The sequence below is a fragment of the Streptomyces bottropensis ATCC 25435 genome, assembly GCF_000383595.1.
GTDB classification, from domain to species: Bacteria; Actinomycetota; Actinomycetes; order Streptomycetales; family Streptomycetaceae; genus Streptomyces; species Streptomyces bottropensis.
In genome coordinates, this window is the sequence record NZ_KB911581.1 from 1942684 (window position 1) to 1999543 (window position 56860).

At 71.1% G+C, this 56860-nt stretch carries 50 protein-coding genes and 5 tRNA genes (1 of these 55 cut by a window edge); 38 read left to right on the forward strand and 17 right to left on the reverse strand.

What is annotated here, in order from left to right; all coding sequences use genetic code 11:
• From STRBO_RS0108685 to STRBO_RS0108695, 3 genes are all read right to left on the reverse strand, one after another.
• Positions 1 to 210: the 5' portion of a DUF742 domain-containing protein gene (locus STRBO_RS0108685; RefSeq protein WP_005479912.1), read on the reverse strand. Its footprint begins 189 nt before the window's first position; 210 of the gene's 399 nt are visible here — the first part of the coding sequence; its start codon is at positions 208 to 210; the stop codon falls past the left edge of the window.
• A 111-nt stretch (positions 211 to 321) separates the two neighbouring features.
• Positions 322 to 735: a roadblock/LC7 domain-containing protein gene (locus tag STRBO_RS0108690; RefSeq protein WP_005479910.1), complete on the reverse strand. Its 414-nt coding sequence runs from the start codon at positions 733 to 735 to the stop codon at positions 322 to 324.
• Positions 736 to 744: 9 nt separating this feature from the next.
• Positions 745 to 4686 carry a sensor histidine kinase gene (locus STRBO_RS0108695; RefSeq protein WP_005479908.1) on the reverse strand — a complete coding sequence of 1314 codons (3942 nt, stop codon included), beginning with the start codon at positions 4684 to 4686 and terminating at the stop codon, positions 745 to 747.
• Between the two features lie 606 nt (positions 4687 to 5292).
• Here STRBO_RS0108695 and STRBO_RS0108700 point away from each other — a divergent pair.
• From STRBO_RS0108700 to STRBO_RS0108740, 9 genes are all read left to right on the forward strand, one after another.
• Positions 5293 to 5472 (forward strand): hypothetical protein, encoded by a 180-nt coding sequence (locus STRBO_RS0108700; RefSeq protein WP_005479907.1) that lies wholly within the window; start codon positions 5293 to 5295, stop codon positions 5470 to 5472.
• A 232-nt stretch (positions 5473 to 5704) separates the two neighbouring features.
• Positions 5705 to 6481 (forward strand): fumarylacetoacetate hydrolase family protein, encoded by a 777-nt coding sequence (locus STRBO_RS0108705; RefSeq protein ID WP_005479905.1) that lies wholly within the window; start codon positions 5705 to 5707, stop codon positions 6479 to 6481.
• The gene (gltX, locus tag STRBO_RS0108710) at positions 6474 to 7949 is read left to right on the forward strand and encodes a glutamate--tRNA ligase (RefSeq protein ID WP_078531444.1); all 1476 of its coding nucleotides are present in this window, start codon (positions 6474 to 6476) and stop codon (positions 7947 to 7949) included. Before STRBO_RS0108705 ends, gltX begins: the two co-directional genes overlap by 8 nt.
• Positions 7950 to 8048: 99 nt before the next feature.
• Positions 8049 to 8780 (forward strand): HAD family hydrolase, encoded by a 732-nt coding sequence (locus STRBO_RS0108715; protein ID WP_005479902.1) that lies wholly within the window; start codon positions 8049 to 8051, stop codon positions 8778 to 8780.
• Positions 8781 to 8871: 91 nt separating this feature from the next.
• Positions 8872 to 8943 (forward strand) — tRNA-Gln (locus tag STRBO_RS0108720).
• 43 nt (positions 8944 to 8986) lie between these two features.
• A tRNA-Glu gene (locus STRBO_RS0108725) sits at positions 8987 to 9059 on the forward strand.
• Between the two features lie 62 nt (positions 9060 to 9121).
• A tRNA-Glu gene (locus STRBO_RS0108730) sits at positions 9122 to 9194 on the forward strand.
• A gap of 23 nt (positions 9195 to 9217) precedes the next feature.
• Positions 9218 to 9289 (forward strand) — tRNA-Gln (locus STRBO_RS0108735).
• Between the two features lie 46 nt (positions 9290 to 9335).
• Positions 9336 to 9408: transfer RNA gene (locus tag STRBO_RS0108740), tRNA-Glu, on the forward strand.
• A gap of 83 nt (positions 9409 to 9491) precedes the next feature.
• On the opposite strand, the gene STRBO_RS0108745 is transcribed toward STRBO_RS0108740, so the two are convergent.
• Positions 9492 to 10136, reverse strand: a complete 645-nt coding sequence (locus tag STRBO_RS0108745) for a MerR family transcriptional regulator (protein ID WP_005479896.1) — start codon at positions 10134 to 10136, stop codon at positions 9492 to 9494.
• A gap of 81 nt (positions 10137 to 10217) precedes the next feature.
• Here STRBO_RS0108745 and STRBO_RS0108750 point away from each other — a divergent pair, with 81 nt between their 5' ends.
• The gene (locus STRBO_RS0108750; protein WP_005479895.1) at positions 10218 to 10742 is read left to right on the forward strand and encodes a DUF4188 domain-containing protein; all 525 of its coding nucleotides are present in this window, start codon (positions 10218 to 10220) and stop codon (positions 10740 to 10742) included.
• A gap of 100 nt (positions 10743 to 10842) precedes the next feature.
• Here the strand turns inward: STRBO_RS0108750 and ndgR are convergent, their stop codons facing one another.
• On the reverse strand, positions 10843 to 11559 hold the full coding sequence (ndgR, locus tag STRBO_RS0108755; protein ID WP_003993203.1) for an IclR family transcriptional regulator NdgR: 717 nt from the start codon (positions 11557 to 11559) through the stop codon (positions 10843 to 10845).
• A 193-nt stretch (positions 11560 to 11752) separates the two neighbouring features.
• Between ndgR and leuC the strand changes: the two genes are divergently transcribed.
• The 4 genes from leuC to STRBO_RS0108775 all read left to right on the forward strand — a co-directional run bounded on the left by leuC (position 11753) and on the right by STRBO_RS0108775 (position 15093).
• On the forward strand, positions 11753 to 13183 hold the full coding sequence (gene leuC, locus STRBO_RS0108760) for a 3-isopropylmalate dehydratase large subunit (RefSeq protein WP_005479893.1): 1431 nt from the start codon (positions 11753 to 11755) through the stop codon (positions 13181 to 13183).
• Between the two features lie 6 nt (positions 13184 to 13189).
• Positions 13190 to 13783, forward strand: a complete 594-nt coding sequence (gene leuD / locus STRBO_RS0108765; RefSeq protein WP_005479892.1) for a 3-isopropylmalate dehydratase small subunit — start codon at positions 13190 to 13192, stop codon at positions 13781 to 13783.
• Positions 13784 to 14071: 288 nt separating this feature from the next.
• On the forward strand, positions 14072 to 14302 hold the full coding sequence (locus STRBO_RS0108770; protein WP_020665515.1) for an SCO5555 family protein: 231 nt from the start codon (positions 14072 to 14074) through the stop codon (positions 14300 to 14302).
• A 137-nt stretch (positions 14303 to 14439) separates the two neighbouring features.
• Positions 14440 to 15093 carry an HU family DNA-binding protein gene (locus STRBO_RS0108775; protein ID WP_005479890.1) on the forward strand — a complete coding sequence of 218 codons (654 nt, stop codon included), beginning with the start codon at positions 14440 to 14442 and terminating at the stop codon, positions 15091 to 15093.
• Between the two features lie 87 nt (positions 15094 to 15180).
• Here the strand turns inward: STRBO_RS0108775 and STRBO_RS0108780 are convergent, their stop codons facing one another.
• Together STRBO_RS0108780 and cofC are read right to left on the reverse strand one after the other, a co-directional pair.
• Positions 15181 to 15384: a hypothetical protein gene (locus STRBO_RS0108780; protein ID WP_005479889.1), complete on the reverse strand. Its 204-nt coding sequence runs from the start codon at positions 15382 to 15384 to the stop codon at positions 15181 to 15183.
• 9 nt (positions 15385 to 15393) lie between these two features.
• Positions 15394 to 16044, reverse strand: coding sequence for a 2-phospho-L-lactate guanylyltransferase (gene cofC / locus STRBO_RS0108785; protein ID WP_005479887.1), 651 nt, complete (start codon positions 16042 to 16044; stop codon positions 15394 to 15396).
• 166 nt (positions 16045 to 16210) lie between these two features.
• Here cofC and STRBO_RS0108790 point away from each other — a divergent pair, with 166 nt between their 5' ends.
• From STRBO_RS0108790 to STRBO_RS0108800, 3 genes are read left to right on the forward strand one after another with little or no spacing between them, the layout of a single operon-like run.
• Positions 16211 to 17023 (forward strand): lysophospholipid acyltransferase family protein, encoded by an 813-nt coding sequence (locus STRBO_RS0108790; protein ID WP_005479885.1) that lies wholly within the window; start codon positions 16211 to 16213, stop codon positions 17021 to 17023.
• Complete coding sequence (locus tag STRBO_RS0108795) at positions 17020 to 18030, forward strand: NAD(P)H-dependent glycerol-3-phosphate dehydrogenase (protein ID WP_005479883.1); 1011 nt, start codon at positions 17020 to 17022, stop codon at positions 18028 to 18030. Before STRBO_RS0108790 ends, STRBO_RS0108795 begins: the two co-directional genes overlap by 4 nt.
• 59 nt (positions 18031 to 18089) lie before the next feature.
• Positions 18090 to 19247, forward strand: coding sequence for a D-alanine--D-alanine ligase family protein (locus STRBO_RS0108800; RefSeq protein WP_005479881.1), 1158 nt, complete (start codon positions 18090 to 18092; stop codon positions 19245 to 19247).
• A gap of 127 nt (positions 19248 to 19374) precedes the next feature.
• On the opposite strand, the gene STRBO_RS0108805 is transcribed toward STRBO_RS0108800, so the two are convergent.
• Both STRBO_RS0108805 and STRBO_RS0108810 read right to left on the reverse strand, forming a co-directional pair.
• Entirely contained in the window at positions 19375 to 19896 is a 522-nt protein-coding gene (locus STRBO_RS0108805) for a DUF3515 family protein (protein WP_005479879.1), read from the reverse strand.
• Positions 19897 to 19916: 20 nt separating this feature from the next.
• A complete protein-coding gene (locus STRBO_RS0108810) occupies positions 19917 to 20150 on the reverse strand; it encodes an Lrp/AsnC family transcriptional regulator (protein WP_005479877.1) in 234 nt (77 codons plus the stop codon).
• Positions 20151 to 20377: 227 nt separating this feature from the next.
• Between STRBO_RS0108810 and STRBO_RS0108815 the strand changes: the two genes are divergently transcribed.
• Together STRBO_RS0108815 and thiD are read left to right on the forward strand one after the other, a co-directional pair.
• Positions 20378 to 21343 (forward strand): thiamine-phosphate kinase, encoded by a 966-nt coding sequence (locus tag STRBO_RS0108815; RefSeq protein ID WP_005479872.1) that lies wholly within the window; start codon positions 20378 to 20380, stop codon positions 21341 to 21343.
• Positions 21340 to 22149, forward strand: a complete 810-nt coding sequence (gene thiD, locus STRBO_RS0108820; RefSeq protein WP_005479870.1) for a bifunctional hydroxymethylpyrimidine kinase/phosphomethylpyrimidine kinase — start codon at positions 21340 to 21342, stop codon at positions 22147 to 22149. The genes STRBO_RS0108815 and thiD overlap by 4 nt, the downstream gene beginning before the upstream one ends.
• Here the strand turns inward: thiD and STRBO_RS45365 are convergent.
• Positions 22124 to 22252 carry a hypothetical protein gene (locus tag STRBO_RS45365; protein ID WP_005479867.1) on the reverse strand — a complete coding sequence of 43 codons (129 nt, stop codon included), beginning with the start codon at positions 22250 to 22252 and terminating at the stop codon, positions 22124 to 22126. The genes thiD and STRBO_RS45365 overlap by 26 nt on opposite strands.
• Positions 22253 to 22342: 90 nt before the next feature.
• Positions 22343 to 22528 carry a 50S ribosomal protein L28 gene (gene rpmB, locus STRBO_RS41430; protein ID WP_005479864.1) on the reverse strand — a complete coding sequence of 62 codons (186 nt, stop codon included), beginning with the start codon at positions 22526 to 22528 and terminating at the stop codon, positions 22343 to 22345.
• A 300-nt stretch (positions 22529 to 22828) separates the two neighbouring features.
• On the opposite strand from rpmB, the gene STRBO_RS0108835 reads away from it, so the two are divergent.
• Positions 22829 to 24514, forward strand: a complete 1686-nt coding sequence (locus STRBO_RS0108835; RefSeq protein ID WP_020114075.1) for a DAK2 domain-containing protein — start codon at positions 22829 to 22831, stop codon at positions 24512 to 24514.
• A gap of 163 nt (positions 24515 to 24677) precedes the next feature.
• Here the strand turns inward: STRBO_RS0108835 and STRBO_RS0108840 are convergent, their stop codons facing one another.
• Both STRBO_RS0108840 and STRBO_RS0108845 read right to left on the reverse strand, forming a co-directional pair.
• Positions 24678 to 27635 carry a hypothetical protein gene (locus STRBO_RS0108840; protein ID WP_005479861.1) on the reverse strand — a complete coding sequence of 986 codons (2958 nt, stop codon included), beginning with the start codon at positions 27633 to 27635 and terminating at the stop codon, positions 24678 to 24680.
• A gap of 8 nt (positions 27636 to 27643) precedes the next feature.
• Positions 27644 to 29497, reverse strand: coding sequence for an HSP90 family protein (locus STRBO_RS0108845; protein ID WP_202499680.1), 1854 nt, complete (start codon positions 29495 to 29497; stop codon positions 27644 to 27646).
• Positions 29498 to 29692: 195 nt separating this feature from the next.
• Between STRBO_RS0108845 and recG the strand changes: the two genes are divergently transcribed.
• The 8 genes from recG to mutM all read left to right on the forward strand — a co-directional run bounded on the left by recG (position 29693) and on the right by mutM (position 37296).
• Entirely contained in the window at positions 29693 to 31909 is a 2217-nt protein-coding gene (recG, locus tag STRBO_RS0108850) for an ATP-dependent DNA helicase RecG (protein ID WP_005479857.1), read from the forward strand.
• 187 nt (positions 31910 to 32096) lie between these two features.
• Positions 32097 to 32684 (forward strand): 16S rRNA (guanine(966)-N(2))-methyltransferase RsmD, encoded by a 588-nt coding sequence (gene rsmD, locus STRBO_RS0108855; RefSeq protein ID WP_005479854.1) that lies wholly within the window; start codon positions 32097 to 32099, stop codon positions 32682 to 32684.
• A 26-nt stretch (positions 32685 to 32710) separates the two neighbouring features.
• Positions 32711 to 33190, forward strand: coding sequence for a pantetheine-phosphate adenylyltransferase (coaD, locus tag STRBO_RS0108860; RefSeq protein WP_005479853.1), 480 nt, complete (start codon positions 32711 to 32713; stop codon positions 33188 to 33190).
• A gap of 89 nt (positions 33191 to 33279) precedes the next feature.
• Complete coding sequence (locus STRBO_RS0108865; RefSeq protein WP_028796551.1) at positions 33280 to 34359, forward strand: hypothetical protein; 1080 nt, start codon at positions 33280 to 33282, stop codon at positions 34357 to 34359.
• A gap of 152 nt (positions 34360 to 34511) precedes the next feature.
• Positions 34512 to 35165, forward strand: a complete 654-nt coding sequence (locus STRBO_RS0108870) for a YceD family protein (protein WP_005479851.1) — start codon at positions 34512 to 34514, stop codon at positions 35163 to 35165.
• A 2-nt stretch (positions 35166 to 35167) separates the two neighbouring features.
• Entirely contained in the window at positions 35168 to 35341 is a 174-nt protein-coding gene (gene rpmF, locus STRBO_RS0108875; protein ID WP_007493396.1) for a 50S ribosomal protein L32, read from the forward strand.
• A gap of 19 nt (positions 35342 to 35360) precedes the next feature.
• A complete protein-coding gene (gene rnc / locus STRBO_RS0108880; protein ID WP_005479850.1) occupies positions 35361 to 36176 on the forward strand; it encodes a ribonuclease III in 816 nt (271 codons plus the stop codon).
• Positions 36177 to 36435: 259 nt separating this feature from the next.
• On the forward strand, positions 36436 to 37296 hold the full coding sequence (gene mutM, locus STRBO_RS0108885) for a bifunctional DNA-formamidopyrimidine glycosylase/DNA-(apurinic or apyrimidinic site) lyase (protein WP_005479848.1): 861 nt from the start codon (positions 36436 to 36438) through the stop codon (positions 37294 to 37296).
• On the opposite strand, the gene STRBO_RS0108890 is transcribed toward mutM, so the two are convergent.
• Together STRBO_RS0108890 and STRBO_RS0108895 are read right to left on the reverse strand one after the other, a co-directional pair.
• Positions 37269 to 37709 (reverse strand): winged helix-turn-helix transcriptional regulator, encoded by a 441-nt coding sequence (locus STRBO_RS0108890; RefSeq protein WP_237547573.1) that lies wholly within the window; start codon positions 37707 to 37709, stop codon positions 37269 to 37271. The two genes, mutM and STRBO_RS0108890, sit on opposite strands and share 28 nt — an antisense overlap.
• A gap of 79 nt (positions 37710 to 37788) precedes the next feature.
• On the reverse strand, positions 37789 to 38781 hold the full coding sequence (locus STRBO_RS0108895) for a CAP domain-containing protein (RefSeq protein WP_020114076.1): 993 nt from the start codon (positions 38779 to 38781) through the stop codon (positions 37789 to 37791).
• Positions 38782 to 38970: 189 nt separating this feature from the next.
• Between STRBO_RS0108895 and STRBO_RS0108900 the strand changes: the two genes are divergently transcribed.
• From STRBO_RS0108900 to STRBO_RS0108915, 4 genes are all read left to right on the forward strand, one after another.
• Positions 38971 to 39252 (forward strand): acylphosphatase, encoded by a 282-nt coding sequence (locus STRBO_RS0108900; protein ID WP_005479842.1) that lies wholly within the window; start codon positions 38971 to 38973, stop codon positions 39250 to 39252.
• Between the two features lie 401 nt (positions 39253 to 39653).
• Positions 39654 to 39854, forward strand: coding sequence for a hypothetical protein (locus STRBO_RS0108905; protein ID WP_005479841.1), 201 nt, complete (start codon positions 39654 to 39656; stop codon positions 39852 to 39854).
• Between the two features lie 301 nt (positions 39855 to 40155).
• Positions 40156 to 43773, forward strand: coding sequence for a chromosome segregation protein SMC (smc, locus tag STRBO_RS0108910; RefSeq protein WP_005479840.1), 3618 nt, complete (start codon positions 40156 to 40158; stop codon positions 43771 to 43773).
• 211 nt (positions 43774 to 43984) lie between these two features.
• Positions 43985 to 45403 carry a sugar porter family MFS transporter gene (locus STRBO_RS0108915; RefSeq protein ID WP_028796552.1) on the forward strand — a complete coding sequence of 473 codons (1419 nt, stop codon included), beginning with the start codon at positions 43985 to 43987 and terminating at the stop codon, positions 45401 to 45403.
• Between the two features lie 126 nt (positions 45404 to 45529).
• Here the strand turns inward: STRBO_RS0108915 and STRBO_RS0108920 are convergent, their stop codons facing one another.
• The gene (locus STRBO_RS0108920; protein WP_005479837.1) at positions 45530 to 46501 is read right to left on the reverse strand and encodes an LLM class flavin-dependent oxidoreductase; all 972 of its coding nucleotides are present in this window, start codon (positions 46499 to 46501) and stop codon (positions 45530 to 45532) included.
• A gap of 135 nt (positions 46502 to 46636) precedes the next feature.
• On the opposite strand from STRBO_RS0108920, the gene ftsY reads away from it, so the two are divergent.
• Positions 46637 to 47842: a signal recognition particle-docking protein FtsY gene (gene ftsY / locus STRBO_RS0108925; protein ID WP_005479836.1), complete on the forward strand. Its 1206-nt coding sequence runs from the start codon at positions 46637 to 46639 to the stop codon at positions 47840 to 47842.
• Between the two features lie 107 nt (positions 47843 to 47949).
• Here the strand turns inward: ftsY and STRBO_RS0108930 are convergent, their stop codons facing one another.
• Positions 47950 to 48606 (reverse strand): bifunctional DNA primase/polymerase, encoded by a 657-nt coding sequence (locus STRBO_RS0108930; RefSeq protein WP_020114079.1) that lies wholly within the window; start codon positions 48604 to 48606, stop codon positions 47950 to 47952.
• 438 nt (positions 48607 to 49044) lie between these two features.
• Here STRBO_RS0108930 and nsdA point away from each other — a divergent pair, with 438 nt between their 5' ends.
• The 5 genes from nsdA to ffh all read left to right on the forward strand — a co-directional run bounded on the left by nsdA (position 49045) and on the right by ffh (position 56710).
• Positions 49045 to 50520, forward strand: a complete 1476-nt coding sequence (gene nsdA, locus STRBO_RS0108935; protein WP_005479832.1) for a transcriptional repressor NsdA — start codon at positions 49045 to 49047, stop codon at positions 50518 to 50520.
• Between the two features lie 432 nt (positions 50521 to 50952).
• Positions 50953 to 52197: an ammonium transporter gene (locus STRBO_RS0108940; RefSeq protein WP_381215597.1), complete on the forward strand. Its 1245-nt coding sequence runs from the start codon at positions 50953 to 50955 to the stop codon at positions 52195 to 52197.
• Positions 52194 to 52532: a P-II family nitrogen regulator gene (locus STRBO_RS0108945; protein WP_003997576.1), complete on the forward strand. Its 339-nt coding sequence runs from the start codon at positions 52194 to 52196 to the stop codon at positions 52530 to 52532. The genes STRBO_RS0108940 and STRBO_RS0108945 overlap by 4 nt, the downstream gene beginning before the upstream one ends.
• Positions 52533 to 52558: 26 nt before the next feature.
• Entirely contained in the window at positions 52559 to 55009 is a 2451-nt protein-coding gene (locus STRBO_RS0108950) for a [protein-PII] uridylyltransferase (protein ID WP_005479825.1), read from the forward strand.
• A 150-nt stretch (positions 55010 to 55159) separates the two neighbouring features.
• Positions 55160 to 56710 (forward strand): signal recognition particle protein, encoded by a 1551-nt coding sequence (gene ffh, locus STRBO_RS0108955; protein WP_005479823.1) that lies wholly within the window; start codon positions 55160 to 55162, stop codon positions 56708 to 56710.
• Positions 56711 to 56860: the final 150 nt, after the last annotated feature.

The window sequence follows — 56860 nt, forward strand, 5'->3', positions numbered from 1 at the left end:
GCGGCACAGGTGACAGATCCGCTGGTGCTCGGGGAGCAGTCCCGCCAGGTGCGCGGGGTCTGCCGTCGTGCTGATCAGCGCCTCAAGGGCGAGCTGGTAACGCGGCCGCGTCCGGCCACCGGTCATGGCGTACGGCCGAACCAGAGGCTGGTCGCCCTCGTCCCCGTACGGCTCTGCGTACGGATCGTGAGGAGCGGTGGGCGGGGTCATTGATCCTCCGAGCGGGACAGCATGTCGGTCAGTCGTGCCGTCTGACGGGGGCCGGTGGGGGGACTGTGTCGGCCGGACGGTGATTTGGTGAGGTCTGTGGATCCGCAGGCATCAGTGGAGCAGACTGCCTTGGAGTTCGGCGCGCAGATCGGGCGTGAGCACGGCGCCCGCGCGATCGACGAGCAGCGCCATCTCGTAACCGACCAGGCCGATGTCGCACTCGGGGTGGGCGAGTACGGCCAGGGACGATCCGTCGGAGACGGACATCAGGAACAGGAAGCCGCGTTCCATCTCGACCACCGTCTGGGCCACGTCCCCGCCCTCGAAGATCCGGGAGGCCCCGGCCGTGAGCGAGGTGAGTCCGGAGGCGACGGCCGCGAGCTGATCGGCACGGTCGCGTGGGAAGCCTTCCGACATCGCCAGAAGAAGGCCGTCGGCGGACACGACGACGGTGTGGGACACCCCGGGGGTGTTGTCCACGAAGTTGGTGATCAACCAGTTGAGGTTCTGTGCCGCTTGGCTCATCTGGCTCAACTAACGCTCCTGCTGGTGAGTGGGGCTCGGGAAGCTGCCGGTCTGGCCGTTGCCGGCCTGTCGACCCTGCGCGATGCCCCGACGGAGATTGGTCAGCCGGCCGCGTACGTCGTCAGGCGAACGCGAGACCTGCGGACCGGTTTGGTGCTGTTGCTGCTGAGCCGTGCCCGGCACGAGGTTCGCGCGCGGGACCCGGCGCGGCAGGCCGGAGGTGGTGACCCCGCCCGCCGAAGGCTGCCGGGCACGTTCGGCCTGGCGGACCAGGTCGTCGTTGGGCGTGCTGCGCCAGCTGGTGGAAGCGGGCGCGGCGGGGCTCGCCGGACGCTGAGGAGCGACCGGAGTCTGGGGAGCGGGGGCGGCAGGCTGCTGCGGCGCGGAACCGTTGCTCTGCTGTCCCTGCTGCTGGCCGTTCTGACCGTTCTGGCCGCCCTGACCGTGGAACCAGTTGGTCTCCAGCGTGTCGTAGAGCGGGGTACGGCCGTCCATCGGACCCGTCGCCGGAGGCAGTGCCTCCGGCTCCTGCGGGCGCGCCGGACGCTGTGGCGGCACCGGGGGACGCTGCGGCGGCATGGGTGGGCGGGGCGCGTTGAAGCCCTCCCCGTTGACCTGCGGCCGCTCGAACTGGCCGGTGTCCTGGGAGTTCTGCCGGCCCGGCGCGTCGTACCGCCCGGGGCCCTGGCCGTTCTGCCGGCCGGGCGCGCCGAACTGTGCCGGGTCCTGCGGACCGGGTCGGCCGGGAGCACCGAACTGGCCGGTGCCCTGCGGGTTCTGCCGGCCCGGCGCCGGGAACTGGCCCGTGCCGGAGCCGTCGTAACCCGTCACGGCGAACTGGCCGGTGGACGACGGGTCCTGCGAGGCACCCCGGGACGGACCGGTGGGCGCCGGCGGAGCACCGGCCCCGCCGTAGACGTCGGAGCGGGTGTAGGAGCCGGTGCCGTCCTGTGCGGGCGTGCCCGCGCCGGGGCGGCGGCTGTCGAAGTCGGCACCCGGGTTGTGCGGGAAGTCCATGGGCGAGCCCGGAGCCTGGCCGGGGTCGACGCGCGGCATCGGCGCGGTGACGTCCGGCTGCTCCTCGTGGCCGCGCGGGGCGTCCAGCGAGGCGCGCGGTACCGGAGGCTGCGCGTTGTCGTTGCTCCAGCTGGGCGTCCGCGACGGGGCGTTGCCCCCGGGCAGCTCGGCGCGCGGACCACCGCGGCCGGGCAGCTGCGGACGGCGCCTGCCGGAACGTTCCTTGCCCTGCTTGGGCGGTACGGCGCCCGGACCGCCGGCGGCCTGGCCGGGCCGGGCCGCGCCGGTGTCACCGGGACCGCCGGCCGGGCGCAGGCCCGAGCCGGTCGGGAAGCCGCCGCCCTGGCGGCCGGAGTCGTCGAAGCTCTCGAAGCCGTTCGCGCCACCGGTCCCGGCGGCCTGGAGGCCCTGCGGGGCACCGGGCGCCTGACCGCCGCCGAACGCACCGCCGCCGCCGAACCCGCCGGCACCGGCGCCCGCCGGAGGCCGGCCGCCCTGCGGGGGCACCGGCGGACCACCCTGGGGACCACGCGGGCCACCGGGGTTGCCGAGACCACCCGGACCACTGGGGTTGCCGGGCAGCGCGGCCCGCGGGCCCTGGCCCGCGCCGACCTGCCCACGCTGAGGGGCACCACCGAGGAGGCCACCACCGGCCGAGGGACCGCCGAGCGGCGGACCCGACTGGTTGCCGGACTGGCGACGCGCGGCGGCGGCACCGGCCGCGGCCTGTGCGGCGGCCGGACCACCGGTGGAGGGAGCGCCCTGGCCGGGCTTGCCCGGGGTGGGCTTCTTGTTGCCCTGTGCCACGTCGACGGGAAGCATGACGAGCGCGGTCGTACCGCCCGAGTCGGACGGGCGCAGCTGGATGCGGATGCCGTGGCGCTGCGACAGCCGGCCGACCACGAACAGACCCATGCGGCGGGAGACCGAGACGTCCACGGTGGGCGGCGAGGCGAGGCGCTCGTTGATCGCCGCGAGGTCCTCGGGGGAGAGGCCGATACCGGTGTCGTGGATCTCGATCAGCACCCGGCCGTCGGGCAGGGCGTGACCGGTGACCTTGACCTTGGTCTGCGGCGAGGAGAAGGAGGTGGCGTTCTCCAGCAGCTCGGCGAGCAGGTGCACGAGGTCGTTGACCACGCGGCCGGCGACCTCGGTCGTCGGCACGGAGGACAGTTCGATGCGCTCGTACTGCTCCACCTCGGACGCGGCGGCGCGGAGCACGTCGACCAGCGGGACCGGGCGGGTCCAGCGGCGGCCGGGTTCCTCACCGGCGAGAACGAGGAGGTTCTCACCGTTACGGCGCATGCGGGTGGCGAGGTGGTCGAGCTTGAAGAGGGAGGACAGCTGGTCCGGGTCGGCCTCGCGCGACTCCAGTTCGGAGATGAGCGACAGCTGACGCTGGATGAGGCCCTGGGAGCGGCGCGAGAGGTTGGTGAACATCGCGTTGACGTTGCCCCGCAGGAGGGCCTGCTCGGCGGCGAGGCGGACGGCCTCGCGGTGCACGTCGTCGAAGGCCGCGGCCACCTGGCCGATCTCGTCCCGGGAGTGCACACCGACGGACTCGACGGAGGTGTCGACGTCCTGCGGGTCCGACTCCGACAGCTGCTTGACCAGCTCGGGCAGCCGGTCCTGGGCGACCTTGGTCGCGGTGTCCTGCAGCCGGCGCAGCGAGCGGATCATGGACCGGGCCACGACGAACGCGCCGACCAGGGAGACACCGAGGACGAGGAGGATCAGCGCACCGGAGATGATCGCCTCTTGCTCCGCGTCGGCGCGGAGGTTGCGGGCGGTCTGTTCCATCTCCTCGAGGAGCGAGCCCTCGATCTTCTTCATCTGCTCGATCTTGGCCGCGGAGTCGTCGGTCCAGTCCTTGTACGAGCGCTTGTCCTGCCCGCCCAGACCGCCCGCGCTGGCGAGGACCCGGTCCGCGTAGACGTCGGAGGCCTCGATGGTCGGGCTCGCGTCGTCGATCGGCCTGGTGAGTTCCTCGGCACCGGAACCGTAGATGTCGGAGAAGGTGCTGCGGTCGGACTCCTCGTTCGCCAGCGCCGCGTTCGCGTACAGCCGGTCGTTCTCGGAGAGCTTGCCGGCCTTGTCGTCGGTCTCGGGCAGGGCCGCCGCGATGACCGCGCGCTGCACGGAGGCGTACTCCTTGGCGGAGGAGAACGCCGCCAGGGCACGGGTCCGCTTGATCATGTCCGGGTTGCTGGTGGCCTCGGCCATGTCCGTGGACAGGTCCAGCAGCTGGTCGACGAGGCGGTGATAGGCCTCAACCGTCTGCGTGGAGTTCTTGGGGTCCACGTAGGCGTTCTTGCGGATGGTGCTCAGGTTGTAGAGCTCGCGCACGACCCGGACGAGGCTGTCGCGCACACCGGGCATCTTCTCGGTGGTGTTTGCGGTCTCGGCGGCCTGGGTCGCGTCGGTGAACTGGACGCGGGCCTGGTCCGTCTTCTCGCGGGCGCCCTTGACCGTGTAGTCGTTGGCGTTCAGACCGTGCGCGAGGGGACCGGCGGACAGGTCGCGCTCCTGCTGGAGCGCGGTGGCCAGCTCGGTCGCCTGCTTGGTCATGTCCGTGAGCAGCCGCATGTTGTCGAGCTGCTGGATGTCGTCCACGTTGTCGCCGATGCGCAGGGCACCGAGCGAGGTCGCCGCCACCACGGGGAGCGCGAGCAGCGAGACCAGACGGGTGGAGATGCGCCAGTTGCGCAGGGCTATTCGGGAGCCGCTCGTGGCCCCGCCGTTGGTGCCGCCCTTGGATTTCCCGGACGCCTGGGGAGCAACTGACGCGCCGGGGCGCCCTGAGCGCTCCCCGCCGTCGCCGATCTCCGCCGGACCCGGGTTCTGGGCGTGCTGGGGGGAGGAACCGTTACCGGTTCCGTTGTGTGGCTCCGGCTCCGCCGAAGCGCTGCCATCCCTCTTGAAACGTCCCTGCACTAGCGTCGCAACCTCTGGACCAGGCGCCCCACCGCGTGAACGGCGGGACGGTGTCGGCGTCTTCGGGGGCGCCCTGAATACGTCCCCAATTGGTGGTCGTGAGTGACCGGCGCTGGCTCCCCCTCCCACCGCCGCCGGGCGCCGTTTCTTCTGCGCCCCTGCGCGCCGGCACGATCCTGCGGCGGTCCGTGGAATTCCAGCACAGTGCCGGATCTCCAACAAGGCCAATGGGTAACGGTCTGTTCACTGTGACAGCATGTGAGGAAAGTGTCACGGGGCGTGGAAGGCATTTGCTTCGATAACGGGCATACCTGGGCTATCCCATGGTGGGGGCAGGGTGTCCCAGTCGCCATGATCAGGAGCGGAATGGGCGCTTCAGGTGAGTTATGCCCGTTTCGCGAAGGTGTGTGGATGGCCTGAATTGACCGTTTTGCCCATGACTGAGTGAGCAAACTCACACACCGATCATGCCTTCTTCACGACTTGACCCGGGAATTGGATGTTTAGCCTGACGCTTTACAGGGATGGCGAATCCGACAACCCGCGCTTGTGGGACGGCCCTTGCGGTCCGCCCGGCGCCCGCACACGACGAGGTCCAGGACAACAGTGAAGACGACGACGATGTTCCGCAACATAGCCAACCCCCGGCGCACGACGCTGGCCCACCTCGCCGACGCCGAGGACCTGCGCACGCCGGAGCAGGAGCACTCCGTCGACCTCCCCTCCCAGACCGCCAACCCCCGCCGGACGGTCCTGATGACGGTCCCGGTCCAGGCGGCGGAGTAGTTGCAAGCTCAAGTACGCAGGGAATTCGCCCACCGCTCAACGCGGTTCCGGTGAAGATTCTCCCGAGACCCGTGCGGACTCCCGCGCGTACGCACGGCGAAGGGCGCCCGGCACACCTGCCGGGCGCCCTTCGCCGTGCGTACGCGGGTCATGCGCGAGGCGGCCACCCCGCCCCGCGTTAGCCTGGACCGTCATACTCCAGCCAGCTCAGTCAAGGGGGCGCAGGCATCCCGTGCGCATCGCCAGGTTCTCCATCGACGGGAACGTAGCCTTCGGCGCGATCGAGGGCGACAAGCCGGACGAGCTCGTCCTCGACATCATCAAGGGCATCCCGTTCGCGGACTTCCAGCTCTCCGGTACGAAGGTCCCGCTCAGCAAGGTCAGGCTGCTGCCGCCGGTGCTCCCCAACAAGGTGGTGGCCTTCGGCCGCAACTACGCCGCACACGCGCGCGAGCTGGGCAACGAGGTCCCGGACGCCCCGTTCGCCTTCTTCAAGCCGGCCACCTCGGTGATCGGCTCCGGCGACGACATCCAGTACCCCGCGTTCTCCCAGGAACTGCACCACGAGGCCGAGCTGGCCGTCGTCATCGGCCGGCTCTGCCGCGAGGTCCCGCGCGAACGCGTCAAGGACGTGATCTTCGGCTATACCTGCGCCAACGACGTCACCGCACGGGACGTCCAGAAGCGCGAGAAGCAGTGGGCCAGGGCCAAGGGCTTCGACACCTCCTGCCCGCTGGGCCCCTGGGTGGAGACGGACCTCGACCCGAGCGACCTGACCATCCAGCTCACCGTCAACGGCGGTCAGCGCCAGCTGGGCCGCACCAGCGAGATGATCCACTCCATCGAGGACCTGATCGTCAACATCACCGAGGCCATGACGCTGCTCCCCGGCGACGTGATCCTCACGGGCACCCCGGCAGGGGTCGGCCCCCTCAACGTCGGCGACGAGGTCGCCGTCACCATCGAAGGCATCGGCACTCTCACCAACAAGGTGATCAAGCGTGGCTAACGGCTCCGTCCGCGTACGTTTCTGTCCGTCCCCGACCGGCAACCCCCATGTGGGTCTGGTCCGCACGGCCCTGTTCAACTGGGCGTTCGCCCGCCACACCGGCGGCACGTTCGTCTTCCGCATCGAGGACACCGACGCGGCCCGCGACTCCGAGGAGTCCTACGAGCAGCTCCTGGACTCCCTGCGCTGGCTGGGCTTCACCTGGGACGAGGGCCCCGAGGTCGGCGGCCCGCACGCGCCGTACCGCCAGTCGCAGCGCATGGAGACGTACCAGGAGGTGGCCGAGAAGCTCAAGGACGCCGGCCGCGCCTACCACTGTTACTGCACCGCCTCCGAGCTGGAGGAGCGCCGCGACGCCGCCCGCGCCGCCGGCAGGCCCTCCGGCTACGACGGCAAGTGCCGCGAGGTCACGCCGGAGCAGAAGGCGCGCTACGAGGCCGAGGGCCGCGAGCCGATCGTCCGCTTCCGGATGCCCGACGAGACGATCACCTTCACGGACCTGGTCCGCGGCGAGCTGACCTTCACCCCGGAGAACGTGCCGGACTACGGCATCGTCCGCGCGAACGGCGCCCCGCTCTACACGCTCGTCAACCCCGTCGACGACGCCCTCATGGAGATCACCCACGTCCTGCGCGGCGAGGACCTGCTGTCCTCCACCCCCCGCCAGATCGCCCTCTACAAGGCGCTGATCGAGCTGGGCATCGCCAAGGAGGTCCCGTCCTTCGGGCACCTGCCGTACGTGATGGGCGAGGGCAACAAGAAGCTGTCGAAGCGCGACCCGCAGTCCTCGCTCAACCTCTACCGGGAACGCGGCTTCCTGCCCGAGGGCCTGCTCAACTACCTCTCCCTGCTCGGCTGGTCGCTCTCCGCCGACAAGGACATCTTCACGATCGAGGAGATGGTCGCCGCCTTCGACGTCGCGGACGTGAACCCCAACCCGGCCCGCTTCGACCTCAAGAAGGCCGAGGCGATCAACGCCGACCACATCCGTCTGCTGGACGTGAAGGAGTTCACCGGGCGCTGCGCCCCCTGGCTGCAGGCCCCCTTCGCCCCCTGGGCGCCCGAGGACTTCGACGAGGCCAAGTGGGAGGCCATCGCCCCGCACGCGCAGACCCGTCTGAAGGTCCTCTCCGAGATCACGGAGAACGTCGACTTCCTGTTCCTGCCGGAGCCGGTGGAGGACGAGGCGAGCTGGGCGAAGGCCATGAAGGAGGGCTCCGACGCCCTCCTGCGCACGGCGAGGGAGAAGCTGGAGGGGGCCGACTGGACCTCGGCCGAGTCCCTGAAGGAGGCCGTTCTGGCCGCCGGCGAGGCCCACGGCCTCAAGCTCGGCAAGGCGCAGGCCCCCGTCCGTGTCGCCGTCACCGGCCGCACGGTCGGCCTCCCGCTCTTCGAGTCCCTGGAGATCCTGGGCAGGGAGAAGACGCTGGCCCGGATCGATGCGGCCCTGGCGAAGCTGACCGCGTAACCGCCGCGGGCGAAGGGGCGGCACCCGGGCATCCGGGTGCCGCCCCTTCGTCGTCCCAACCTCCGGACAGGACGCCCGGCCCCGGGCTACCGTCGGATCATGGACATCAAGGCCGTGCTCTGGGACGTCGACGACACCCTTTTCGACTACACCGCGGCCGACCGGGCCGGCATGCGCGACCATCTCACCGCCGAGGGCCTGAGCCTCGGACACGACTCCGTCGAGGACGCCCTGACCCGCTGGCGCGAACTGACCAGCCTGCACTGGCGGCGGTACGCGGCGGGCGAGGGCGACTGGGAGTCCACCCGCCGCGACCGGGTGCGGGACTTCCACGGGCAGCCCCTGAGCGACGCCGAGGCCGACGCCTGGTTCGAGCGCTACATCGCCCACTACGAGCGGGCCTGGACGCTCTTCCCGGACGTCGTGCCGGTCCTGGACGCGCTGGCCGCCAGCCACCGGCACGCGGTGCTGTCCAACTCCAGCCTCCCCGTCCAGGAACGCAAGCTCCGCGCGCTCGGCGTGTGGGACCGCTTCGAGACGGTGCTCTGCGCCGAGCAACTGGGCATCCACAAACCGGCCGCCGAGGCGTTCCACGTGGCCTGCGAGGCCCTGGAGCTGCCCCCGCACGAGGTCGCCTACGTCGGTGATCACCCGGAGATCGACGGCCGGGGCGCGGCCGACGCCGGACTGCTGTCGGTGTGGATCGACCGCGGCGGCCTCTACGCGACCGTCGACCCGCCCGCCGGGCCGCACCGGATCGCCACCCTCGCCGAACTCCCGGCGATCCTCGGCTCGGATACCCGTTTTGGAGCGCCGTCCACCTTCGGGTAATGTTCTTCCTGCGCCGCCGGAGAGCGGGCCGAAAGGCCGGGAACCGGAGACGCACACTAGAACAAGATCCCTTCAAGGGCTTGAGTTCCAGTGGCCTATGGTGTAATTGGCAGCACGACGGTTTCTGGTTCCGTTAGTCTTGGTTCGAGTCCAGGTAGGCCAGCTCGCAGAGCTCATCTGCAACAGTGGAAGATCGCTTCCACGAAGCCCCCGTTGTGTAGCGGCCTAGCACGCTGCCCTCTCACGGCAGTAGCGCCGGTTCGAATCCGGTCGGGGGTACAGATCCTTCCCGCGAAGGTGGCCAGGGTAGCTCCCACCACGGTCGATGCAGGATCGCTAGGGCCCCCGTTGTGTAGCGGCCTAGCACGCCGCCCTCTCAAGGCGGTAGCGCCGGTTCGAATCCGGTCGGGGGTACGCATAAAAGGTATCAACCATATTGGTCTATGGTGTAATTGGCAACACTACGGTTTCTGGTACCGTCATTCTTGGTTCGAGTCCAGGTAGACCAGCTCGGACCTGCGGCGTTGTAAATCAAACGCGCGCAGGTTCGCTAGGGCCCCCGTTGTGTAGCGGCCTAGCACGCCGCCCTCTCAAGGCGGTAGCGCCGGTTCGAATCCGGTCGGGGGTACGTGAATGAGGGCCCTCCACTTCGGTGGAGGGCCTTCGTCGTGTGCCCGATGGCCGGTCGCGTGCCCCGGTCGGCCGTCCCGGCTACTCGATGCCGTACCGCCGGGCCGACTCCTCCTCCTGGGCCAGCCGGTGCAGCGAGCGCAGCACCGGCTCGAAGAGCACCGCCGACGAGACCGCCTGCTCGACCATCTCCGTGTCGGACTCACAGGTCTCCATGCGGTCCAGGTCCCGCACGGCTGCCTTGTGCATCAACTCGGCGTACGGGGCCATGCTTTCGGCGTCGCACGGATAGCCGAGCCGCAGCAGTGTCGCGACCAGCGCCACCAGTGAACGGTGGACGGGGGAGAGGGCGCCGGTCTCCCGCGCCGCGTCCCAGCCCAGCCGCTGCAGCAGCCGGTCCACCTCGGCCGTCGCGGCGACGGTGACCGGGTCCTCCTCGTCCGGGCCGGGGGTCTGCGGCAGGGCCCACAGGGCCGCGCCGAGCCGGATCGTACGGCCCAGCGACTCGTCGTCCACGTGCCGGAGCACCTCCCGGGCGTTCACCACCGGCACCTTGCCCACCTGGATCAACGCCCGCACCAGCCGCAGCCGGCGCAGATGCTCCTCGTCGTACTCCGCCGTGGTCGCGTTGACCTGGCGGCCCGGCGCCAACAGGCCTTCGCGCAGGTAGTACTTGATCGTCGCCGTGGACACCCCGCTGCGCTCGCTCAGCTCCGCCAGCCGCATCTCTCTTGCGCCTCTCCTTGGGAAGTGTCACTATCCAAGCACGGCAGTTCGGATAGTGCCGCTCACCAATCAGGGGGAGTCATGTTCGGAAAGCGGGTCGCGCCCGGTCGTACCACCGCGGCGGCCGAGGGCGAGGTGGTGGTGCTGCTGATCGGCACGCGGATCAACCACTTCTGGGCCGTGCACCACTGGGGTCCCGTGCTGACGGCGATGCCGCGGATGCTGCGGGAACTGCGCAAGGACCCGGAACGGGGACTGCTGAACGCCGTGCTGCTGACGGCCTCACCGCGGACCTACTACGTCGTCCAGTACTGGGAGTCCAAGGAGAAGCTCTACGCCTACGCGCACGCGCCCGACGCGTTCCACCGTGTGGCGTGGGCGGCGCTCAACCGCAAGGAGCGCAAGGGGAAGTCGCGACAGCATGTGGGGCTCTGGCACGAGACCTATGTGGTGCCGGAGGGCTCGTACGAGTCGATCTACGCCGACATGCCCGCGTTCGGCCTCGCGGCGGCCACGGGAGCGCTGCCGATCGAGGGGCGGGGCAGGTCGGCGAAGGAGCGGTTCGCCCACCGGTCCGGGCGGGGTGCGGACGTCCCGTCGCCGTAGTCGTCGGACGCCGGGAAGAGATCTGCCCCGGTGCGTGAGAAAAGGCCTGCCGCGGCGTTGAGGCAGGCCTTTTCCCGTGGTCGGGCGGGGATGTGGGGGATCAACCGGTGCGGCGCAGGGCCTCCGAGAGACGGCCCGCGGCGTCGATGACCGCCTGGGCGTGCATACGGCCGGGGTGTCGAGTGAGGCGCTCGATGGGGCCGGAGACGGAGACGGCGGCCACCACGCGGTTCGACGGGCCGCGCACGGGGGCGGAGACCGAGGCGACCCCCGGCTCGCGTTCGCCGATGGACTGCGCCCAGCCCCGGCGCCGTACGCCCGAGAGGGCGGTGGCCGTGAAGCGGGCGCCCTGGAGGCCGCGGTGCAGCCGCTCCGGCTCCTCCCAGGCCATCAGGATCTGTGCCGACGAACCGGCCTTCATCGTGAGGGTCGAGCCGACCGGGACCGTGTCCCTGAGCCCCGAGAGCCGCTCCGCGGCGGCGACACAGATACGCATGTCGCCCTGCCGGCGATAGAGCTGCGCGCTCTCGCCCGTGATGTCGCGCAGATGCGTGAGCACCGGACCCGCCGTCGCGAGGAGGCGGTCCTCGCCGGCGGCCGCGGCCAGCTCGGCCAGCCGGGGGCCGAGGATGAACCGGCCCTGCATGTCGCGTGCCACCATGCGGTGGTGTTCCAGAGCCACGGCCAGGCGGTGGGCCGTGGGCCGTGCGAGTCCGGTGGCGCCGACCAGACCCGCGAGGGTGGCCGGACCGGACTCCAGAGCGCTCAGGACCAGGGCCGCCTTGTCCAGAACGCCGACGCCGCTACTGTTGTCCATGCAACGATACTCGCGTCTCACTCTGTGAAACGCAAGTTCAATTTCGCGCGGACCTTGCCACTCTGGAAGAAGAACAACGGCTCGCGGACCAACGAGCCCGGCGGCCGGCGCTCATACGAGGGGTACGTGCGCCCGCCACCTCCGATATCTCTAGTTGGGCCGGCGCTCGGACAAGCCGGCCGGAGGGAAAGCGATGGGTAGGACACTCGCGGAGAAGGTCTGGGACGACCACGTCGTCCGGCGCGCCGAGGGCGAGCCCGACCTCCTCTTCATCGATCTGCACCTGCTGCACGAGGTGACCAGCCCCCAGGCCTTCGACGGTCTCCGCAAGAGCGGGCGGAAGGTTCGCCGGCTCGACCTGACCATCGCGACCGAGGACCACAACACCCCCACCCTCGACATCGACAAGCCCATCGCGGACCCGGTCTCCCGCGTCCAGCTGGAGACGCTGCGCGCGAACGCCGCCGAGTTCGGTGTGCGTCTGCACCCGCTGGGCGACGTCGAGCAGGGCGTCGTGCACGTCGTCGGCCCGCAGCTGGGTCTCACCCAGCCCGGCATGACGGTCGTCTGCGGTGACTCCCACACCTCCACGCACGGCGCCTTCGGCGGTCTGGCGTTCGGTATCGGCACCTCCCAGGTGGAGCATGTGCTGGCGACCCAGACGCTGCCGCTGGTCCGCCCGAAGACCATGGCCATCACGGTCGAGGGCGAGCTGCCCGACGGCGTCACCGCCAAGGACCTGATCCTCGCGATCATCGCCAAGATCGGTACCGGCGGCGGCCAGGGCTATGTCCTGGAGTACCGCGGCCCCGCCATCGAGAAGCTCTCGATGGAGGCCCGCATGACCATCTGCAACATGTCGATCGAGGCCGGTGCCCGCGCGGGCATGATCGCCCCCGACGAGACGACCTTCGACTACCTCAAGGGCCGTCCGCACGCCCCCGAGGGCGAGGACTGGGACGCGGCCGTCGCGTACTGGAAGACGCTGAAGACGGACGAGGACGCCGAGTTCGACGCCGAGGTGATCGTCGACGGTGCCTCCCTGTCGCCGTTCGTCACCTGGGGCACCAACCCCGGCCAGGGCGCGCCGCTTTCGGCGTCGGTCCCCGACCCGGCTTCGTACGAGGACGCTTCGGAGCGCCTCGCCGCCGAAAAGGCCCTGGAGTACATGGGGTTGGAGGCCGGCCAGCCGCTGAAGTCCATCGACGTGGACACCGTCTTCGTAGGTTCGTGCACCAACGGCCGCATCGAGGACCTGCGCGCCGCCGCCGACCTGATCAAGGGCCGCAAAGTCGCCGACGGCGTACGGATGCTGGTCGTCCCCGGCTCCGCGCGGGTCGGTCTGCAGGCCGTCTCCGAGGGCCTGGACGTCGTCTTCAAGGAGGCCGGCGCCGAGTGGCGGCACGCGGGCTGCTCGATGTGTCTGGGCATGAACCCGGACCAGCTGGCTCCCGGTGAGCGCTCCGCGTCCACCTCCAACCGCAACTTCGAGGGCAGGCAGGGCAAGGGCGGCCGTACCCACCTGGTGTCGCCGCAGGTCGCCGCGGCGACGGCCGTCCTGGGCCACCTGGCGTCCCCCGCCGACCTGACCGACGCCATCGCCCCCGCGCCCGCTGGAGTCTGAACAGCCATGGAAGCATTCACCACACACACCGGCCGGGCCGTCCCGCTGCGCCGCGGCAACGTCGACACCGACCAGATCATCCCCGCCCACTGGCTCAAGAAGGTGACCAGGGACGGCTTCGAGGACGGACTGTTCGAGGCCTGGCGCAAGGACGAGACCTTCGTCCTCAACCAGCCCGAGCGCCAGGGAGCCACCGTCCTGGTCGCCGGCCCCGACTTCGGCACCGGCTCCTCCCGTGAGCACGCCGTGTGGGCGCTGCAGAACTACGGCTTCAAGGCCGTCATCTCCTCCCGCTTCGCCGACATCTTCCGCGGCAACTCGCTCAAGAACGGCCTGCTCACGGTCGTCCTGGAGCAGAAGATCGTGGAGGCGCTGCAGCAGCTCACGGAGAACGACCCGCAGGCCGAGATCACGGTCGACCTCCAGTCCCGCGAGGTGCGCGCCGAGGGCATCACCGCCTCCTTCGAGCTGGACGAGAACTCCCGCTGGCGGCTGCTGAACGGGCTGGACGACATCTCCATCACCCTCCAGAACGAGGCCGACATCTCCGCGTACGAGGCCAAGCGGCCGTCGTACAAGCCGAGGACGCTGAAGGTCTGATCCGCCCGGCGCGAGCCACCCGCCGGGCGGCCCGCGCAAGGCGTGATCCAGCCACCGCGACACCCCCAGGTACCCCCAATCGGGCACGGTTGGGGGTACCTGCATGTCCGGGTTCGGAGACCTTCGAAGTCATGTGCAGAAAGGTTTCAACTCCCCTAGTTACAAAGGTGATTGCTGGGGTACGCGCACCATGGTGTGGCATCGACCGGCGGTGCTCCTGGGGTCTCCGGAAGGCGGCAGTTGCCCCCTGCGCAGGCGACAACTCGCCCCAGATGGCACAATCTGTGCATGGAACACGACGGCCAACTCGAGCTCTATACGGCGGTCGCGGGCCAACTCAAGGAAGCGCACGCAAGAGTGCGCGCACTGCAAGTCCCGGAGGGCGTACGCATGGCGCTGACCCGGAAGCTGCTGGTCATTACGGCCGTGGCCAAGCACGATCTCGCCGATGCGGCAAGGCGGCTGGAGGGCTTCACGACGGACCTCGACGAGGGGCGAATGCCCGTAGAGGACCGCTGAGAGAACTCCGTGGCTGCCGAGTTCGTTGCGGCACAAGGGTGATAAGCCCGTTTCGTGTTTGATTTGCGGTATATATCTGCCTAACGTGCGAAAAGCTTGAACACTTTCGTTCTGGCGATGTCTCCGAAGGGGAAGACGTGAACAAGGCGCAGCTCGTAGAAGCGATTGCGGACAAGGTCGGCGGGCGTCAGCAGGCCGCCGACGCGGTCGACGCTGTTCTGGACGCCATCGTCCGCGCGGTCGTCGCCGGGGACCGGGTGTCGGTCACCGGCTTCGGTTCGTTCGAGAAGGTCGACCGGCCGGCCCGTTACGCCCGCAACCCGCAGACGGGTGAGCGGGTTCGGGTCAAGAAGACCTCCGTGCCGCGTTTTCGCGCGGGCCAGGGTTTCAAGGACCTGGTGAGCGGTTCGAAGAAGCTTCCCCGTGGTGGCGAGGTCGCGGTCAAGAAGGCGCCCAAGGGCAGCCTGAGCGGTGGGGCTTCGGCGACGGTCAAGAAGGCGGCGGCGAAGAAGACGGCCGCCAAGAAGACGACCGCCCGCAAGACCACCTCGGCCGCCGCCAAGAAGACGACGGCCGCCGCGAAGAAGACCACGGCGAAGAAGGCGACCGCGAAGAAGACGACCGCGAAGTCGACCGCCGCGAAGAAGACCACGGCGTCGAAGTCGACGGCCGCCAAGAAGACGGCCGCGCAGAGCGCGCCGGCGAAGAAGGCCACGGCCAAGAAGGCCCCGGCCAAGAAGTCGACGGCTCGCAAGACGACCGCGAAGAAGACCGCCGCCCGCCAGGCATAGGGCGCCTGGTACTCACACGCGCCGGGCCGGGCTCCTGATGGTGGAGCCCGGCCCGCGGCGTGTTCCGGGGAAGATCCCGGCAGGAGTTCAGAACGTCTGCAAGGTGATCAGGGTGATGCGCAGGGTCTCCCCCTCGCCCTCCGTCTCGATCCTGACCCGCTGGCCCGGGCGGAGCAGACGCAGGGCCCCCGCGTCGAAGGCCGGGGCGCCGAACGGGACCGGGGTGCCGTCGTCCAGGAGCACCTGGCCGGTGCGGGTGGCGGGGTCGTAGGTGTACGCGGTGGCCTGCATGGCCGCAGCCTACTGGCCGGGGATCAGCAGGCGCGCGGCCGCCGCGGCCGTCCGGGGGCCGACGCCGAGGCCGAGCGCGGCGCGGAGGTCGTCACCGGTGTCGACGTCCTGGCGCACGGAGTCGACCGCGGTGACGGTCAGTTCCACGGCGCCGGAGCGACGGTGGAGCACCCGGGACCCGGGACCGAAGACGGGGGAGAGATCGTGACCGGGGGCCGCGGCGAGCAGAGTGGTGCCGGTGCCGGCCGCGTCCGGGAGGAAAGAACGGGCGAATGCGGCGGCCGCGTTCAGCACCCGGGTCAATTCCCCGGGGCGCAGCGCGGGCAGATCGGCGTTCAGGGCCGCCACGGGGCTTTGCGGGCGTACATCGCGCACGACGGCCGTTCCGTGCCGCAGGGCGGCGTTCAGACCGTCCCCGGAACCGCCGCGAGGGTCCTCCGGGACGGTGCGGGCACCCAGGGCCGCCAGTTCGCGCGCGGCGAGGGGGTCGTCCGTGACCACCACCACACCGGACACCGCCGTGGCGGCCAGGGCCGCGGCCACGGTGTCCTGGGCGAAGGCGAGGGCCAGGCCGGGGCGCACCGCGTCGGCGGCGGTGTCCGAGAGCCTGCTCTTGGCCCGCGCCAGGGGCTTCACGGGTACGACCAGGGTCCACTGCACGGGCGTTCCGCCCCTCTCTTGTCGCCGCCATTGTCACCTGTGCGCAAGGGACGGCCGTAGGGCGGGGCGTACGGTGTTCTCGACAGACCGGCAGCCCGGGGCGACACTTTGTGCGGCTCCGGGCCCCCGGAACAGGCCCTGGGAAGTCCTAGAGGAAGGTGTCCGCGTGCCCCGCCGGAGAATCGGCTTCTGGTACCGCCTCGCCGCGGTGATCGCCAAACCGCCCCTGGTGGTGCTGATCAAGCGGGACTGGCGTGGAATGGAGAACATTCCGGCCGAGGGTGGATTTATCACCGCCGTGAACCACAATTCGCATGTCGATCCCTTTGCCTACGCCCATTATCAGTACAACAGCGGCCGGGTTCCGCGTTTTCTCGCGAAGAGCGGTCTCTTCGGCAAGGGATTCATCGGCGCCGTGATGCGCGGCACCGGTCAGATTCCCGTCTATCGCGAGAGCACCGACGCGCTGAGCGCCTTCCGGGCCGCCATCGACGCCGTGGAGCGCGGCGAGTGCGTCGCCTTCTACCCCGAGGGCACCCTGACCCGCGACCCGGACGGCTGGCCCATGACCGGCAAGACCGGCGCCGCGCGGGTCGCCCTGCAGACCAGGTGCCCGGTGATCCCGGTCGCACAGTGGGGCGCCAACGAACTGCTGCCGCCGTACGCGAAGAAGCCCCATCTCCTGCCGCGCAAGACCCACCACGTGCTCGCGGGCCCGCCCGTCGACCTCACGCGCTTCTACGGCCAGGAGATGAGCCCGGACCTGCTGAAGGACGCCACGGAGGTCATCATGGCCGCCGTCACCCGCCAGCTGGAGCAGATCCGCGGCGAGCGGGCACCCGAGATCCCGTACGACCCGAAGCGGGAGCGGATCGAGCAGCGGCGCAGGAGCGCCGCCGCGGTCGAGCACCGGCGGCCCGAGCAGCACAATGGGGCACTGCGGGGACAGCGACGTCAGGAAGAGGGGCAGGGCAAGTGAGCAAGCCGGTCAAGGCGGCAGTGTTCGGCACCGGTTCGTGGGGCACCGCCTTCGGCATGGTGCTCGCCGACGCGGGATGCGACACCGTGCTGTGGGGGCGGCGTCCGGAACTCGCGGACGCGGTCAACTCCACCCGAACCAACCCGGACTACCTGCCCGGGGTGCGGCTCCCGGAGAACCTGCGGGCCACCACCGACGCCGCCGAGGCCGCCGCAGACGCCGACTTCACCGTCCTCGCCGTGCCCTCCCAGACGCTGCGCGCCAACCTCGCCGACTGGACCGGGCTGCTGGCGCCCGACACTGTCCTCGTCTCGCTCATGAAAGGCGTCGAACTCGGTTCCGCCATGCGGATGAGCGAGGTGATCGAGGACGTCGCCAAGGTCGGGCGGGACCGGGTCGCCGTCGTCACCGGGCCCAACCTGGCACGCGAGATCGCCTCCCGGATGCCGGCCGCCTCCGTGGTCGCCTGCACCGACGAGGCCGTCGCCCAGCGGCTCCAGGCCGCCTGCCACACCCCGTACTTCCGCCCCTACACCAACACCGACGTCGTCGGCTGCGAGCTGGGCGGCGCGGTGAAGAACGTCATCGGTCTCGCTGTCGGCATCGCGGACGGCATGGGCCTCGGCGACAACGCCAAGGGCTCGCTCATCACGCGCGGTCTCGCCGAGACGACCCGCCTCGGCCTCGCGATGGGCGCCGACCCGCTCACCTTCGCCGGACTCGCGGGACTCGGCGATCTGGTGGCGACCTGTTCCTCGCCGCTCTCCCGCAACCACACCTTCGGCACCAACCTCGGCAGGGGCATGACCCTCCAGGAGACCATCGCGGTCACGAAGCAGACCGCCGAGGGCGTCAAGTCCTGTGAGTCCGTACTGGACTTGGGACGTCGGCACGGCGTCGACATGCCCATCACGGAGACGGTCGTCGACATCGTGCACGACGGCAAGCCGCCGGTCGTCGCCCTCAAGGAGATGATGTCGCGCAGCGCCAAGCCGGAGCGACGCTGAGCGAAAGCGACCGTATGGGCACTGACTGGCCCAGTACCAACGGGTACTCTCGACGCGATATGAGCACCGAGAACCTCCCCCAGAGCCCTGAGCAGCCGTCCCGCAAGCCGCGCGTGGCCGTCGTCTTCGGCGGCCGCAGCTCGGAACACGGGATCTCCGTGGTCACGGCCGGCGCCGTGCTGCGCTCCATCGACCGGACCAAGTACGACGTCCTGCCGATCGGTATCACCCGGGAGGGCCGCTGGTTCCTCACCGCCGACGAACCGGACCGCATGGCGATCACCGACCGCCGTACGCCGAGCGTCGAGGAACTCGCGGAGTCGCGCGAGGGCGGCGTGGTGCTCCCCGTCGACCCCGCCAACCGCGAAGTCGTCTACAGCGAGCCCGGATCGGTCCCCAAGGCGCTCGGCGAGGTCGACGTCGTCTTCCCCGTCCTGCACGGCCCCTACGGCGAGGACGGCACCCTCCAGGGCATGCTGGAGCTCTCCGGGGTCCCCTACGTCGGCTCGGGCGTCCTCGCCTCGGCGGTCGGCCAGGACAAGGAGTACATGAAGCGGGTGTTCACCTCCTTCGGGCTGAAGGTCGGCCCGTACGTGGTCATCCGGCCGCGCGAGTGGCAGCTGGACGAGGCCGCCGCCCGCAAGAAGATCATCGACCTCGCCGGTGAGCACGGCTGGCCCCTCTTCGTGAAGCCCGCCCGCGCGGGGTCCTCCATCGGCATCACCAAGGTCGACGACCTCGCCGGTCTCGACGAGGCGATCGCCGAGGCCCAGCGCCACGACCCCAAGATCCTGGTCGAGGCGGCCCTGCGCGGCCGTGAGATCGAGTGCGGCGTCCTGGAGTTCGAGGACGGTCCCCGCGCCTCCGTCCCCGCCGAGATCCCGCCGCCCGAGGCGCACGCGTACTACGACTTCGACGCCAAGTACATCGACTCGACCCCCGGCATCGTCCCGGCGCCGCTGACGCCGGAGGAGACCGCCGAGGTCCGACGGCTCGCCGTCGACGCCTTCGACGCGGCGTCCTGCGAGGGCCTGGTCCGCGCGGACTTCTTCCTCACGGAGGACGGCGAGTTCGTTATCAACGAGATCAACACGCTGCCCGGCTTCACGCCGATCTCGATGTACCCGGCGATGTGGAAGGCGAGCGGCATCGCGTACCCGGAGCTGGTGGACCGCCTGATCCAGGCGGCGCTGCACCGCTCGACGGGTCTGAGGTAGAGGGGCACCCCGTGAGCCGCCGGTCCCCGAAGGGGCGCGGGGAACCGCGCGACCGGCCACGAACGCCCCGCAGCCTCCCTACGGCCTGTCGAGGCGCTCGCTCAGGAAGCACCCCGACCGGGTCCGCCTAGGAAGCGACCCCTTCGGGAACCGCCTTCTTGATGGCGGGCGCCAGCCCCACCAGGATCGGCGACGTGTCCTCGGCGGCCCGCTCGGCCGCCACCGTCACCTCCACGTACGCGGAGCGATTGGCCGTGGTGAAGCGGTAGGCGCCACCCTCCCGCTTCTCCATCAGCCAGTCCACCCCGTCGACGGCCCCGGCCACGGCATCGGCATCGCGTCCCTCCGCCACCCCGGGGTCGATCATCTTCGGCGGCCGAGGGACACCACAGCGCAGTATGATCACCGCGTCACCCCAGCCCGCCGTCAGCTCGGAGGCCGGCTGCGGATCCTGGCGGTCGAGACCGTCCACCTCGCGCGGCAACATCTCGTCCAGGTTCTGGCACAGTTTCACGGCGGCAGCCCCGGCGCCGGGAACCGCCGCCGAGCCGCCGTCGTCTGCTGAGGAGCAGCCCACGACGGCGATCAACGACGCGGCCAGGACGGGCAGCCCGAGGCGAGCGGCGCGCCGGTGACGGAACGAGTTCACCGGCCAAGGGTAGACGGGGGCTACAGGTGCACGACCGGGCAGGTCAGGGTGCGGGTGATCCCGTCCACTTGCTGGACTTTCGCGACCACCAGCCGACCGAGGTCGTCGACGGTGTCGGCCTGGGCGCGCACGATGACGTCGTAGGGACCTGTCACGTCCTCGGCCTGGACGACGCCAGGGAGCTTGCTGATCGTGTCGGCGACGGTCGACGCTTTGCCGACCTCCGTCTGGATCAGGATGTACGCCTGTACCACGGAACCTCCAGGGCGGCCACGAGGATCATGTGGATCATGTCGGGAAAAGGAACGCCACGGTATCGCGTCGTCGGGCGCCGGGGGGAGACCCCTGGAGGCCGCGCCGCACGCACCGGGGGGCGCGGACGGCGGAAGTTGACGGTCCACTCGACCGTACCGAGGACGACAACGGCCCGCGACCGGGCGCGAGTGACACTGCAAACGCCACGAGAAGGGGCGATACGACGATGAAGGGCACCGTGGGAGAGCTGGGGGAGTTCGGGCTCATCAGGGAGCTCACCTCCCGGCTCACCACCACCCCGGCGGTCCGGGTCGGTCCCGGCGACGACGCGGCCGTGGTGGCGGCGCCGGACCGCAGGGTCGTGGCGAGCACCGATCTGCTCCTGGAGGGGCGGCACTTCCGGCGCGACTGGTCCACGGCGTACGACGTCGGGCGCAAGGCCGCAGCCCAGAACCTCGCGGACATCGCCGCCATGGGGGCCGTGCCCACCGCCCTGCTGCTCGGTCTGGTCGCGCCCGCCGACCTTCCGGTGACCTGGGCCACCGAGCTGATGGACGGCCTGCGCGACGAGTGCCAGGTCGCCGGCGCGGCCGTGGTCGGCGGTGACGTCGTCCGCGGCGACACCATCATGATCTCCATCACCGCCCTCGGTGATCTGCGCAACCACGAACCCGTGATCAGGGGCGGAGCCCGGCCCGGTGACGTCGTCGCGGTCACCGGCTGGCTCGGCTGGTCCGCCGCCGGGCACGCGGTGCTCTCCCGCGGCTTCCGCTCGCCGCGAGCCTTCGTGGAGGCCCACCGGCGCCCCGAACCGCCGTACCACGCCGGTCCGGCGGCCGCCTCGCTCGGCGCGACCGCGATGTGCGACGTGAGCGACGGGCTGATCGCGGACCTGGGGCACATCGCGGAGGCGAGCAAGTGCCGGATCGACATCCGCTCCGGCGCGATCGACATCCCGACCCAGATGCACGACATCGGCCAGGCGGTCGGCGTCGACCCCCTCCAGTGGGTGCTCACCGGCGGCGAGGACCACGCGATCGTGGCGACCTTCCCGCCCGACGTGAAACTGCCCGCGCGGTGGAAGGTGATCGGCGAGATCCTCAACCCCTCGGCACTGCCCCAGGTGACCGTGGACGGGGCGCCCTGGACCAGCAAGGGCGGCTGGGACCACTTCGGGGACATCGAGTCATGACCCCGGCTCCCGCGCGCGTCCTCACGGTGGCCGGTTCCGACTCCGGCGGCGGGGCCGGCATCCAGGCCGACCTGAAGACGATGCTGGCGCTCGGTGTACACGGCATGAGCGTCGTCACGGCGGTCACCGCGCAGAACTCCCGGGGCGTGCAGGGAGCCTGGGAGCTGCCGGTCGAAGCCGTACGGGCCCAGTACCGCAGCGTCGTCGACGACATCGGCGTCCAGGCGGTCAAGACCGGCATGCTCGCCTCCGCCGAACTCGTCGAGGCGGTCGCCGAGTTGCTGGCGGCCACGGACGCGCCGGTCGTCGTCGACCCGGTCGGCGTCTCCAAGCACGGAGACCCGCTTCTCGCCGCGACCGCGCTGGACTCCGTACGGACGCGACTGCTGCCGACGGCCACGGTCGCCACCCCCAACCTCGACGAGGTCGCCCAGCTCACCGGCGTCGAGGTCCGGTCGGAGGCCGGGATGCGCGAGGCGGCCGAGGCCGTCCTGGCGCACGGGCCCCGGTGGGCGCTGATCAAGGGCGGGCATCTGCCGGGTGACGCCGTGGACCTCCTGACCGACGGCTCGGAGCAGCACTGGCTGCGCGCCCCCAGGTACGACAACCGGCACACGCACGGCACGGGCTGCACCCTCGCCTCCGCGATCGCCGCGCACCTCGCGCGGGGACTGAGCGTGCCGGAGGCCGTGACGGCGGCCAAGGAGTACGTCACCGGGGCGATCGCCGCCGGGTTCGCGCTCGGTGACGGGATCGGTCCCGTGGACCACGGCTGGGCTCTCACACGATCCGCTCCGGCGGGCTGACGTCGGTCGCCGACCGCTCGGTGAGGCGCCCGAACAGGGCGGGCATCGGGCGGGCGGCCGTCGGGCGGACGGGTACCGGGCGGTCGGCGACCAGCCGGGGCATGGCAACCGGGGCATGGCAAAAAGCCGGCCCACCTGACGGTGGACCGGCTCTGAGCAGCGAACCAGCAGTGGCCGCGCGCTTAGCTGAGCGTCAGCGCGAGACCTTGCCGGCCTTGATGCACGAGGTGCAGGCGTTCACGCGCTTCGGCGTCCCACTGACCACGGTACGCACGCGCTGGATGTTCGGGTTCCAGCGACGGGACGTACGGCGGTGCGAGTGCGAGATGCTGTTGCCGAAGCCCGGCCCCTTGCCGCAGACGTCGCAGTTGGCAGCCACGGGTCACTCCAAAGACTTCAGATGCTCTTACGGTTGATCCCGGCATGCCGGAATCACGGTCCCGTTTGACGGGGACCCGAGTGGCGTTGCCAGGGGGAGAGTCCGGTTTGGATCAGCGATCCGAATCGGACAACCGGAGCAGCATACAACGACTGCGTCCGTACAACGAAACTACCATGGCTGGTCGGGACCTCGTCCCGGCCCTCTTACCGGCGGTCACCACCGCGGGTCTACGCTGCGAGCGGCGTGCGGCGTCCCCCGGTCCCACGTCCAGCAGCCAAGCAGCTCAAGGAGGCGCAGGTGCCGCAGGTGCCGCAGACATTCTTCGATGCTCTCGCGGTACGCACCTGGTGCGGACTCGCGCTGGCGGCGCTGGGACGCGCGCGCGAGGAGATCGACGCCATCAACGTGTACCCGGTGGCCGACGGCGACACCGGCACGAACCTGTACCTGACCATGGAGTCGGCGGCGGCGGCCGTGGAAGCGGTCTTCGCGGGCCACGAGGCCGGTGCTCCCGAGGCCGGTGAGGGGGGACCCACGCTCGCCGAGGCCGCGCGGGCCATGGCGCACGGGGCTCTGATCGGGGCCCGGGGGAACTCCGGGACGATCCTCGCCCAGCTCCTGAGGGGCATGGCCCAGGTCCTCTCCGACGACAGTGAGGCGGTTCACACCGACGGCCGGGGACTGCGGCTCGCGCTGCGGCACGCCGCCGACTCCGCCCGTGACGCCGTCGCCCATCCCGTCGAGGGCACCGTCCTCACCGTCGCCGCCGCGGCGGCCGACGCCGCCACCGGCACCGAGGGCGACTGCGCCGCGGTCGCCCGCTCCGCCTACGAGGGCGCCGGTACGGCCCTGGCGGCGACCCCGGGCCAACTGGCGGCCCTGGCCCGCGCCGGCGTCGTGGACGCGGGCGGACGGGGCCTGGTGGCGGTGCTGGCGGCACTGGTGGAGACGTTCACGGGAGAGGCACCGAGGGCGGCGGCTCTCGTCGTGGGCCGCGCGCACGTGGCCGAGGCCGCGAAGGGCGCGGAGGTGTGCGTGGACGACAGGCCCGACGCGGGGGGTCCCGCGTTCGAGGTGATCTACCTCCTGGAGGCGGACGACGGGGCCGTGGCCCGCCTGCGGGGCCGGCTGGACACGCTCGGCGACTCGCTCGTGGTGGTCGGCGGCGACGGACTGTGGAACGTGCACGTGCACGTCGACGACGCCGGGGCCGCGGTGGAGGCGGGCGTCGAGGCCGGGCGGCCGTACCGCATCCGGATCACGCACTTCGGGGCCGAGGACGCCCATGTGACCGGTGAGGCCGGGCGGCCGCCGCGCGAGCGCGCCCAGCGGGCCGTCGTGGCCGTCGTGCCGGGGGAGGGGCTGGCCGGGCTGTACGCCGAGGCGGGCGCGACCACGGTCCTGGCCCGCCCCGGGGAGCCGCCCGCCAGCGGGGAGCTGGTGGAGGCCGTACGACGCGCCCACGCCCGCGAGGTGGTGCTGCTGCCCAACGACGCGGACCTGCGCCACACGGCGGCTGCCGCCGCCGAGCAGGCCCGTACGGAGGGCGTCCGGGTCGCCCTCATCCCCACGCGCTCGGCCGTGCAGGGCATCGCCGCCCTCGCCGTCCACGAGCCCGACCGCCGCTTCGACGAGGACGTCGTCTCCATGACGTCCGCCGCCGGCGCCACCCGCTACGCCGAGGTCGTCATCGCCGAACGCCAGTCCTGGACCATGGCCGGCATCTGCCAGGCCGGCGACGTCCTCGGCCTCATCGACGGCGATGTCGCCGTCATCGGCTCCGACGTCACGCTCACGGCCGCCGCCGTGGTCGACCGGATGCTCGCCGCCGGCGGGGAGATGGTCACCCTCGTCCTGGGCGACGAGGCCCCCGCCGAGGTCGTCGACCACGTGGAGACCCGGGTACGGGAGCACCTGGCGGTGGACACGGTGGTGTACCGGGGCGGCCGGCAGGGATCGCTGCTGCTGATCGGCGTGGAGTAGCGGCCTGTCCGGGCAGGTCCGGGGCGAGCCCCGAGTCTGTGACGGGGATCGAAGGGGCGCGCAGCCCCTGATGGGGGCACCTCCCGCCGAGCGGAGCCGAGAGCGGGGAGGGACCGGTAAGGGCGGCGGGGGTAAATCCCCGGAACACCCCCACCTGCCCGGCTCAGTCCGGCGCCCCCGTCCCCGCCCTCGTCCCCTCCGCCGCCACGATCAACCGCTCCGCCTCCGCCCGCCGGGCCCCCGCCGTCTCGTCCTCACGATCACCGAACGCCGCCGACACCCCCCGCGCCCGCTCCACGGCCGCCTCCGAGCGCCCCAGATCGACCTCCAGCCACCCCGCCGCGAGCTCGGCCGCGGTCCGCGCGTCGAGGAACTCCCCGCCCAGGGAGCCGTACACCGCCACCGCCCGCTCGACGAACCCGAGCGCCTCCTCGAACACCGGCCCGAAGGAGACGAGTTCCGCGTCCTCGGCCACGGATCGGGCCAGCAGATCGCCGAACTGCCGGTACGTCTCGCCCAGTTCCGCGACGATCCGCCGCCGGTTCTCCTCACCGCTCACGTCGGACAGCGCCGCCTCGCAGCCCACCACCGCGTCGCCCATCAGCTCCCGCGCCTCCTCCGGGGCGGAGCCCACCGCACCCTCGCGGCTCTCCCGCGCCGCGTACCAGGCCCGCGCCCGCAGCGCCCGGACGTACCCGTGTACGTTCCCCAGCTCGCCCCAGAGGTCGACGGCACGGGCGTACGCCCGGTCGGCCTCGGCGGGCAGCCCCGCGCGCGCGAGCGCTTCCGCCGCGAGGTGCGCGAGCATGGCGTGGTCGCGCTGCTCGGGCCAGTGCCGGGCGATGTCGGCGGCCCGCAGCCAGCGCTCGGCGGCCTCGCGGTGCTCACCCAGCTCCGTGTGGCAGTCGCCGAGCCACCACAGGGTCTGGGCGAGGGCCCCGTCCCCGTGCGTCTCGGCGGTGAGATCCGCCAGGGCCGACTCCAGTACCTCGGCCGCCTCCGCCCACCGCCCCAGCCGCAGCAGGAACCCGCCGAGCAGATGGCGGGCCCAGGCGCCGAGCGTCGGCCCCTCGCCCGCCTCGTCGGCCCAGTGCGCCGCCTCCAGGGCGTGCGCGAAGGCCGGCTCCACCCGCTCGCCGGCGCCGAGCAGTTCGGCCAGCTGGAGATGCAGCTGGGCGTGGCCCACCGGCTCCAGGTCCGACCCGCCGTGCTCCAGCGCCGCCAGCGCCGCCCGTTCGGCCGTCTCCAGGTCCCCGAGCTGCTGCGCGACCCCGGCGAGCCGGGCCTCGTACTGGACCGCGAACCACGGGAGCCCGGCCGTCACGTAGCGCTCCGCGGCCTCCGCGAACAGGTCGGCTGCCGCCGCCGTGTCCCCGGCGCGCACGGCCAGCTCGCCGAACATCGCCCGCGCCTCCGCGGCCCGCGAGGCCAGCCGTATGTCCTCCGCGCGGCGCGGCTCGACGAAGTCCGCCAGCTCGCGCACCGCGGCCTCGGCAGCAGGGACCGCGTCGGCGTCCTCGGTCTCGTGCATCCGCTGCACGAGTATCCGGGCGCGCCCCACCAGCACGGACGCCGTCTGCCGGACACCCGTCCCGCCGTCCGCCCAGAGGGCGAGGATCTTCTCGTACGGCTCGGAGACCAACTCCAGGGCGGCGTCCGGGTGGCCCGTCAGCGCGTGCACGTTCGCTCCGCGCGCCCGTGCCGCCCACGCCTCGCCCGGGTCCCCGGCCTCCTCGTACAGTTCGGCCGCCCGCTCGAAGAGAGCGCGGCCCCGCGGGCCGAGGCCGATCGCCTCGTGGTCGGTCATCTCGGCCCGGTCGAAGGCGCCCAGCTCCATGCCCTCGGCCTCGGCGGCCCGCGCCACGGTCGCCCAGGCGGCGACGGAACCGGGGTGCAGGGACTCGGAGAGCCGCCGTGCCTCCGTGAGGAGAGCGGGCAGGTCGTCCTCCGGCACGGCGGCGGTGTCCGTCCGCTCCTCCGCGGCCGGCTGCCGGGGCGCCGGCACCGGGACCACGGGCCGCGCCGAGCGCACGCCCAGCGGCAGCCGGTCCAGCAGCGGCGCCCGGTCCATCCGCTCCCGGACCCGGCCGCTGACGTACGCCGTGCCGTTGCGCTCGTCGAAGCGAGCGGCCAGGGAAAGGGCCTCCTCGCGCGCGTGGGCGGCCAGTTCGCGGGCGGTCCAGGTGCGTCCGGCGGGACCGGGGACCGTCTGATTGGCGAACCCGCGGGCGGACAGGCGGCCCATGAGCAGGGCCACCACGCTCATGAAGTCCAGTTTGCTGCGCGGGTCGCCGGAGTCCGTGAAGTACGCCGGACGCTCCGCCAGCAGCTCAAGACCACGCGCCTCGTTGCCGGTCAGGGCGCAGAACTCCACGTGGTCCGCGTACGCGCCCCGCATGCTCTCCATGGCCCGCACCAGCCGGAAACCGCGCAGATGGTGAGCCCGGGCCTCGTCGTGGCGCCCCAGCCGAAGCAGCGGCACCAGGGAGGACGCCAGGACGGTGTGCGGCTCGTGGGCGCACGTGTACTCGCCCTCCAGCACCGGTGCCCACAGCCGAAGCGCCTCGGCGTCCTCGCGCCGCCGGGCCAGCCACCAGCCCTGGCCGTGCAGCTCGCACGCGTGACAGTCGGCCATCGCGTCCCGGTCGGCGGCCAGCCACGCCCCGTACGCCCGCTCGGCCCGCGCCAGGTCGCCGACGTGCGCGGCCACGCTGAACTCGGCGCTGCGCACGGCCCGTTCCGAGTGCCCGGCGAGCCGGTAGCGGTGCTCCATCTCGCCGAGCCACTTCTCGATGGAGGCGAGCGGGACGTGCGGCTGGTTCAGCATGCCGGCCGACATCCACTTGAACACCCAGTGCAGGGAGTGGACCTCGTACTCGTCGAAGTCCTCCGGGCGCTCGTCCCACATGCGCAGCAGGCGCGCGAAGGGGACGAACATCTTGTCCTTCTCGGAGCTGTAGTTGTAGACCTTCAGCTGGTGCCCGAGCGCCTCGATCACGGCGAGCGGCTCCTTCAGCCTCTCCGCCTCCGCGAGCAGCACCTCCGCGCGCGCGTTGCGCGCGGGGCCCTCCGGCTGCTCGTAGTTCTCCGCCATGGCCCGGCGCAGCTCGTCGAAGTCCATGACGTCTCTCACGTGCGGCCGTCCCCCTCGGGGTGCGTGGCCCACTCCAGCAGGCCGATGAAGGCGCGGTTCAGCAGCGCCGAGTCCGCCGGCCGCAGCGGACGCTGTGCCATCAGCAGGGCCTGCCCGTACAGGGACTCGGTGGCCGTGCCGATCAGCTCCCGGTCGGACAGGGAACTGATCCGCCGGATCAGCGGGTTGAGATGGTTGAGCACCAGCCGCGCGCGCGGGGCGCTGCCCCGCAGCGAGCCGAGGATGCCCGCCCAGAGGTCGTCCGCCCGCTCCTCCGCCTCCGCGCGGGCCTGCTCGTGCCGGGCGGAGCGGTCGTCCAGGTGCAGTGCGGGCACCGACAGCGGGTGGAAGGCCCGCAGCACCACATCGCACCCCAGGGGGTCGAGCTTGGCCCGCGCGGCCGACAGGAAACCCGCGAGAGCCAGTTCCACGTCCGGGTCCAGCGCGTCCAGGTGCGCCGTCACCGTCTCCGCGTCCAGCTCGGCGACCACCGTCCCCGGCCGCACCGACGGCAGCGCCTCGACCAGCTCGCTGTCGTACGTGTAACCGCCGTTGACGACCCCGACGCCCTGGGCGGACGCGATCGGCGCCACCTGGCGGTACTCCTCGACCGTCCGCGTGAAGTGCACCACCGGATGCCGCTGCGCGAACTCCTCCAGGGACAGCCGCCCGTCCGTCGTCTCGAAGGGGAGCCACGGCAGCATCGTGCGCAGCATCTCCCTGTCGTGCCGCGCCAGGGACTTCACGCCCAGGTGGTGCACCGACAGGAAGGCCGCCAGCCGCTCCGGATCACCCGCGGCCAGTCCGCTCAGCCAGGAGCGGATCCGCTCGCCCAGCGCCTCCCGCACCGCCGCCAGCGTCTCGTCCTCGTACAGCGACTCGCGCGACGCCGTGGGCCGCAGACTGTCCGTGTCGAGCACGCACCGCACGAAGAACGCCCAGTCCGGCAAGAGCTGTTCGGCCCGCTCGGTGAGCAGCATGCCCTTCAGGTGCACCCGGTGGCTCGCCCGCTGGGCCGGACTGACGGCGGCCGGCAGGACGTACGCCACGCCCCGGATCCCGGCCAGCGGCACGTTCAGCTCTATGGAGTCCAGCGGGGTGAACCCGAACAGGTCGTGGCAGTGCCGGGCCAGGGCCACCCGCCGGGTGGCGGGGGAGGGGTACGCACGGTCCCAGGGAGCCGGCAGATCGGTGACCGCCTCGTCGCCCACCCGGACGTCGTAGGGCAGCAGCGACCCGAAGTCCCGTGCCAGGGTCAGCACGCGCGCGGGGGCGAGCCATTCGGCGGCTCCGGGCCGCGCGACCAGGTGCACGGTCGTGCCGGGCTCGGGACGCGCCTCGTCGGGCAGGGTCCGTACGGTGTACGAGCCGTCGTCCGCCGCCGTCCACTCCACCGGCGGCGCCTCCGGCGTGCGGGCGCTGCGGCTGACCACACGGATGCGCTCGGCGACCACGAAACACGCCAGCAGTCCGATGCCGAACTGCCCCAGGAAGTCCGAACGGACCTCCTGTATGCCGCCGTCGTCGCGCTTGGAACTGCGCCCGATCGTGGCGAGGAGGCTGTGCACATCGGCCTCGGTGAGCCCGATGCCCGAGTCCTCCACCCGCAGCGCGCCGCCCTCGGCGAACAGCCGCACGCGGGCGGGCGCGCCAGGCTGCTCGGCACGGCGGGCGGTGATCGCGTCCACGGCGTTCTGCAGCAGCTCGCGCAGGTAGACCTTCGGACTGGAATAGAGGTGGTGCGAGAGCAGATCCACCAGGCCGCGCAGATCGACCTGGAAGGTGTGAGGCGACGGGGACGCCGGAGGGGTCTGGGGTGCCTGGGATGACTGTGAGGTCATTGAATCCATCGTCGCAGCGCCGGTGGAGGGGATTCTGGCGACGGCGGCGGGGTCGGGCGGTCCCGGGAGAAGGTGACCGCGGACGGGAGGCGGTACGGACCCTGACTCGGCTGGGCCCGGGAGAGCGCCATCCTAGGCGCGAACGACCCGCCTGACCAGCGGATTTCAAGTACCTCTACGGGATTGTCAGTGGCGTGGTGTGCAATGGATCTCGTGCCCGCGCTCGAAGAACCGCTCAAGAACTCGCTCGGCGCCGCCACCGCGAAGGTGATGGCCGAGCACCTCGGCCTGCACACCGTCGGGGATCTGCTGCACCACTACCCCCGCAGGTACGAGGAGCGCGGCCAGCTCACCCACCTCGCCGACCTGCCCATGGACGAGCACGTCACGGTGGTCGCCCAGGTCGCCGACGCCCGCCTGCACACCTTCGCCTCCGCCAAGGCCCCCCGGGGCAAGGGCCAGCGCCTCGAAGTGACCATCACGGACGGCAGCGGCCGCCTCCAGCTCGTCTTCTTCGGACACGGCGTCCACAAGCCCCACAAGGACCTCCTCCCCGGCACCCGCGCCCTCTTCGCCGGCAAGGTCTCCGTCTTCAACCGCCGCCTCCAACTGGCCCACCCCGCCTACGAGCTGCTGCGCGGGGACGACGTCACCGAGACCGTCGACACCTGGGCCGGAGCCCTCATCCCGATCTACCCGGCCACCGCCAAACTGGAGTCCTGGAAGATCGCCAAGGCCGTCCAGACGGTCCTGCCGAGCGCCCAGGACGCCGTGGACCCGCTGCCCGAGTCGCTGCGGGAGGGCAGGGGCCTGGTCTCCCTGGCGGAGGCCCTCCTGAAGATCCACCGCCCCCACACCAAGGCGGACAGGGACAGCGCCCGCGACCGCCTCAAGTGGGACGAGGCCTTCGTCCTCCAGGTCGCCCTCGCCCGCCGCCGCCACGCCGACTCCCAACTCCCCGCCGTCGCCCGCCGCCCCGCCCCCGACGGCCTCCTCACCGCCTTCGACGCCCGCCTCCCCTTCACTCTCACCGACGGCCAGCGGAAGGTCTCCCGGGAGATCTTCGACGACCTGGCCACCGAGCACCCGATGCACCGGCTGCTCCAGGGAGAGGTCGGTTCCGGCAAGACCATGGTGGCGCTGCGCGCCATGCTCGCCGTCGTCGACGCGGGCGGCCAGGCCGCGATGCTCGCGCCCACCGAGGTGCTCGCCCAGCAGCACCACCGGTCGGTGACCGAGATGATGGGCGAGCTGGCGCAAGGCGGCATGCTGGGCGGCGTCGAGCACGCCACCAAGGTGGTGCTGCTCACCGGCTCCATGGGAGCGGCCGCCCGCCGTCAGGCGCTGCTCGACCTGGTCACCGGCGAGGCCGGCATCGTCATCGGCACGCACGCCCTGATCGAGGACAAGGTGCAGTTCCACGACCTGGGCCTGGTCGTCGTGGACGAACAGCACCGCTTCGGTGTCGAGCAGCGCGACGCCCTGCGGGGCAAGGGCAAACAGCCGCCCCACCTCCTCGTGATGACGGCGACCCCCATCCCGCGCACGGTCGCGATGACCGTCTTCGGAGATCTGGACACCTCGGTCCTCGACCAGCTCCCGGCCGGCCGCTCGCCCATCGCCAGCCATGTCGTCCCGGCCGCCGACAAACCGCACTTCCTCGCCCGCGCCTGGGAGCGCGTCCGCGAGGAGGTGGAGAACGGCCACCAGGCGTACGTCGTCTGCCCCCGCATCGGGGACGACATCGACGAACCCGCCGGTTCGAGGAAGGCCGGCGGGAAGTCCCCCGAGGACGAGGCGGACAGGCGCCCGCCGCTCGCCGTCCTCGATGTCGCCGACCAGCTCGCCAAGGGCCCGCTCCTGGGCCTGCGGGTCGAGGTCCTGCACGGCAGGATGCACCCCGACGACAAGGACGCGGTCATGCGCCGCTTCGCCGCCGGCGAGACCCATGTCCTGGTCGCCACCACGGTCATCGAGGTCGGCGTGAACGTCCCGAACGCCACCGCCATGGTGATCATGGACGCCGACCGTTTCGGCGTCTCCCAGCTCCACCAGCTGCGCGGCCGGGTGGGCCGTGGCTCCGCCGCCGGCCTCTGCCTCCTGGTCACCGAGATGCCCGAGGCGAGCCCGGCCCGCCAGCGCCTCGGCGCCGTCGCTTCCACCCTCGACGGCTTCGAACTCTCCCGCATCGACCTCGAACAGCGCCGCGAGGGCGATGTCCTCGGCCAGGCCCAGTCCGGCGCCCGCACCAGCCTGCGCATGCTGACCGTCATCGACGACGAGGAGATCATCGCGGAGGCCAGGGAGGAGGCGGCCGCGGTGGTGGCGGCCGACCCGGACCTGGAGCACCTCCCGGCGCTACGGACAGCCCTGGACGCCCTGCTGGACGAGGAGCGGGAGCAGTACCTGGACAAGGGCTGAGGGGCGGCCGCGGAGCCGCAGCCGAAAACGGTGCTGCCCGAGCGGACGCCACACCGGCAGTCCCGTTGCGCGCTCCTCCCGCACCCTCCGGACCGGCGGCGTTCACCGCCCCCGGGCACCCCACGCGCCCCCCACCCTCCGGCTGCCAGACTGGACCCGTGACTCCGCCCTCGAACAAGGACCCACGATGACCCGCGTGATCGCCGGCACAGCCGGCGGGCGCCGCCTGGCTGTCCCGCCCGGGACAGGCACCCGCCCCACCTCCGACCGCGCGCGCGAGGGCCTCTTCTCCACGTGGGAATCCCTCCTCGGGGGCCCGCTGCACGGCGCACGGGTCCTCGACCTGTACGCCGGCTCGGGCGCCGTCGGCCTGGAGGCCCTCTCCAGAGGCGCCGGCCACACCCTCCTCGTCGAGGCCGACGCACGAGCGGCCCGCACGATCCGGGACAACGTCAGATCGCTCGGCCTCCCCGGCGCCGAGGTGAGATCCGGCAAAGCGGAGCAGATCGTCCAGGGCCCGGCCCCGGACGAGCCGTACGGCCTCGTCTTCCTCGACCCCCCGTACGCCGTCCCGGACGACGATCTTCGAGAGATCCTGCTCACACTCCGTACCGGGGGCTGGCTCGACGGCGAAGCCCTCGTCACCGTGGAGCGCAGCACCAGAGGCGGTGAATTCGCCTGGCCGACCGGTTTCGACGCTATCAGGGCCCGTCGCTACGGCGAGGGAACGTTTTGGTACGGTCGCGCCGCCGCTACGTGCGAAGACGCACGATGACCGGACCGGAGAGCGAGGGATCCCAAGTGCGCCGCGCCGTCTGTCCCGGGTCGTTCGACCCCATCACCAACGGGCATCTCGACATCATTGGCCGCGCCTCCAAGTTGTACGACGAGGTCTATGTCGCGGTGATGATCAACAAGTCCAAGAAGGGCCTCTTCGAGGTCGAGGAGCGGATGGAGCTGATCCGCGAGGTCACCGCCGAGTACGCGAACGTGCGGGTGGAGGCCTTCCACGGCCTGCTCGTCGACTTCTGCAAGCAACGCGACATCCCGGCCATCGTCAAGGGCCTGCGCGCGGTCAGCGACTTCGACTACGAGCTGCAGATGGCCCAGATGAACATCGGCCTGTCGGGCGTGGAGACCCTCTTCGTCCCCACCAACCCCACCTACAGCTTCTTGTCGTCCTCCTTGGTCAAGGAGGTCGCGACCTGGGGCGGCGACGTCTCCCACCTGGTGCCCCCGCTCGTCCTCGAAGCCCTCGGCGAACGCCTGAAGCAGGACTGAGCGGACGAACCTCCCCCGCTGGCCGTACAGTCGACCCGACCGTCTCCAACACAGTCGTAGAGAGTGGCGAGCACACGGTGGACCACACGGTGGACGTGCAGAAGAAGCTCGACGAGATCGTCTCGGTGGTCTCCGGCGCCCGATCCATGCCCATGTCGGCCTCGTGCGTGGTCAACCGCGCCGAACTGCTCTCCCTGCTCGACGAACTGCGCGCGGCCCTGCCCGACTCCCTCGCCCAGGCGCGCGAGCTGATCGGCGACCGCGACCACATGGTCGAGCGGGCCCGCCAGGAGGCCGAGCGGATCGTCGCCAACGCGCACGCCGAGCGCGGCTCCCTGATCTCCGACACCGAGGTCGCCCGCCGCTCCCAGAACGAGGCCGACCGCATCCTCGGCGAGGCCCGCCAGGAGGCCGAGGAGGTCCGCGCCGAGGCCGACGACTACGTCGACTCCAAGCTCGCCAACTTCGAGGTCGTCCTCACCAAGACCCTCGGTTCCGTGGGCCGCGGCCGCGAGAAGCTCCTCGGCACGGGCCCCGGCCTCGACGAGCGGGGCTACGCGGACGAGGACGCCCCCGAGCGCAGTCAGGACCCCGAGACGCTGCGCAAGGACGCCGACGCCTACGTGGACGCCAAGCTCGGCGCCTTCGAGGCGGTCCTCGCCAAGACCCTGGAGGCCGTCGGCCGGGGCCGCCAGAAGCTCCACGGCCGGATCGCCTCCGACGACCTCGGTGCCCTCGCCCTGCACGACGACGGCACCTCCCCGCAGCTCACCAGCGACGCCGACTACCTGGCCAACCTCTCCGACACCTCCGCCCAGCAGTCCCGCCAGGTGCCGGAGCAGCAGTCGTACGGCGGGCAGCAGGACTCGTACCAGGCGACGGCGTACCAGCAGGATCCGTACGGCGGATACCAGCAGCAGTACGCCCAACCCCAGCAGGCCGCGGACCCCTACGGCTACCAGCAGGCCGATCCGTACGCGGCCGGCTACCCCCAGCAGCCCGCGTACGACCCGAACCAGGGGCACCAGGACCAGGGGCACCAGGACCAGGGGCACCAGGACCAGCAGGGGTACGCACAGCAGCAGACGAACGTGCTCGACGAGACCAGTCTCTTCGACACCACCATGATCACGGCCGAGCAGTTGCGCCGGTACGAACAGGGCCGCTGACAGCGGATTGGGCCGATGGCGAAAGGTCCAGTATCCTGGATATTCGGTCGCGAGTGCGTTCATGCTGTCCGCAACAGACGCCCGCGATCGAGCGCTGCCCGGAACACCAGAGGTGGCGCTCCTCCTCCGCATCCCGAAGACCGAAAGCAGAAATGGCTCTGAACGCCCGCCTCGACCACCGCAACCCCCTCGTGTTCGACACGCACGAGCTGGGTCGGCGGCCCGGTGCGCAACAGCGCCTGACGCGCTCGGTCGACGCTCCGAAGGACCTCGGCCTCAAAGGGGTCGTCGGAGTGCCGGAAGGCGCCCCGGTGGAGCTCGAACTCCGTCTGGAGTCGGTCATGGAAGGGGTGCTTGTCACAGGCACCGCCCGTGCACTGGCCGAGGGGGAGTGCGTAAGGTGTCTGGAGCCGCTGGAGCTGGAGCTCGCAGCGGACTTCCAGGAGATGTTCTCGTACCCCGACGCCGATGAGCGGGGCCGCGTGATCGCGGAGCCCGACACCGACGCCGAGGACGACGAGGACAGGCTCTTCCTCGAGGACGGCCTGTTCGACCTCGAACCCGTGCTGCGCGATGCGGTGGTGCTCGCACTGCCGATGCAGCCGGTGTGCCAGGACGACTGCCCCGGCCTGTGCTCCGAGTGCGGAGCGCGGCTGGCGGACGACCCGGACCACCACCACGACGCCGTCGACATCCGTTGGGCGGCACTGCAGGGACTCGCCGGTTCACTCGAAGATGGCGAGAAGGACGAGTTGAGCGGCGGCGCGCTTCCATCAGCGCACGTCGACGAGAAGCAGGAGAAGTAGCCGTGGCTGTTCCGAAGCGGAAGATGTCGCGCAGCAACACGCGCCACCGCCGGTCGCAGTGGAAGGCTGCGGTCCCCACCCTGGTTGCGTGCGAGCGCTGCCACGAGCCCAAGCTGCAGCACATCGCGTGCCCGTCTTGCGGCACCTACAACAAGCGCCAGGTCCTCGAGGTCTGAGCGGCTGGTGAGAGGCTCTATGTCTGACGCCAAGGCGGAGACCAACGCCAAGAAAAAGGCGGAGAACACAGCCTCGTCCCACACGCTTCTGGAAGGGCGGCTCGGCTACAAGCTCGAGTCCGCCCTTCTGGTGCGTGCGCTGACCCACCGTTCGTACGCGTACGAGAACGGCGGTCTGCCCACCAACGAACGCCTGGAGTTCCTCGGGGACTCCGTGCTCGGTCTGGTGGTCACGGACACGCTGTATCGCACCCACCCCGACCTGCCCGAAGGCCAACTGGCCAAGCTGCGGGCCGCGGTGGTCAACTCTCGTGCGCTGGCGGAGGTGGGCCGCGGGCTCGAACTCGGCTCCTTCATCCGGCTCGGCCGCGGTGAAGAGGGCACGGGTGGCCGGGACAAGGCATCCATCCTCGCCGACACCCTCGAAGCGGTGATCGGCGCGGTCTATCTCGACCAGGGGCTCGACTCGGCGGCGGAGCTGGTGCATCGCCTGTTCGACCCGTTGATCGAGAAGTCTTCGAATCTCGGAGCCGGCCTGGACTGGAAGACCAGTCTCCAGGAGCTCACCGCGACCGAGGGGCTCGGCGTGCCCGAGTACCTGGTCACGGAGACCGGCCCCGACCACGAGAAGACCTTCACAGCTGCCGCCCGCGTCGGAGGCGTCTCGTACGGCACCGGCACCGGCCGCAGCAAGAAGGAAGCGGAGCAGCAGGCGGCCGAGTCCGCCTGGCGGGCGATCCGCTCCGCGGCGGACGAGCGGGCGAAGGCGGCGGCCGAGGTCGTGGCCCAGGCCGACGACATCGCGGTCACCCCTTCGGACACCGCCCCGGCCTGACGCCGAGGACCTGCCGCCCCCGGGCCCCCGCGAGGGGACGCGGGGGCGGTTTCGGTGTGTTGCCGGGTGGGGGCCCGGGGGGCTTCTCGCGCAGTTCGCCGCGCCCGCCCCCAAGCATCAGGCCCTGTGGGCCTGAAAAGCACGGGGCGCAGCCCCTGCTTTCCAGGGGCGCGGGGAACTGCGCGAGAAGCCCCACCGGACCCGCACCCACCCCCGACCGACACCCCCCACCCCCCTCGCCCAACCTCCGGAGGACCCCGTGCCAGAACTCCCCGAGGTCGAGGTCGTCCGCCGCGGCCTGGAGCGCTGGGTGGCGCACCGCACCGTCGCCGACGTCGAGGTGCTGCACCCCCGGGCGATCCGCCGGCACCTGGCCGGCCCGGAGGACTTCGCGCTCCGGCTGAAGGGCCACCGCATCGGGGAGCCCAGCAGGCGCGGCAAGTACCTGTGGCTGCCGGTGGAGGACACCGGGATCGCCGTCCTCGCCCACCTCGGCATGAGCGGCCAACTGCTCGTGCAGCCGCACGAGACGGCCGACGAGAAGCACCTGAGGATCCGCGTCCGCTTCGCGGACGACCTCCGCACCGAACTCCGCTTCGTCGACCAACGCACCTTCGGCGGACTGTCGTTGCACGACACCACCCCCGACGGCCTGCCGGACGTCATCGCGCACATCGCCCGCGACCCCCTCGACCCGCTGTTCGACGCGGAGGCCTTCCACCAGGCACTGCGCCGGAAGCGTACGACCATCAAACGGGCCCTGCTGGACCAGTCGTTGATCAGCGGGGTCGGCAACATCTACGCCGACGAGGCGCTCTGGCGGTCGAGGCTGCACTACGAGCGCCCCACCGCCGGCTTCACCCGCCCCCGCACCACCGAACTCCTCGGCCACGTACGGGACGTGATGAACGCGGCCCTCGCGGTGGGCGGCACGAGCTTCGACAGCCTGTACGTCAACGTGAACGGCGAGTCGGGGTACTTCGACCGCTCGCTGGACGCGTACGGCCGTGAGGGCCTGCCCTGTCGCCGCTGTGCCACACCGATGCGACGGCGGCCCTGGATGAACAGGTCCAGCTACTTCTGCCCGACGTGTCAGCGGGCTCCGCGCGCCTCGTCGTAACGCGCGCGGGCCTTGAGCACGTCCTCCATGCGGTCCTCCACACAGGTGATGAGGGACAGCAGGCGCTCGGAGACCTCGCGGCCGAGCGGAGTGAGGCTGTAGTCGACGCGGGGCGGGTTGGTGGGCTGGGCCTCGCGGTGCACCAGGCCGTCCCGCTCCAGGGCGTGCAGGGTCTGGGAGAGCATCTTCTCGCTGACGCCGTCGACGCGGCGCCGCAACTCGTTGAAGCGGAGCGAGCTGTCGTGCAACGCGCCCAGCGTGAGCCCGCCCCAGCGGCCGGTGATGTGCTCCAGGGTGCCCCGCGACGGGCAGTTCCTGGCGAACACGTCGAAGGCCAGCTGGTCGAGGTTCCAGGCGTCCGCGCCCGCGGCGGCCTGCGCGGGCGTCACGGCACTCTGCGCGGCTGATTCCATACACCGAGCATACGCCGACGCAGCGCTAACCAGAAGGTCGCACTAACTTTTGGTTAGCGAGTGCCGTCCGGGTGATGTCTCAGTAGCCGAAGTCCTGCGTCCACCACGGTCCGCCGTCGCCCAGGTGGACACCGACGCCGAGGGTCTTGAAGTCGCAGTTCAGGATGTTCGCCTTGTGGCCGGGGCTGTTCATCCAGGCCTCCATGACCGCCTCGGCGGTGGCCTGGCCGCGGGCGATGTTCTCGCCGCCCAGCCCGGTGATCCCGAGGGCCGCCGCGCGGTCCCACGGGTCGGCGCCGTCGGGGTCCGTGTGGTCGAAAAAGGCGCGCAGCGCCATGTCCTTGCTGAAGGTCTCGGCCAGCCGGGAAAGGTCGCTGTCGGCCGCTACCGGGCTGCAGCCGGCCTTCGCCCGCTCCTCGTTGACGAGCAGGAGGACCGCGGCCTCGGCCTGGGTCTCGGTGGAGACCTCCACCGGAGACGTCTTGTCCTTCCCCTTCTCCTTGTCCTTGCCCTTTTCCTTGGTGGGCTCGGAGGACGGAGTCCTGGTCTTCTCGGAGCCGGAGCCCTTGCCCGCCTTGTCGGAAGGAGCCTTCTCGGACGGGGTCTGCGAGGGGGCCGGGGTGCTGGACGGCGAGGCCTCGCGCTCGGCGTCACGGCTGGTGGACTCGTCCTCGCGCTGCTCCTGCGCGGCGCCGTCCGTACCGCCCTGCTGGGTGGCCGCACCGGTCGGCGAGCCGGCGGGCACCACCGTCTCGTTGCTGCTGCCCCCGCTGACCGCGTACTTGTCGCCACCCGGCAGCACTCCGGTGGCCACCGCGACGGTGCCGAGGGCGACGGCGGCGGACACGCCGAGAAGGCCGGTCTTCACCGGGGTCACGGTCCGCTTCTTGCGCCGGCGCGAGCCACCGCCGCGCGCTGCGGCCTGGGCGTCGGCCTCCAGGACCGCGGCGAACCCGTACAGGTTCTCCGGACCGTAGTGGGGCTCTTCGGAAGTGAAGCCCGTGTCGGTGACCCCGGCGGCGCGGCCCCCCCTGGCGGCGCGGCCGGCGGCGGAGCGTCGGTGGCGTCCCATGTCTTGGCCTTCCTCGTCCTTGCGGTGTCCTGCGTCAACGTTGGGGATGTTGTCAACGTTGTGATCGTCGCCTTCACGAATCTCACACGAAGGAGTGAGTTTCATATGAGATTCATTGGGTCGGGACGGTACAGCATGGCGCCGGGGGAGGGAGAGACCCGTGGGACATTGGCCCGTTAGCGTGCAGGCATGAGCGAGGATGTACGGCTGGTCACCTGGGTCCGCGGACGGGTGCAAGGGGTGGGTTTCCGCTGGTTCACGCGGGCTCGGGCGCTGGAGATCGGCGGACTGAGTGGTTTTGCTCTCAATTTGGCCGATGGACGGGTCCAGGTGGTCGCCGAGGGCCCTCGTGAGGCGTGCGAAGGGCTCCTGGGGTGGCTCCAGAGTGACGACACGCCCGGGCGCGTGGACGGCGTCACCGAGATCTGGGACACACCCCGAGGGGGCTACGACGGCTTCGCCATCCGCTGACCGTGTCGTGCGGAGCGGGCTGGGCGAGGGGGAACGGTGCGCCAGCGGCATATGCCAGGAGCATGCACACAACAGAAATGTGCAGGTGATTGCCAAGGCGGGTTTGTCATGGCACTCTCCGAAGAGACGATGATCCCCTCGCTCCGCCGGTCAGGAGAGGTCCCCGAACCGCCGCAGCGTCGCCCGCTCGGGGCCGCGCGGCAGAGGGATGCCCGTCAATGCGGGGCGTGATCGTGTTGACCGTCAAACTTTTTGGTGAGACGCTAAAAGCAACCCCGCGCACCTTAGCTGTTTGGCATGAAGACGGCAGCAAAAATTCAACAGTGCCAAGCATCGCGGGTGCGATTCCCTCACGACCCACACCGCTTCGGTCGGTCACTCAGTGTGGAGGACCATCCATCATGGCAAAGGCGCTTCTCGGTTACGTCGGCGGCTCCGACCCGCGACTCCTCGCCGAGATGCGACGGCTCCAGCAGCGTGTCCAGGACCTGGAATCCGAACTCGGACGCATCCAGGCGGAGAACGACGCGCTGACGGCTGCCGCTTCTCACGACTCGCTCATGGAGCTCGACGCACGCCAGGCGGAGCCTGCGCTCACCTGATCACTGCATCGCACACGACAGACAGCAGTGGTTGGGCTGCCCGTATCAACCGCTAAGTTGTCAGATCTCCAAGGGACGCCTTCTCACGAGGCGTCCCTTCTTTCTTTCCCGACCCCTCGACCGGCGTCCCTGACCGACGCCCGACTTCTTGACGTGTCCGAGGGCCGACGACCCCCGGAAGACTTCAGAAGAACCCCCCGAACTTCCTCACACTCCTTAACGTCTGATGTGCCCTGCACGTTCATGTGCGAAACCGCGCGTTCATGGAGTGGGACAAGGCCGGAAGGTAGAGTCCGGCGGCGTGCACCTCAAGGCCCTGACCCTTCGCGGGTTCAAGTCGTTCGCCTCGGCGACCACGCTCCGGTTCGAGCCGGGCATCACGTGCGTCGTCGGACCGAACGGCTCGGGCAAGTCCAACGTCGTGGACGCGCTCAGCTGGGTCATGGGCGAACAGGGCGCGAAATCACTGCGCGGCGGCAAGATGGAGGACGTCATCTTCGCCGGCACCACCGGGCGCCCCCCGCTCGGCCGCGCCGAGGTGTCCCTGACCATCGACAACTCCGACGGGGCCCTGCCCATCGAGTACGCCGAGGTCACGATCACGCGGATCATGTTCCGCAACGGCGGCAGCGAGTACCAGATCAACGGTGACACCTGCCGCCTCCTCGACATCCAGGACCTGCTCTCCGACTCCGGCATCGGCCGCGAGATGCACGTCATCGTCGGCCAGGGCCAGCTCGACTCCGTCCTGCACGCCGATCCCATGGGCCGCCGCGCCTTCATCGAGGAGGCCGCCGGAGTCCTCAAGCACCGCAAGCGCAAGGAGAAGGCGCTGCGGAAACTGGACGCGATGCAGGCCAACCTGGCCCGCGTCCAGGACCTCACCGACGAACTCCGCCGCCAGCTCAAGCCGCTGGGCCGGCAGGCCGCCGTCGCCCGCCGGGCCGCGGTCATCCAGGCGGACCTGCGGGACGCACGGCTGCGACTGCTGGCCGACGACCTCGTCCGGCTCCGGGCGGCGCTGCGCACCGAGGTCGCCGACGAGGCCGCGCTCAAAGCGCGCAAGGAGGCCGCCGAGACCGAGCTGAAGAAGGCGCTCCTGCGCGAGTCGCAACTGGAGGGCGAGGTACGGCGGCTGGCCCCGCGCCTCCAGCGGGCCCAGGAGACCTGGTACGAACTGTCGCAGCTCGCCGAACGGGTGCGCGGCACGATCTCCCTGGCCGACGCCCGGGTCAAGAGCGCCACGTCCGCCTCCCCCGAGGAGCGGCGCGGCCGTGACCCCGAGGACATGGAGCGCGAGGCCGCCCGCGTCCGCGAACAGGAGGCCGAACTCGAAGCGGCCCTGGAGGCGGCCGAGCGCGCCCTGGAGGACACGGTCGAGCACCGGGCCGAGCTGGAGCGCGAACTGATGGTCGAGGAGCGGCGGCTGAAGGACGTGGCCCGGTCCATCGCCGACCGCCGCGAGAGCCTCGCCCGGCTGAACGGCCAGGTCAACGCCGCCCGCTCCCGTGCGGCCTCCGCCCAGGCCGAGATCGACCGGCTCGCCGTGGCCCGCGACGAGGCACAGGAGCGTGCCGTCACCGCCCAGGAGGAGTACGAGGCGCTGCAGGCCGAGGTCGACGGCCTCGACGCCGGCGACTCCGAGCTGGCCGAACTGCACGACGCCGCCAAGCGCGCCCTCGCCGAGGCCGAGTCCGCCGTCACCGCGGCCCGGGAGGCCACCACCACTGCCGAACGCCGCCGCGCCGCCACCCAGGCCCGCCACGAAGCCCTTGCGCTGGGCCTGCGCCGCAAGGACGGCACGGGCGCGCTGCTCGCCGCGAAGGACCGGCTCGGGGGCCTGCTGGGACCGGCCGCCGGGCTGCTCACGGTCACTCCCGGCCACGAGGTCGCCCTGGCGGCGGCCTTCGGCGCGGCGGCCGACGCGATCGCCGTGAGCACCCCCGCCTCGGCCGCCGAGGCCATCCGCCTGCTGCGCAAACAGGACGCGGGACGGGCGGCACTGCTGCTGGCGGGGGCACCGGAGGACCCGGAGCCGTCCCGGAGGGACGCGGGGGACCGCGCGACCGGCCTCGACGAAGCCGCGCGCGGGCCCCGGCCGCTTCCCGCGTCCCCCACCGCACACGTCGCGGCCGACCTCGTCCGCGGCCCCTGCGACCTCATGCCCGCCGTACGCCGTCTGCTCCACCGCGTCGTCGTGGTCGACACCCTCGAAGACGCCGAGGAGCTCGTCTACGCGCGCCCCGACCTCACCGCCGTCACCGCCGAGGGCGACCTCCTCGGGGCGCACTTCGCGCACGGCGGGTCCGCCGGCGCGCCCAGCCTGCTGGAGGTGCAGGCGTCCGTCGACGAGGCGGCGGCTGAGCTGGAGGAACTGGCCGTACGGTGCGAGGAGTTGGCCGAGGTCCAGCGGAGCGCGGTCGAGTCGCGGCGGGAGCGGGCCGCGCTCGTGGAGGAGCTGGGCGAGCGGCGCCGGGCGGCGGAGCGGGAGAAGTCCGCGGTCGCCCAGCGGCTCGGGCGGCTGGCCGGGCAGGCGAGGGGCGCCGCCGGGGAGGCCGAGCGGTCCACGGCCGCCGCCGCACGCGCCCAGGACGCGCTCGACAGAGCTGCGGAGGAAGCCGAGGAACTGGCCGAACGGCTCGCGGTGGCCGAGGAGATGCCCGTGGAGGAGGAGCCGGACACCTCCGTACGGGACCGGCTCGCGGCGGACGGGGCCAACGCGCGCCAGACCGAGATGGAGGCCCGGCTCCAGGTGCGGACGCACGAGGAGCGGGTCAAAGGGCTCACGGGGCGCGCGGACTCGCTCGACCGGGCCGCGCGCGCCGAGCGCGAGGCGCGGGCGCGCGCCGAGCAGCGCAGGGCCCGGCTGCGGCACGAGGCGGCCGTCGCCGAAGCCGTCGCGTCCGGCGCCCGGCAACTGCTCCGCCATGTCGAGGTCTCCCTCGCCCGGGCGGCGGAGGAACGCACCGCCGCCGACGCCGCCAAGGCGCGCCGGGAGCAGGAGCTCGCGCGGGCCCGTGGCGAGGGGCGCGATCTCAAGGCCGAGATGGACAAGCTGACCGACTCCGTCCACCGGGGCGAGGTGCTCGGCGCCGAGAAGCGGATGCGGATCGAGCAGCTGGAGACCAAGGCGCTGGAGGAGCTGGGCGTCGAGCCGGAAGGGCTGGTCGCGGAGTACGGGCCCGACCAGCTCGTACCGCCGTCGCCGCCGGCCGAGGGCGAGGAGCTGCCGGAGGACCCGGAGCACCCCCGCAACCAGCCGAAGACCTTCCACCGGGCCGAGCAGGAGAAGCGGCTCCGGGCGGCCGAGCGGGCGTACCAGCAGCTCGGCAAGGTCAATCCGCTGGCGCTGGAGGAGTTCGCGGCGCTGGAGGAGCGGCACAAGTTCCTCAGCGAGCAGCTGGAGGACCTGAAGAAGACCCGCGCCGACCTGCTCCAGGTGGTGAAGGAGGTCGACGAACGCGTCGAGCAGGTCTTCACCGAGGCCTTCTGGGACACCGCGCGGGAGTTCGAGGGGGTGTTCTCCCGGCTCTTCCCCGGCGGGGAGGGGCGGCTGATCCTCACCGACCCGGACAACATGCTCACCACGGGCGTGGACGTCGAGGCCCGGCCGCCGGGCAAGAAGGTCAAGCGGCTGTCGCTGCTCTCCGGCGGTGAGCGGTCGCTGACCGCCGTCGCGATGCTCGTGTCGATCTTCAAGGCCCGCCCCAGCCCCTTCTATGTGATGGACGAGGTCGAGGCGGCGCTCGACGACACCAATCTGCAGCGGCTGATCCGGATCATGCAGGAGCTGCAGGAGGCCTCACAGCTGATCGTGATCACCCACCAGAAGCGGACGATGGAAGTCGCCGACGCGCTCTATGGCGTGTCCATGCAGGGTGACGGTGTGTCGAAGGTCATCAGCCAGCGGCTGCGTTAGCCGTTCCGGTCCACGGGTAGACGAGGGCCGTCGCGGAGTTCTCCGCGTCCGGGCCGGGTCCCGGTGCAGCCTCTTCAATACTTGAATCCAAACTCCTCGCCAGTTCGTCGCATTCCCCGCATATGGATCCCTGGCCCCCTCTTGACTTCGAAACTTGAAGGCATATTCTCTGCGGCGTTGCCTTTACCTTCAAAGCGGAAGGTCCCCCCACGTGACCAGCACTGCGCAGGCGTCCAAGTCAGGAGCGCGCGAAGGCCAGCCCGACCATCTCTCACACGTGATCTTCATCGCGGCGGCGGCCGCGATGGGCGGTTTCCTCTTCGGCTACGACAGTGCCGTGATCAACGGCGCCGTCGAAGCGATCCGGCACCGCTACGACATCGGCTCCACGGCTCTGGCCCAGGTCATCGCCGTCGCGCTCATCGGCTGCGCCGTCGGCGCGGCCACGGCCGGCCGGATAGCCGACCGCATCGGCCGTATCCGGTGCATGCAGATAGCCGCGGCCCTCTTCACGGTGAGCGCCGTCGGCTCCGCGCTCCCCTTCGCGCTGTACGACCTCGCCTTCTGGCGGATCGTCGGCGGCTTCGCCATCGGCATGGCGTCGGTCATCGGCCCCGCCTACATCGCCGAGGTCGCCCCGCCCGCCTACCGGGGACGGCTCGGTTCGTTCCAGCAGGCCGCGATCGTCGTCGGTATCGCCATCTCCCAGCTGGTCAACTGGGGCATCCTGAACGCCGCCGACGGCGACCAGCGCGGTGAGCTGCTCGGCCTGGAGGCCTGGCAGATCATGCTCGGCGTCATGGTCGTCCCGGCCGTGCTGTACGGGCTGCTCTCCTTCGCGATCCCCGAGTCCCCGCGCTTCCTGATCTCCGTCGGCAAGGACGAGCGCGCCCGTGAGGTGCTCGCCGAGGTCGAGGGCAAGGAGGTCGACCTGGACGCGCGGGTCGCCGAGATCGAGTCGGCCATGCACCGCGAGCACAAGTCGACCTTCAAGGACCTGCTCGGCGGCAGCTTCCTCTTCAAGCCGATCGTCTGGATCGGCATCGGACTGTCGGTCTTCCAGCAGTTCGTCGGCATCAACGTCGCCTTCTACTACTCCGCGACGCTCTGGCAGTCCGTCGGTGTCGACCCGAGCGAGTCGTTCTTCTACTCCTTCACGACCTCGATCATCAACATCGTCGGCACCGTCATCGCGATGATCTTCGTGGACCGGATCGGCCGCAAGCCGCTCGCCCTGATCGGCTCCGTCGGCATGGTCGTGGGCCTGGCGCTGGAGGCCTGGGCCTTCTCCTTCGACCTCGTCGACGGCAAGCTCCCCGCCACCCAGGGCTGGGTCGCCCTGGTCGCCGCCCATGTCTTCGTCCTCTTCTTCGCCCTCTCCTGGGGTGTGGTCGTCTGGGTCATGCTCGGCGAGATGTTCCCGAACCGGCTGCGTGCCGCCGCCCTGGGTGTGGCCGCCTCCGCGCAGTGGATCGCCAACTGGGCCATCACCGCCAGCTTCCCGTCCCTGGCCGACTGGAACCTCTCGGTGACGTACGTGATCTACACGGTCTTCGCCGCGCTCTCCATCCCCTTCGTCCTCAAGTTCGTGAAGGAGACGAAGGGCAAGGCGCTGGAGGAGATGGGCTAGCCCGTCGGCCACCCGCCTCGCCGAGTTCGAGGAGAGGGGCCAAGTCCCCGCTGCCCCTCTCCTCGTACCCCTTCGTGCTCGGCGGCCGAGTTGCTCGGCGGCCGAGTTGCTCGGCGGTCGAGTTGCTCAGCCGCCGAGACGCGGCAGCACTCGCTCGGCGAACAGGCGCAGCCCCCGCCGGCCCTCCTCGACCGGCATCCCGCCGGCCAGCGGATGCAGGACGTAGGTGTCCAGGCCCAGCGCCACGCACTCGTCCGGCGTGACGATCCGGTACACGCCCTCCGCGCGCAGCTCCGCCACCGTCGCCGCCCCCGACCGCACCGCCGAGCGGATGCCGGCCGACTGCCAGGAGGCGTACGTGCGCGCCTCGTGCAGGAAGTGCGCGCCGTACTCGGCCCATGCCCGGTCCGGATCCTCCGCGACGTGCAGCAGCGGGGTCTCGGCGGCGGGCATCATCGTCCACCCCTCGGTGCCGTACTCCACGAGCCGCTCCTTGTAGTACGCCTCCAGCTCCGGCAGGTGCGCGCTCGGGAAGAAGGGGAGCCCGAGCCGGGCAGCCCTGCGGGCCGCGGCCTTCGACGAGCCGCCGACCAGGAGCAGCGGATGCGGCTCGGTCCCCGGACGCGGGGTGACCCGGACCGTGCGCCCCCGGTACGCGAACGGCTCGCCCGTCCACGCCCGCAGCAACGTCTCCAGCACCTCGTCCTGAAGCTTCCCGCGGCTTTTCCAGTCGACGTCGAACTGCGCGTACTCCTGCGGTCGGTACCCGATCCCGGCGACGGTCACCAGCCGTCCGCCACTCACCAGATCCAGTACGGCGATGTCCTCGGCCAGCCGCAGCGGGTCGTGCAGCGGGCCGATCACCGCCGACACCGTGACCGTGATCCGACGGGTGGCCCCGAACACCGCTCCCGCGAACACGAACGGCGACGGCAGCCAGTTGTTCTCGACCCCGTGGTGCTCCTCCGTCTGGACGGTGGAGATGCCCTGTTCATCGGCGTACGCGGCCATCTCCAGGGCGGCCCGGTAGCGGGCCCGGAGCGAGGCGGGCGTGGCGCCGGGCTCGACCAGATTGAAACGGACGACCGTGACGGGCATGGGGGACCCCCTTCGGGCGGCTGTGGAGGGGGACGTTAGCTGACGTATCGTCAGGTATCCAGGGGTGAGGAAGGGCAGCGTGCCCCGTACGGCGACCGAACACCGCGCGGGGTGGTCCCGCATACTGGTGCCGTTATGGAACTCATCCTTGCTGTAGTCATCGCCGTGGTCGTGCTCGGCGTGCTGGGCGGGCTCGTCGTAGGCGGCCGCAGGAAGAAATCGCTGCCCCCGGCGCCCCCCACGACACCCGACATCACCGCACCCCCGGCCGAGCCGCACGTCGGCGACGAGGCCGAGACCCCGCGCGACGAGCCGCGCAGAACGATCGAGGAGGTGGACCTCCCGGCCGGCACGGCGACCCCGCCCGTCGCCGTCGAGGAGCCGTCGGTCGTGGAGGCTCCCGCGATCGAGATCCCCGAGCCGACCGCCGGCCGTCTGGTGCGGCTGCGGGCCCGGCTCTCCCGCTCGCAGAACGCGCTCGGCAAGGGGCTGCTCACGCTCCTCTCGCGCGAGCACCTCGACGACGACACCTGGGAGGAGATCGAGGACACCCTCCTCACCGCCGACGTCGGCGTCCAGCCCACCCAGGAGCTGGTCGAACGGCTGCGCGAGCGGGTGAGGGTGCTCGGCACCCGCACCCCGGCCGAGCTGCGCACCCTGCTGCGCGAGGAACTGCTGCAGATCCTCGTCCCCGAGTTCGACCGCGCGGTCAACACCGACTCGCCGCTCGACACCCCGGGCATCGTGATGGTCGTCGGCGTCAACGGCACCGGCAAGACCACCACCACCGGCAAGCTCGCCCGCGTCCTCGTCGCCGACGGCAAGAACGTGGTCCTCGGCGCCGCGGACACCTTCCGGGCCGCCGCCGCCGACCAGCTGCAGACCTGGGGCGAGCGGGTCGGGGCGCGTACCGTGCGCGGTCCCGAGGGCGGCGACCCCGCCTCCATCGCCTTCGACGCCGTCAAGGAGGGCATCGAGGAGGGCGCCGACGTCGTCCTCATCGACACCGCCGGTCGGCTGCACACCAAGACCGGCCTCATGGACGAGCTCGGCAAGGTCAAGCGGGTCGTCGAGAAGCACGCGCCGCTGGACGAGATCCTGCTCGTCCTCGACGCCACCACCGGTCAGAACGGTCTCGTGCAGGCCCGCGTCTTCGCCGAGGTCGTCGACGTCACCGGCATCGTCCTCACCAAGCTCGACGGCACCGCCAAGGGCGGCATCGTCATCGCGGTCCAGCGCGAGCTGGGCGTACCCGTCAAGCTCATCGGTCTGGGAGAGGGCGCGGACGACCTGGCACCGTTCGAGCCGGAGGCGTTCGTGGACGCGCTCATCGGCGAATGACCCCGTGGACCATTTACGAAAATCCGTAGGTGCTCGAAGAAGCGCCCGCCCCCGAGACGCGGTCGGGGACGGGCGCTTCGCCGTGTACGTACCGGGGGCGACCGAGGTCAGGCCCGTGACCGGTGGGCCACGTACGCCAGGGTCCCCAGCAGCAGGCGCGCGGCCGGCGGCTTCGTCGCCGAGTCGAGGTCGGGGGAGCGGAGCCAGCTGACCGGGCCGAGGCCGCCGCGGTCGGAGGGCGGGGCGGTGACATGGCTGCCGGGGCCGAGCCCGCGCAGGTCGAGAGCGGACGGGTCGTCCCAGCCCATGCGGTAGAGCAGAGTGGACAGCTCGGCGGCGGAACCCGGGGCGACGAAGAAGTGGGCGCGGCCCTCGGGGGTGGCGATCACGGGGCCGACGGGCAGGCCCATGCGTTCGAGACGGACGAGTGCGTGCCGGCCCGCGGACTCGGCGACCTCGATCACGTCGAAGGAGCGGCCCACCGGCAGCATCACGGCGGCTCCGGGGAACTCGGCCCAGGCCTCGGTCACCTCGTCGAGAGTGGCTCCGGCACGGACGGGGGGAGCGAAATCGAGTGGATGCGCGCCGGGCGCCGAACAGGTCGTCCTGCCGCACGAGCACGCGCCCGAAGCCGTCCGCGCGCCGGGGACGACGTCCCATCCCCAGAGCCCGGTGTACTCGGCCACAGCCGTGCACTCCGAGGTACGGCCGCGCCGACGCGTGCCGGATCGCATCTCCCGAATGCCGCCGATCGTGAAGCCCATGCCCCCTCCAACGGGTCCAGCGCGCCGGTGGTTACGCGACGGAGTCGGAAGGCGACGCTCTGCTTCCATGTGGGCGCCCCGCGTGAGCGGCGCACTACGGCGCTCCCGGTGGCGCGCTCGACTACGCGCGCCCCTGAATGCTTCGCTCCGCCCACTTCTGGCCGTCTGATGTCAAGTGAATCGCGTACGGGCGACCGTAGGTTCATTCGAAGGGGTGGCGAATGGTGGCGTTTCCGGAATCGCCGTGGCCGGACGCGTGATCGTAGGATTACTTTGAGTGCACGAGACCTGGGGACGTACACGCTCGTGGGTATGCCGGAGGCAAGTCGTCTTTCCGTTCGATGGGTGACGGGAGTCGGACGTACGGCGCGGTAACCGGCATTCTGTTAGGGCTTGCGCACACAGCGCACAGGTGGTTTCAGGGATGGGGGCGTTCCAGTGGGCGGCAACGGCGGAAGTGGTACGAACGCTGAGAAGCGCCCGAACGAACTCCTGGGCTCGTGGTTCGTGCGCAGCGGCTGGTCCAAGGGCGAGCTGGCCCGGCAGGTGAACCGCCGGGCGCGTCAGCTCGGCGCCAACCACATCTCCACCGACACCTCGCGCGTACGGCGCTGGCTCGACGGCGAGAACCCGCGCGAGCCGATTCCCCGGATCCTGTCCGAGCTGTTCTCCGAGCGGTTCGGCTGCGTCGTCGCCGTGGAGGACCTGGGGCTGCGCGCGGCCCATCAGTCCCCCTCCGTCTCCGGTGTCGACCTGCCCTGGACGGGCCCGCAGACCGTGGCGCTGATCAGCGAGTTCTCGCGCAGCGACCTGATGCTGGCGCGGCGCGGCTTCCTCGGGAGCTCGCTCGCCCTCTCCGCGGGCCCGGCCCTGATCGAGCCGATGCAGCGCTGGCTCGTCCCCGCACTCCCCGCCCCGCGCGCGGAGCCCGAGCCGTCGGCCGCCGCGCGCCGCGCCGGCCGGCTCTCCCAGCCGGAGCTGGACCTCCTCGAATCCACCACCGTGATGTTCCGGCAGTGGGACGCCCAGTGCGGCGGAGGTCTGCGCCGCAAGGCCGTCGTCGGTCAGCTGCACGAGGTGACCGACCTCCTTCAGGAGCCCCAGCCCGAGGCCACCACCCGGCGGCTGTTCAAGGTCGCCGCCGAGCTGGCCGAGCTGGCCGGCTGGATGAGCTACGACATCGGCCTGCAGCCCACCGCGCAGAAGTACTTCGTCCTCGCCCTCCACGCGGCCAAGGAGGCGGGCGACAAGCCCCTCGGCTCGTACGTCCTGTCCAGCATGAGCCGCCAGATGATCCACCTCGGCCGGCCCGAGGACGCCCTCGAACTGGTCCATCTCGCCCAGTACGGCAGCCGCGAGTGCGCGAGCCCGCGGACCCAGTCGATGCTGTATGCGATGGAGGCCCGCGCCTACGCCAACATGGGCCAGCCCGGAAAGTGCAAACGGGCCGTGCGGATGGCCGAGGACGTCTTCGCCGACGCCGAGGAGTGGGACGACCCGGACCCCGACTGGATCCGCTTCTTCAACGAGGCCGAACTGCACGGAGAGAACTCCCACTCCTACCGCGACCTCGCCTACGTCGCCGGCCGCAGCCCCGCCTACGCCTCCCTCGCCGAGCCCGTGATGCGCCGGGCCGTCGAGCTGTTCTCCACGGACACCGAACACCAGCGGTCCTACGCGCTGAACCTCATCGGCATGGCCACCGTGCATCTGCTCCAGCGTGAGCCCGAGCAGGGGGCGGACATGGCCAAGCAGGCCATGGAGACCGCGAAGAAGGTGCGCTCCGAGCGGGTGAACACCCGTATCCGCAAGACCGTCGACACGGCCGTACGGGAGTTCGGCGGTCTTGCCGAGGTCGTGGACCTCACCGACCAGCTCGCCGTCCACCTCCCCGAGACCGCCGAGGCGGTCTGACCCCGGCCCCGCCCTCCGCGGGCCACGCTGCTCCGGCCACGGCCGGCCATCCCGACTGCCCGACTCGGCTCCCCCATGCCAGGTCATCGGATGGTCTGCCGTGGCCGGTCCGTTCGGGGCGGCTCCACCGGAAGTTCCATCGGATACGAAACCGTTATGCGCGAAGGGCCCCGCAGAGGCTGGGCCCCACACGGGATGCATCCTCCGCGATTAACGTTTCACCTGTCTGTAACGTGATGGGTGCCTTCGTCACGTCCGGGAAACATTTCCAAACTCCCGGCGAAACGGTGCTGCGTCAGTCTCCTCAGCACAGTCGGCCCTCCCCGATAGCTCCCCAGCTTCCGCATCCGCACGGGCCGTTCCGACCACGAGGAGATACCGGCATTGAACGGCACAGATACCGGATTCGTATTGATCAGTGCGGCGCTCGTCATGGTGATGACGCCGGGCCTGGCGCTCTTCTACGGCGGCATGGTCCGTGCCAAGAGCGTGCTGAACATGCTGATGATGTCCTTCATCTCGCTGGGCATCGTCAGCATCCTGTGGGTGCTGTTCGGGTACTCACTCGCCTTCAGCGGTGACGTCGGCCACTTCATCGGCAACCTCGACGCCATCGGTCTCAAGGGCATCGACGTCACGAGCACGGTCGACAGCTTCGTCACCAACGCCAAGGGCGAGCCGCACAAGATCGCCGCGTTCTCGTTCATCCTCTTCCAGATGCTGTTCGCGGTCATCACCCCGGCCCTGATGAGCGGCGCGCTCGCCGACCGCGTCAAGTTCAGCGCCTGGATGATCTTCGTCGCGCTCTGGGTCACCCTCGCCTACTTCCCGGTCGCGCACTGGGTCTGGGCGCCGGGCGGCTGGCTCTTCGACATGGGCGTCATCGACTTCGCCGGTGGTACCGCGGTCCACATCAACGCCGGTGTCGGCGCGCTCGCCGCGGTCCTCGTCGTCGGCAAGCGGATCGGCTTCAAGAAGGACCCGATGCGGCCGCACAGCCTGCCACTGGTCCTGATCGGCACCGCCCTGCTGTGGTTCGGCTGGTTCGGCTTCAACGCCGGCTCCTGGCTCGGTGTCGACGGCACGACCGCCCGTATGGCGATCAACACACAGGTCGCGACGGCCGCGGCCATCATCGGCTGGCTGATCTACGAGCGCATCCGTCACGGCGCGTTCACCACCCTCGGTGCCTGCTCCGGCGCCGTCGCCGGCCTCGTGGCGATCACCCCCTCCGGCGGTCACGTCAACGCCTTCGGCGCCATACTGATCGGCATCGTCGCCGGCGCGGTCTGCTCCTGGGCCGTCAGCCTCAAGTACAAGCTGGGCTACGACGACTCCCTCGACGTCGTCGGTGTCCACCTGGTGGGCGGTGTGCTCGGCACCCTGATGGTCGGCTTCCTGGCCACCGACGGGATCGGCGGCCTCGACCAGTTCGGCAAGCAGGCCACCGGCGCCTTCTCGGTCATGGGCTACACCTTCGTGGTGACCTGGCTCATCGCCTTCGCCATCCAGAAGACGATCGGCTTCCGGGCGTCCGAGGAGGACGAGGTCACCGGTGTCGACCAGGCCCAGCACGCCGAGACCGCGTACGACTTCTCATCGGCCGCCGGTTCGCACATCTCCAGCAGCAACACGAGCAGCGTCGCTGCCCCTGAGAGCAAGAAGGTCGAGGCATGAAGCTGATCACCGCCGTCGTCAAGCCGCACCGGCTCGACGAGATCAAGGAAGCCCTGCAGGCCTTCGGGGTGCACGGCCTTACGGTGACCGAGGCCAGTGGGTACGGTCGGCAGCGCGGCCACACGGAGGTGTACCGGGGTGCCGAGTACACGGTGGACCTGGTACCCAAGATCCGTATCGAGGTGCTCGCCGAGGACGACGACGCCGAGCAGCTGATCGACGTCATCGTCAAGGCCGCCCGCACCGGCAAGATCGGTGACGGCAAGGTCTGGTCCCTCCCGGTCGAGACGGCCGTTCGGGTCCGGACCGGTGAGCGCGGCCCGGACGCGCTCTGATCGAAGAGAAGAACAGGAGTCGCTGGGTGACGAGTACGGACGTACGTACGGATGCAGAGGACTCGGGACCCAGCGGCTATGCGGCGGCCCGGCTGCGCCTCCTCCAGGAGGAGGCGCAGTCCGGGCCGCCGCGCCGTTCGGCCCTCGCGGAGCTGACCGACGACTGGCTCGCGGGCCTTTTCGGAGCGGGTGCCGCCGAGTCGCGCGGGGTCTCCCTCGTGGCCGTCGGCGGATACGGGCGCGGTGAACTCTCGCCCCGCAGCGATCTCGACCTGCTGCTCCTGCACGACGGGTCCGACGAACGGGCGGTGGCCGCGCTGGCCGACCGCATCTGGTACCCCGTGTGGGACCTGGGGCTGGCCCTCGACCACTCCGTGCGCACCCCCGCCGAGGCCCGCAGAACGGCCGGCGAGGACCTCAAGGTGCAACTCGGGCTGCTGGACGCCCGCCACATCGCCGGTGATCTGGGCCTGACCGCGGGGCTGCGGACCTCCATCCTCGCCGACTGGCGCAACCAGGCGCCCAAGCGCCTCCCGGAACTGCAGGAGCTGTGCGCCGAGCGGGCCGAGCGGCAGGGGGAGCTGCAGTATCTGCTGGAGCCCGACCTCAAGGAGGCGCGCGGCGGACTGCGCGACGCCACCGCCCTGCGCGCCGTCGCCGCCTCATGGCTCGCCGACGCCCCGCGCGAGGGTCTCGCCGACGCCCGCCGCCGGCTCCTCGACGTGCGGGACGCACTGCATCTGACCACCGGGCGCGCGACGGACCGGCTCGCCCTCCAGGAACAGGACCAGGTCGCCGCCGAACTGGGGCTGCTGGACGCCGACACCCTGCTGCGCCAGGTGTACGAGGCCGCCCGCGTCATCTCGTACGCCAGTGATGTGACCTGGCGTGAAGTGGGGCGCGTGCTGCGGTCGCGCGCCGTCCGGCCCCGGCTGCGCGCCATGCTGGGCGGCGGGAAGCCCGCTCCCGAGCGGTCGCCGCTGGCCGAGGGCGTGGTCGAGCAGGACGGCGAGGTGGTGCTCGCGCGGGCCGCCAAGCCCGACCGCGACCCCGTGCTGCCCCTGCGCGCCGCCGCCGCGGCCGCCCAGGCCGGACTGCCGCTCTCGCTGCACGCCGTACGGCGCCTGGCGGCCGTCGCCCGGCCGCTCCCGACGCCCTGGCCCGCCGAGGCGCGCGAACAGCTCGTCACCCTGCTCGGTTCCGGGCGCCCGACCGTCGACGTCTGGGAAGCCCTGGAGGCCGAGGGCCTCATCACGCACCTGCTGCCCGACTGGGAGCGGGTGCGCTGCCGGCCGCAGCGCAACGCCGTGCACATCTGGACCGTCGACCGGCACCTCATCGAGACCGCGGTCCAGGCCTCCGAGATGACCCGCCGGGTGCACCGGCCCGACCTCCTGCTCGTGGCCGCGCTGCTGCACGACATCGGCAAGGGCTGGCCCGGCGACCACTCCGTCGCCGGCGAGATCATCGCCAAGGACGTGGCGGCCAGGATCGGCTTCGACCGCGAGGACGTGGCGGTGCTCGCCACCCTCGTCCGCCACCACCTGCTGCTCGTCGACACGGCCACCCGGCGCGACCTGGAGGATCCGGCCACCGTCCGGTCCGTGGCCGACGCCGTCGGATCGCCGGGCACGCTCGAACTGCTGCACGCGCTGACCGAGTCGGACGCGCTGGCCACCGGACCCGCCGCCTGGTCGTCGTGGCGTGCCTCGCTCGTGTCCGAGCTGGTGCAGCGGGTCGACGCGCTGTTCGCCGGAGACGCTCCCGAGGAGCCGGAGCCCGGGGAGACCAGCGCCGAACAGGAGCGGCTCGCCATCGAGGCGTTCCGCACGGGCGGACCGGTGCTGTCGCTGCGCGCGCAGACGGAGGCCGCCGCCGACGACAAGGACGAGAAGGCCGACCCCGAGCCGCTCGGTGTGGAACTCCTCATCGCCGTACCCGACCAGGCGGGCGTCCTGCCGGCGGTCGCCGGCGTCCTCGCGATGCACCGGCTGACCGTGCGCACGGCCGAACTCGGCACGTTCGGCCTGCCCGACGGCGTCGAGGGTTCGGTGCTGCTGCTGAACTGGCGGGTGGCCGCGGAATACGGCTCGCTGCCCCAGGCTGCCAGGCTCCGCGCGGACCTCGTACGGGCCCTGGACGGGTCGCTGGACATCGCCGGGCGATTGGCCGAGCGGGACGCGGCCTATCCCCGGCGGCGGGGCGTCGTCGCACCGCCGCCCCGCGTCACGGTGGCCCCGGCCGCCTCCCGGCACGCCACGGTCATCGAGGTCCGCGCCCAGGACGCCCCCGGGCTGCTGCACCGGATCGGGCGCGCCCTGGAGGACGCGCACCTACGGGTGCGCAGCGCGCACGTCAGCACGCTGGGCGCCAACGCCGTGGACGCCTTCTACGTCACCGGCACGGACGGGGCGCCGCTGCCGGGTGACGAGGCGGCGTCGGTGGCGCGCAAGCTGGAGGAGACCCTGCGCGGCTGAGCCGCACGGGTACGGGGCCCGCCCGGCCCCGTACCCGTGCGGGCCCCGCTGCGTTCACGACTATCCACAGGGGTGGAGACCCGACCACACCCAGACAGATACCCTGGAGGGCAGCCCACCCTGCCCCCGACTCCGAGGACCGACACCGCCGTGTTCGATACGCTCTCCGATCGCCTCTCAGCGACGTTCAAGAACCTGCGCGGCAAGGGGCGCCTCTCCGAGGCGGACATCGACGCCACGGCGCGCGAGATCCGTATCGCGCTTCTCGAAGCGGACGTCGCGCTGCCCGTCGTCCGGACGTTCATCAAGAACGTCAAGGAAAGGGCACTCGGCAGCGACGTCTCCAAGGCGCTCAACCCGGCCCAGCAGGTCCTCAAGATCGTCAACGAGGAGCTGGTCGGGATCCTCGGTGGCGAGACCCGCCGGCTGCGGTTCGCCAAGAACCCGCCGACCGTGATCATGCTCGCCGGTCTGCAGGGTGCCGGTAAGACGACCCTCGCGGGCAAGCTGGGCCGCTGGCTGAAGGAGCAGGGCCACTCGCCGCTCCTCGTCGCCTGCGACCTCCAGCGCCCGAACGCGGTGAACCAGCTCAGTGTCGTCGCCGAGCGCGCGGGCGTCGCGGTCTACGCGCCCGAACCGGGCAACGGCGTGGGCGACCCGGTCAAGGTCGCCAAGGACTCCATCGAGTTCGCGAAGTCCAAGGTCCACGACATCGTGGTCGTCGACACCGCCGGCCGCCTGGGCATCGACCAGGAGATGATGCGGCAGGCCGCCGACATCCGGGACGCGGTCTCCCCGGACGAGATCCTCTTCGTCGTCGACGCGATGATCGGTCAGGACGCCGTCAACACGGCCGAGGCGTTCCGGGACGGCGTCGGCTTCGACGGCGTGGTCCTCTCCAAGCTCGACGGTGACGCCCGCGGTGGTGCCGCCCTGTCGATCGCCTCGGTCACCGGCAAGCCGATCATGTTCGCGTCGAACGGCGAGAAGCTCGACGAGTTCGACCAGTTCCACCCGGACCGGATGGCCTCCCGCATCCTCGACATGGGTGACCTGCTCACCCTGATCGAGCAGGCGGAGAAGACCTTCAGCCAGGAAGAGGCCGCCAAGATGGCGGGCAAACTGGCGTCCAAGAAGGGGCAGGACTTCACGCTCGACGACTTCCTGGCCCAGATGGAGCAGGTCAGGAAGATGGGCAGCATCAGCAAGCTGCTCGGCATGCTCCCCGGCATGGGGCAGATCAAGGACCAGATCAACAACATCGACGAGCGTGACGTCGACCGCACGGCCGCGATCATCAAGTCGATGACCCCGGCCGAGCGCCAGGAGCCGACGATCATCAACGGCTCGCGCCGCGCCCGTATCGCCAAGGGTTCCGGTGTCGAGGTCAGCGCGGTGAAGAACCTCGTGGAGCGGTTCTTCGAGGCTCGCAAGATGATGTCCCGCATGGCCCAGGGCGGCGGCATGCCCGGAATGCCGGGTATGCCCGGCATGGGCGGTGGGCCGGGCCGCAGCAAGAAGCAGCCCAAGCAGGCCAAGGGCAAGCAGCGCTCCGGCAACCCGATGAAGCGCAAGCAGCAGGAGCAGGAGGAGGCCGCCCGCCGGGCCGCCGCCGCGCAGGGCGGTGCTCTCGGGCTGCCGGGCCAGCAGGCCCCTCAGGACTTCGAGCTGCCGGACGAGTTCAAGAAGTTCATGGGCTGACCCGGCACACGGCGGACGCCGCGTGCCGGCCGGGGGGTGTGGCCGGGCGCGCGGCGCCGGGTGCCGTTGCGTGGACGGCGTGTGTGGTGATGTCGCTCGTGGTACTGGCGGTGGCAACCCCCGTACGGGATGTGTTGTTCCCCTGGGCGA

Coding starts and splice junctions, on each gene's coding strand:
- STRBO_RS0108930 (WP_020114079.1), bottom strand. CDS start 48,606: ATGGGCTTCACGATCGGCGGCATTCGGGAGATGCGATCCGGCACGCGT.
- recG (WP_005479857.1), top strand. CDS start 29,693: ATGGATCTCGTGCCCGCGCTCGAAGAACCGCTCAAGAACTCGCTCGGC.
- STRBO_RS0108750 (WP_005479895.1), top strand. CDS start 10,218: ATGTTCGGAAAGCGGGTCGCGCCCGGTCGTACCACCGCGGCGGCCGAG.
- ftsY (WP_005479836.1), top strand. CDS start 46,637: ATGGAACTCATCCTTGCTGTAGTCATCGCCGTGGTCGTGCTCGGCGTG.
- leuC (WP_005479893.1), top strand. CDS start 11,753: ATGGGTAGGACACTCGCGGAGAAGGTCTGGGACGACCACGTCGTCCGG.
- STRBO_RS0108895 (WP_020114076.1), bottom strand. CDS start 38,781: ATGGGACGCCACCGACGCTCCGCCGCCGGCCGCGCCGCCAGGGGGGGC.
- STRBO_RS0108840 (WP_005479861.1), bottom strand. CDS start 27,635: ATGGACTTCGACGAGCTGCGCCGGGCCATGGCGGAGAACTACGAGCAG.
- STRBO_RS45365 (WP_005479867.1), bottom strand. CDS start 22,252: ATGCCCCGGCTGGTCGCCGACCGCCCGGTACCCGTCCGCCCGACGGCC.
- STRBO_RS0108870 (WP_005479851.1), top strand. CDS start 34,512: ATGGCTCTGAACGCCCGCCTCGACCACCGCAACCCCCTCGTGTTCGAC.
- rnc (WP_005479850.1), top strand. CDS start 35,361: ATGTCTGACGCCAAGGCGGAGACCAACGCCAAGAAAAAGGCGGAGAAC.
- thiD (WP_005479870.1), top strand. CDS start 21,340: ATGACCCCGGCTCCCGCGCGCGTCCTCACGGTGGCCGGTTCCGACTCC.
- rsmD (WP_005479854.1), top strand. CDS start 32,097: ATGACCCGCGTGATCGCCGGCACAGCCGGCGGGCGCCGCCTGGCTGTC.
- STRBO_RS0108800 (WP_005479881.1), top strand. CDS start 18,090: ATGAGCACCGAGAACCTCCCCCAGAGCCCTGAGCAGCCGTCCCGCAAG.
- STRBO_RS0108690 (WP_005479910.1), bottom strand. CDS start 735: ATGAGCCAAGCGGCACAGAACCTCAACTGGTTGATCACCAACTTCGTG.
- STRBO_RS0108815 (WP_005479872.1), top strand. CDS start 20,378: ATGAAGGGCACCGTGGGAGAGCTGGGGGAGTTCGGGCTCATCAGGGAG.
- STRBO_RS0108770 (WP_020665515.1), top strand. CDS start 14,072: ATGGAACACGACGGCCAACTCGAGCTCTATACGGCGGTCGCGGGCCAA.
- STRBO_RS0108920 (WP_005479837.1), bottom strand. CDS start 46,501: ATGCCCGTCACGGTCGTCCGTTTCAATCTGGTCGAGCCCGGCGCCACG.
- STRBO_RS0108715 (WP_005479902.1), top strand. CDS start 8,049: ATGGACATCAAGGCCGTGCTCTGGGACGTCGACGACACCCTTTTCGAC.
- STRBO_RS0108905 (WP_005479841.1), top strand. CDS start 39,654: ATGGCAAAGGCGCTTCTCGGTTACGTCGGCGGCTCCGACCCGCGACTC.
- leuD (WP_005479892.1), top strand. CDS start 13,190: ATGGAAGCATTCACCACACACACCGGCCGGGCCGTCCCGCTGCGCCGC.
- STRBO_RS0108945 (WP_003997576.1), top strand. CDS start 52,194: ATGAAGCTGATCACCGCCGTCGTCAAGCCGCACCGGCTCGACGAGATC.
- STRBO_RS0108890 (WP_237547573.1), bottom strand. CDS start 37,709: ATGGAATCAGCCGCGCAGAGTGCCGTGACGCCCGCGCAGGCCGCCGCG.
- ndgR (WP_003993203.1), bottom strand. CDS start 11,559: ATGGACAACAGTAGCGGCGTCGGCGTTCTGGACAAGGCGGCCCTGGTC.
- STRBO_RS0108845 (WP_202499680.1), bottom strand. CDS start 29,497: ATGGATTCAATGACCTCACAGTCATCCCAGGCACCCCAGACCCCTCCG.
- STRBO_RS0108940 (WP_381215597.1), top strand. CDS start 50,953: ATGGTGATGACGCCGGGCCTGGCGCTCTTCTACGGCGGCATGGTCCGT.
- STRBO_RS0108900 (WP_005479842.1), top strand. CDS start 38,971: ATGAGCGAGGATGTACGGCTGGTCACCTGGGTCCGCGGACGGGTGCAA.
- STRBO_RS0108745 (WP_005479896.1), bottom strand. CDS start 10,136: ATGCGGCTGGCGGAGCTGAGCGAGCGCAGCGGGGTGTCCACGGCGACG.
- STRBO_RS0108780 (WP_005479889.1), bottom strand. CDS start 15,384: ATGCAGGCCACCGCGTACACCTACGACCCCGCCACCCGCACCGGCCAG.